Origin of the sequence: Sorangium sp. So ce185, assembly GCF_051526825.1 — a bacterium.
GTDB lineage: Bacteria > Myxococcota_A > Polyangia > Polyangiales > Polyangiaceae > Sorangium > Sorangium cellulosum_D.
The window spans coordinates 230,686-288,356 of the sequence record NZ_CP150316.1 but is presented as its reverse complement, the minus strand read 5'-3'; the positions used below and the strand labels follow the sequence as shown (position 1 = coordinate 288,356).

Here is a 57,671-nt window from a genome sequence, read left to right as displayed (position 1 = left end):
CAGGCCCTCCACGATGCCGCTTGGAGGACGGAGCTTGCAGCGCTTCCACCAGTCAGAATACGCCCCGAACCAGCGCCGCACCGGTTCGATGTTGTCGGCTTCACCACGCCATAGCGCCTCGCGCGCGTCGGAGTCGCGCAAGAGCCCTCGGGCGATCGCGTTACCCTTCGCGGGTCGCTCTAGATCGTGGTTGCCCGGTACAGCGAGCAGGTACGGGAGGCGACTCGCCGTGGGGTGCACCTCGCGGAAAACGCCCCAGATGCGCTCGAGCTCCTCATCGAGGATCCTGTACTGCCGTTCTTGACCGCTGAAGGCGAGATCACCCGTGAAAAGGACGACGTCCCAGGGTCCGAGCCTGCGCGTTACCCGCTTCAGGTCGTCCAGAAAGAGGTCCGCCGCGTGCTGGCGACGAGCGTCGTCCAGCCTGTCGACGTGAAGGTCGGTGAAGTGCAGCCAGCGTAGTGTCGTCATCCTTGGGTCACCCCTGCGCCAGGCCGTACCGGCTCCGGCATCGGTGTACCAACCTACACCAGCTCAGCAGCTCCAGGTACCTGTCCATCCGGCGATGAGCGAGGTCGCCGCGATCGCAGCAGCCCGGCGCCTCGGCCCCCGCCGCCCGGTGCTCTCGCCCGAGTGCGTGGCGAACGCCTTGGTCGCCGACCGTCTACGCACCGCAGTGTGGATCCGGCCGGTGCTAACCGCGCCGGCCGCCATCCGTCGCGACTTCGCCAACTACGCGCGGCGCTCGGTGAGCCGCTGCGGGCGTTCGTGCCGTGTGGGCGCACATCCTGGGGATCCGAATGCATATCGACTCAAAAATGTCAAGCGCGAATCGCCACGCTCTCTTCAGGCGCACGAAGCAGGTGCCTCTCTCACCAAGTTCTTCTACCGGCCCGGCGAGGAGCGTCGGGCTCCACGGGCGCTGGTCGCGCAGTATCTCGTTGAGCATGGTCAGGAGCTTGCGCATGCAACCAAGGCGACCGTCGGCTCCTTGATCCACGCAGCGAGCCGGCCGTAGAGATCGGCGATGGCGGGGTTGTGGGTCTTGGCTACGAGGGCGGCCATGTAGAGCACGGAGCCCACAGCTGCCCGATCGCCCGGATACTACGACGCGCGCGTCTTCTGCCGCTGTCGTTGCTCCCTTGGGGCTTAACGACGACCAGAGGAACCTTCGGAGGTAATATATAGGGTTACTTATGCATGCACCGCACAAACGATCCTTCGTACCGACCAGGCTAAATGTCGATTCCGATACGCGGCAAGTCCCTCCGGAAATGCTGGGTGATGCGCATCTCCGGGCAGGCGCGGCTCGGGCGTGGGCTCGTCGCTGGGCGTCTTTCGCGCGGTCCGGTTGACCAGGCTATACCTTCCGCGGGATCGCGCGTTCGGCATTCCGGAGCTTTCAGCGGAGTCGGCGGCCCGAGGCGACGGGTCGGGCGCCGCGATCTCTCCAGCCTCGGGGCTCGCCGGTCGGTCCGTGCTTTCCGAGCGGCTGCGATCCGTCGTCACGCCTCCCCGAAATCCTGGCGGAACCGACGGCTCGCACCGCTCGTGACCGCAAATTCGTCCTGAGGCAGCGCGGTCTCAGTACTCGCGGCAGTCGCCCGGCGCCTCGAGCGCGCCGAAGCTGTAGGGCCGCGCCTGCTTGACCAGCAGCCGCCGCTCCGGGCCGATCAGCTTCCACTCGATCTGCATCGCGTACAGCCGGTTCTCCCCCTCCGGGTCCACCAGCGGCCGATAATGGTCGTGGATCGACCCGAGCACGCAGCCGAGCCGCTGGACCTCCGGGAACGACAGCACGTCGCGCCCGCGCGTCAGGCTCGAGCGAGCGTGGTACTCCGCCTTGATCGTGCGCGGCGGCGGCGTGTACACGATCTCGTCGCTGGTCACGCCGGGCGCGGGGTTGGTGACCGACGCCTCCCCGATCTGCGCGTTGATGTAATACTGGCTGTCGCGGGTCGCGTCGAGCGCGTTGCGGCTGATGGCCACGCCCTGCGCGCGCTCCGATTGCCAGGCCTGGTGCACCAGCACGGCCATCGCCGCGCGCGCCTGCTCGACGTGCCCGAACTCGCGCTCGTCGTAGGCGCGCGTGTTCCAGAGGCTCGACCACACCGTCCGCAGCGCGTCCTCGATGGAGCTCGACTCCGCCTCCAGATCGCTGCTCGTCGACGTGTGCAGCCCCGCGCCGTTGAAGGTCGCCAGATCCTCGGTGTTGCTGCTGCTGCGCAGCCGCACGCGGTCGCCGCCGAAGCGCCGCTCGATCGCGGCCTCGACCTCGCTCAAGAGCGCGGGATCCACCGGGTGCTCCAGCATCCGCGCGCGCACCTCGGCCAGCCCTTCGGCGTGCGCGCGCGGGTCCGCGCGGAACTCGGGGTCCTGCTCGAGCTCGGCCAGGAGCTCCGCCGCGCCGCTCGCCTGGAAATGATCCATGTAATGCGAGAACGGGATCGCGAACGCCGCGGGCGGCACGTACAGCGGAATCAGGTCGGGCGGGCAATACGCCCCCACGCCGCTCACGCGGTACAGCTCGGCCATGCCCGCCGCCTTGGACCCGATGCTGTCGCTCATCGCGTAATTCGCGGCGTCGAGCGACACGACGCCGCGCACGGAGACGTCGAGCGCCGGCGAGAGCCGCTCGCCCTTCGGCTTGCGCGCCTCCCAGTAGGCGTCCGCCTCCTGCGCGGTCGCCTCGCGGAGGTCGAAGTCCGTCGCGCGCACCTCGAGCCGCACCAGCTTGCCGAACAGGCCCTTCAGGCGCTCGTCCTCCCGCGCGCCGCGCAGGGCCATGTTCGGCGTCCCCCGGCCTCGCGCCAGCACGTTCACGTGCGAGAGCGGCGTCTGGAACGCCTCGGTGATGAGGCCGCCCATGAACGCCGTCTCGTTCGGCACGTCGTCCGTCACCACGATCACGTTCGGGCCGAGCTCCGCCGACTCCAGCTCGCGCCCCGGGACGAACGTCAGCGTGCCGAACCCCTCGGCCGGGTTGAGCGGCTGGTAGGTGAGCCCCCGGTACGGCGCGTTCGGCCCGACCAGCGGCGCGGTCCCCTCGATCGCGCGCGCCTCGGCGATCTGGCGCGCCTCGGTGGGCCGGATCGACCACGCCTCCGGGTCGGGCACCGCCTTCATCGCCGCGAAGAACGCGCGCCGCATCTGCGCGCCGACGATCTTGTCGCCGGGGGCGAACTCGACGGTCTTGGCGCCGTTCGTGTGCTGCACCAGCGTGCCGAGGAGGAAGCGGCGCCCCTCGACGCGGAAGTACTCGGACTGGCTGAACAGCCCCCAGCCGGTGTTGAACTCCGCGGCTTGCGCGGGATCGCAGCGATCGAGGTGCGGCTCCCGCTGGATCTGCTCGCGGATGAAGGTGTAGTGGAGCGCCCACTTCTCCGTGCTCAGGAGGTGCACGGTGTCGTTCGCGGCCATGTCGACGACGAACTTCACGCCGGCCTCGCCGACCTCGGTGCCACCTTTGGACAGCGCGTCGAAGTCGCCGGCGGTCTCCAGCCGGCGCGCGCGCCCGCTCGCGAGCGGGCGGCCGGACAGCTCGGCGCAGCCCTCGTTCGCCGCGCCGGGGCTCGCCGCCTCGCAGAAGCGCGGCGCCCCGGTGGCGTCGGGCACGCGGGCCAGCGACGCCCCCTCGGGCCACGCCATGAAGTCGATCCGATCGCTCGGCTCCGGCCGGCCGGCCTGCCACAGCGTCACCACGCCCTCGAAGTCCGGCGAGGCCTCGATCTCGGCGGTGTCCGCCGCGCTCACCGGGACGCTCACGCGCTCCCCGGGCGCGAGCGCGGCGGACGGCGTCGGCCACGCGAGCGGCGCGCCCGCGCCGTCGCCGGGCAGCGCCTGCCCCGGGGCGAGCGCCGACAGGCGCAGCGCGAAGCCGTCGAGCGCCACGGCCTCGTCGCTCGCGTTCAGCACCTCGACGAACCCCGCGGGCCGCAGCGACAGCTCCGAGATGACGAGCGGCCCGGCGATGGCCGGGAACGGCTCGGGCCACGGGTAGGGCGCGAACTTGAAGTCGTCGTCGAGGCTCGGCGGCTCCGGCGGGTCGCAGCTCTCGCCGTTCTCGCGCTCGGGCGTGGCGTAGCGGCAGATCGACGGCTCGCCGGTCCCGTCGGGCAAGCGCGCGTAGCTCTCGGAGCGCGGCAGCTCCGGCACGTCCATCGCGTCGGCCAGCGCGCACGACGGCGACCAGAGCAGCACGCGCGCGCCCGAGCTCGAGAGCTTGAACGGCAGGTGCCGCGGGCCCTGCTCGGGCGCGTCGTCGGCCCAGAAGAGCGCCGTCTCGCCCGGCTCCAGCGTCTGCTGCGGCAACCGCGTCGCCTCGCCGAGCTTCTCCCCCAGGGCGTACTCCCCGAGATCGAGCGCGCGATCGCCGATGTTCACGAGCTCGATGAAATCGTCGGTCTCGCCGATCTCATCGACCCACGCGCCGTCGTTGCCGGTCATCACCTCGTTGATGCGCAGATCGCCGCGCGGCGCGGGCGCGCCGCCCGTCGGAAGCACGAAGTCGCATCTCGTCGACGTCTGCTCCGGCGGCGGAACGGGCGTCTCGCCCGAACAACCGACGAAGGTGGCCAACGACAACAGGCCCGCCCCCGCGCGCGCACGAAGCGCGCGACGCGGGCGGCGATCGTGGGATGAGCTCGCCGTCATACCCGCCCCGTGAGCATGCCGTATGCCACGCCGGCCGGCGCCTGATATGGCGAAGTAAACCATGGATATCAGACACTTCTACGCCTGGCACAGCGTGCCGTGCGCCGCGTTGTGCCAGGCTCCGCGCCGCCGTGGCCAGGGCCCGCGCGCACGGCGAGCGACCCCGGAGGTCTGCGCGGGAAAACGCGGGGCGGACGCGCTCCGCGCCGAGTGGACGCCGCCCGAGGGCGGCGGGCTCGACAGCGCCACAGAGCGACGCCGAGATGGGCGGCATCGGGGAGCCGGGCACCCCGCCGATCGCGCCCGCCGTGGCCGACGCGGTGTTCGCGCTGACCAGGCGGCGGCTGCGCTCTCTCCCGCTCCGGCTCGGCTAGAGCGCCGATCCGCTTGAAGCGCCCGAGAGTGAAGAGATTGGAACCACACAGGCACAGAGGGCACAGAGTTATCTCGTTGTTCCTCACGGCAGCTCGCGGATCACGCGGGCCGGGACACCTGCCACGACGCAGCGCGCGGGAACGTCGTGCGTCACCACGGCGCCCGCCGCCACGACGGCGTCCTCGCCGATGGTCACACCAGCCAAGATCGTGGCGGCCGCCGAAATCCAGACGTTCTTCTTGAGGACGATGGGCTTCGCCAGGGCGCGAGCCCGCCGTTCTGCGCGCTCGACGGGGTGATACGACGTAATGAGGTTCACCTTCGGCCCCAGCATCACGTCATCTCCGATCTCGATCCCTCCGATGTCCATCAGATGGCAGCACTGGTTGATGAAGACGTTCTTGCCAACGCGGATGTTGACGCCTTGGTCCGTGTAGAAGGGAGGGATGAGCGAGAAGCTCGGGTCGACCAGCCTGCCCGTCAACTCGCTGAATTTTCTCCGGATCTCGTCGGCATCTTCGAAGGAGAGCTCGTTGATCTCCCCGGCGAGCCTCATGGCGCGTCGGATGTTCGTGAACATCCTCTCGGACTCGCTCGAGCCAATCTCGATCACCCGGGCGGCAAACGCGGCGTCATTTCCGGTCGTCATCTCTTGGGTCCCTTCTCGGTTCGAGCCCGCAGCGCTCGGGGGGGAGCGCCCATCGGACACGGAGCACGATGCCGGGGCGGGGTCGGCCGATCAAACAACTGCTTTTCGTGGATGAACAACCGCCGGTTGTGCCGCGCCGGGAGGCCGACACATCGTCAGCGCCGCCCGCCTGCGGTCCGCCCGCCCCAACGCGCCCCGAGGGTTGCTGCTCGCCCGAGCGAGCTGTTACCTTACGCGCCCGCCAAGGCGCGAAGGTGACCCCACGTGGATCTCGAGAGCATACGCACGTTCGTCGCCGTCGCCGACACGGGCCAGTTTCGGGAGGCGGCGATCCGTCTGACGATCACGCAGCAGGCGGCCTCGAAGCGCGTGGCTGCGCTCGAGGCAACGCTGGGCGTCCGGCTCTTCGCGCGTACTCCGCGAGGAGCTCAGCTCACCCTGGAGGGGCGAGTATTCCTGCCGCATGCACGGGAGCTCCTCGCAGCGGAAGAGCGAGCCGTGAGCTCGGTGCGTCCTGAACGCCGCCCGTTGCGCGTCGACGTGATTCACCCGCAGCTCGGTCCCGCGCGGCTAGTCCGCGAGTTTCACGCCGTACATCCCGAGGTCGAGATCCATGTCGTCACGCACATCTTCGACATCCAGAGCGCATTGGCTGCTCTGAGGTCGGGGGCCATCGACGCCACGTTTCGCGCGGTAACCCAGGCGGAGCAGCTTGGTAGAGATATCAAAGCTGCCCGCGTCCTCGACGATCCGGTGGAGTTACTCACGAATCACGCTCACGCCTTGGCGGCGGCGACGGCGGTGAGCCCTGCCGACCTCAACGGCCACAGGATCTGGATGCCTGGCAACGTGCCAGGAACCGAGTGGTCGCGCTACTACGACGAGCTTTCTGCGAGCTTCGGAGTCGCGATCGACACGGTCGGGCCGAACTTCGGCATCGACGCGATCCTGGAGGAGGTCGCGGCGTCGTCGGCGGTCGCGACGCTGGTGGGGGAGCATATACGATTGGTGTGGCCCTCCGAATACCGGCTCCGCCGTATCCCGGTTCGCGATCCCATGCTGGTCTATCCCCATTCCATGCTTTGGCGAAGCGACGACGCGCACCCAGCGCTCCCGAAGCTCCGCCAGCACCTCCGGGCTCGAAGGGATACGTATCGACGCCCGCAAGCGTGGGCTCCTGGCTGGGCGCTTCAAATCGCGTAAGGTTCCTACGTCGACCAGCGCGCGCAGCGTGGCCGTACGCCGGAGCAGCAGCCCCCCTCGGCGTGGGGCGTCAACCCGGCGGCGCCGCCGCCGCCGAGCCCGCCGCGTTCGCGAACGCGATCCCGCTCTGCAGATCGCGTCGGACCACGACGCCGCCGAGCTCGATGTCGAGGCCGACGATGGCCCGGGACACCTCGGGCCGGATGCCGGTCAGGACGACCTGCGCCCCGAGCAGCCGGACCGCCCGCGCCACCTGCAGGAGGCCGGCGGCCGATGCCGTGTCGATGTGCGGCACACCCGTGACGTCGATGATCGCCACCCGCGCCTGCCGCTCGACCACCTTGCCCAGCAGGTTCTCCATGATCTGCTGCGCCCGCGCCGCGTCCAGCACGCCCACGAGCGGCAGCACGAGGACGCCCTGGCTGATGGGCACGATGGGCGTCGACAGCTCCTGGAGCGTCTTCGCCTGCATCCGGAGCGTATCCTCGAGCCGCTTTCGCTCGGTGACCACCTCCGTGAACAGCATGATCCCGCCGATCTCGCCGCTCGTCGTGTGCCACGGGAAGATCTTCCAGCGCACCCAGTCGACGTGCCCGTCGCTCCGCGGGAAGGCCTCCCCATCATTGCCTTCCGAGGCCCCCGCGAGGCACCGCCGGTGGACCGCCCTCCAGTGCTCGGGGATGTCGGGGAAGAGCTCATAATGGCTCCGGCCGATGATCTCTCGCTCTTTCAAGCCGTAATCCGCCAACCATCGGCTGCTGGCCAGGATGTAGCGCATGTCCCGATCGAACATGGCCACCGCGGCCGGGGTGTAGGTAACGAAGAGGCGCACATGCTCCTCGCTCCGGCGCAGCGCCTCTCGGAGGTGATCCCGCTCCTCCTCGACCTGCTCCAGCTCCCGGACGCGCTGCCTCAGCTGCTGGTTCTCCGCGACGATACCGCTGCAATCCGCCTCAAATGCCATCCGTTCCCCCGGTCCTATTCCGCCCTGTATATCAAAGAAGCACGTCGCAGGGCGATCGGAGCGGCGCAGCGCGTGCGCTGCCGAGGAGGGCGGCGGCGGCCGGCGCTCGACGCGCATCGGACCGCCGCGACCCGGGCGCGCGCTCCGCGAGGGGGCGCGCGCCGCGAGCGCGCCCGGGTCCGGCTGCGCGACCGGCGCCGCCGGCGCGCGGAGAGGAAACCGATGGCGAGCTCGGTTGTGGTGAGGGCGAGATGGCGGAGCTCGTGGTCGGCTCATGGTGCGTCGCGGCGGACGGGTCCCTCGCGCGGAGGCTCCCGTGAACCTCGCCGCGCGATCTCGGCTCGGCCCACAGGCCCGGACCGAAGAGATGCTCTCCCATCCGGGCGACGACGAGCGGGACGACCCGACCGAGCGCGTCGGTCCGGCGCCGCCGCCGGGTACCCCGGCCACGGCGCGGACCTCGGGCGCGGCGGCGCTGGAGCTCGAGGCGCTGTACCGCCGCCACCATCGCCTGGTGTACCGCCTCGCCCTCCGTTACGGCCACGGCAACGTGGCCTGGGCAGAGGACGTGACGCAGGACGTGTTCCTCGACCTGATGAAGGCGCTCGCGACGCTGAGCGATCGAGACAACCTCGAAGGATGGCTGTACCGGGCGACCTCGAATCGATGTCTGAACCGACTGCGGCGGGACCGGTTCCTCGCCCTCCCGCCCATCCGCTGGCTGCTCGGGCAGGACCAGGCCGATCCGCGCCCGGCGCTGGAAGACGTGACCATCGCGCGCGACGATCTTCGCCGGGCGTTCGAGGCGCTGGGCAAGCTGCCTCCCAAGGAGCAAGTCGCGTTCTCGATGTTCTATCTCGACGGCAAGGAGCAGGAGGAGATCGGGAGCGTCCTCGGCCACTCCAAAGGGTACGTGTGCAAGCTGATTCAGAGGGCGGTCGCGCGGCTCCGCGACGCCGGATGGGAGGTGAAGCCATGACGCGAGACCGTGACCTGCTCGCGTTGCTGCGCGAGGTGGACGAGCGGCTCGCGGCGGCGACGCCGCCGCCCCTACCAAAGGCGCGCGCCCTCGCGCGGCTGCGCGGGGCGCGCCCTTCGCTCGTCGGGCGCGTGGGACGCCCGCTCGTGCTCGCGGTCGCCGCCGGCGCGGCCGCGGTCGTCTTCGGCGCCACCGTCCAGCGCCCCGCGCCCCCCGAGGTCTCCACGCGCAGCCCCGCCGATCCGGCGGTCGGCATCACCGGCGATCGCCCCGACGGAGACGGCGGGCTCCCCGAGCGCACGCCCGCCGACAACCACGAGGCGGCGCCGCCCCGGATCCACGCCCCGCTCCTCCGAGGCCCGTCCCGCCCGATCGCCCCGTCGCCGAGGACCTCGCCCCCTCCGCCGCACAGCTCCGCGGCGCCGCCGGACCTGCGCGAGGCGCCTTCGGGGCGGCGCCGCAGCGAGCTCCCCGTCGACCGCGTCCCGCCCCCGCCGCCACGCGCGCGTACCCAGCCGCCGGCCGTCGCGCTCCCGTCGAGCCGGGGATGGGTCGACGCGCCGGAGAGAGGTCTGTCCCCGCACACGTCGCGCGGACAGCCCCCCTCGTGGCACCGCAGCTCCGGCGGCGCAGCCGCCCCTGCGGAGGCGGCCGGACAAGACGGGGAGCACGGCGACGAGAGCAGCGCCGCGGGCCCGGACGAATCTGGAGCAGCGGAGCCGAAGCCCCCGCACGAGGAAACGAGCTGCCGGACGGCGGAGGCCTTGTGGCGCGAGGCCGAGGCGAGCTGCGGCGCGCAGGGCCTCGCCCTCGGCGAGGTCAGGCTGCTCGATCCGTGCGGAGCCGGCGGCTATGGCCGTATCGAGCACACGTGCGCCCACGGCGAGCCGACCGAGTGCTGGCGCGGCGAGCTGGGGGACGGGCTCGCGTGCGTTCACGGCGTCGAGCTGAAGGATCAGGCCTACATCATGTGCAGGAACCAGGGCGCGGACCTCACCATGTTCGACTACGAGAGGGACAGCCCTGGCTGCACCGGCGTCACGACGGCCAGGGCCTTTTACGAGTGCTGCCCGGCGGCGGAGCCCCTGCCCTCGCCCGCGTGCTGGACGAGCAAAATCGACCACGGCGACGTGTGCCAGCCCCTGCTGACGCTCGATGAAGAGGCCAGCGCCCTGTGCGCGGAGACCGGCCAGCAGCTCTTCCACATCGGCTACGGCACAGGCGTGCTGCTCTGCCCCGAGGCCTGGGTCACCAGCGCGCTCTTCACCTGCTGCCCCTGAGCCGCGGTCGCAAGATGGCCTGACGGAGGAAACCGGCAGCCCGGCCGCGGTTGATAGAGCGCGGAACGACGAAGAGAGCGCGGCGACCGGAGCTCCGGCGGCGCGCGCGTCGACGCTGCCCGGCCAGTGCCGGGCTTGACGGAGGATACCATGCGTTCTTTCTGCACGATGGGTCTCTTGTTCACCCTATCGATTCCCAGCCTCCTCGCCGGCACAGGCTGCATCAGCCCCGAGCTTCCGGCCCCTGACAGCGATACGGTCTCGGCGGGCGTGGAGAGCGCCGACGCCGATCACGGATCGAGCTGCGATGACGACAAGCTGCCGCCTCCCCCGCCGTCCGGCAGCTCCGCGCCGGCGCCGCTTCCGCCTCCCCCTCCTCCGCCGGAGACGTGCTGGGGCGGCGAGCTGGGGGACGGGCTCACGTGCGTTTACGGCGTCGAGCTGAAGGATCAGGCCTACATCACGTGCAGGAACCAGGGCGCGGACCTCGCCATGTTCGACTACGAGAGGGACAGCCCTGGCTGCACCGGCGTCACGACGGCCAGGGCCTTTTACGAGTGCTGCCCGGCGGCGGAGCCCCTGCCCTCGCCCGCGTGCTGGACGAGCAAGATCGACCACGACGACGTGTGCCAGCCCGCGCAGACGCTCGATGAAGAGGCCAGCGCCCTGTGCGCGGAGACCGGCCAGCAGCTCTTCCACATCGGGTACGGCACAGGCGTGCTGCTCTGCCCCGAGGCCTGGGCCACCAGCGCGCTCTTCACCTGCTGCCCCTGAGCCGCGGTCGCGTCCCTCCCCTCTGCGCTCCGCGCGATGAAGCCTCACCGATGACGTGGGTCGCGCAGGCGATGGAGCACGGCGGCCGCGCTCGCGATCCCGGCCGCCGTCCCGCGTGTCGCGCTCCGCTTCGCTGCTATCCTCGGCCGGGCCGCCGCGCCGTCGCGGCGCCAAAGGCCGCATGACCCTCTACGATCCGACACGGCACGTCACGCTGCCGCCCGCCCCCTGGGATCCCGGGCGGGCGCAGGCGTGGCTCGAGCGATGGGCCGCGGACGCGCTGGCCGTCCGGGGCCGGCACGGCTGGCCGGTGCATCCGCGCGACGCCGAGGGCGCCCCGGGCCCGGGGGCGCCCCGCCCGTACCAAGGCCTGTACCTCGGCGCGTGCGGCGTCTGGCTCGCCCTCGCCCGCGCGGCGGCGGCGGGCTTCTGCAGCCTGCCGATGAGCCTGCCGGAGATCTTCGACGAGGTGCTCGAGGAGTACCTCCGCTCGCCCGACGACGGCCAGCGCGTGCCGTCGTGGTTCCTCGGCGAGAGCGCCCTGCTGACGGTGTGCTGTCTGGCCCGACCGGACGCGCGCAAGGCCGATCGCCTGGCCGAGATCATCCGCGACAACCGCGACAACCCCGCGCGCGAGGCGCTGTGGGGCGCGCCCGGGACGATGCTCGCGGCGCTGTTCCTGCACGAGGCGACCGGGGACGAGCGCTGGGCAGCGCTGATCCGCGACAGCGCGGCGGCGCTGTGGGAGAGCTGGACGCACGACGAGGCCCTTGGCGTCTGGCTGTGGGAGCAGGACCTGTACGGCCGCCGGGTCCGCTATCTCGGGGCCGCGCACGGGTGGGCCGGCAACCTCTACGCGCTCTGGCGCGCCCATGCCCTGCTGAGCTCGGAGCAGCGATCGCAGCTGCGCGCGCGGACGCTCGAGGGGCTCGGCCGTCTGGCGACGATCGACGGCGAGCTCGCCAACTGGCCCGCGCACGCGGGGCCGCCGTCGAAGCCGCTCTTGCAGTGGTGCCACGGCGCGCCCGGGATCATCACGTCGCTGCGCCACGCGGCGCTGCCCGAGGCGCTGCCGCTGCTCCTGAAGGGCGCGCGGTCGATCGTGGCCGCCGGACCGCTGGCGAAGGGCGTGGCCCTGTGCCACGGCACCGACGGCAACGGCGCCGCCCTGCTCGAGATCTACCGGCGCACGCAGGACGCCTCCTGGCTCGATCGCGCCCGCGCGTTCGCCACGTGGGCCATCGCGCAGTCGGAGGCCGAGCACCGCCGGGTCGGCCAGTGGCGCTACAGCCTGTTGACCGGCGACGCCGGGCTCGCCTGCTATTTGCTCGACTGCCTCGACGGGCGGAGCCGCGGCATGCCGGGGATCGACACCCTGTGGTGAGCGCGGCGCGGAGCCCGCCCGCCTGTCCGTGCACCACGCCGCCGCGCCGCCGCACGCAGGATCTGCCAGACCTCCCCTCTCGGCGGTACACCCGCCCCACCGGCGCTGTAGAGTCGGCCCCGGAGATCACCGCCGTCCTCAACCCTGGAGAGGTCCATGCTGACGAAGCTCGACGAGAGTGAAGCCGTCGCGTCCTGCGAGCGCTGCTGGGAGCAGGAGATCGTCCCCGCGCTGCACGACTACATCCGCATCCCCAACAAATCGCCGGCCTTCGACCCCGCCTGGCGCGAGAACGGCCACATGGACAAGGCGGCGTCGCTCCTCGCCGCCTGGTGCAAGGCGCAGCCGATCCCCGGGCTCACGGTGGAGGTCGTGCGCCTCGAGAACCGCACGCCGGTCATCCTGATGGAGGTGCCGGGCAGGGGCGACGACACGGTGCTCCTCTACGGCCACCTCGACAAGCAGCCCGAGATGACCGGCTGGCGGCAGGGGCTCGGCCCCTGGGAGCCGGTGCGCGAGGGCGACCGGCTCTACGGCCGCGGCGGCGCCGACGACGGCTACTCGGGCTTCGCGTCGCTCGCCGCGCTGCGCCTCCTGCACGAGCAGCGGCTCCCGCACGCGCGCTGCGTGGTCCTCATCGAGGGCTGCGAGGAGAGCGGCAGCCCGGACCTGCCGGCCTACATCGACGCGCTCGCGGACCGCATCGGCAAGCCGAGCCTCGTCGTGTGCCTCGACTCCGGCTGCGGCAACTACGACCAGCTCTGGACCACGACGTCGCTCCGCGGGCTCCTCCAGGGCACGCTCGAGGTGAGCATCCTGCGCGACGGCATCCACTCGGGCGTGGGCAGCGGCGTCGTGCCCTCGAGCTTCCGGATCCTGCGGCAGCTCCTGTCGCGCATCGAGGACGAGCGGACCGGGCGCGTCCTCGTGGACGCGCTGCACGTCGAGATCCCGAGGGAGCGCGTCGAGCAGGCGCGGGCCGCGGCCGAGGTCCTGGGCGCGACGGTCGTGAGCGAGCTGCCGTGGGTGCAGGGCGCGCGGCCGGTGACCGGCGAGGTGGCCGAGCTCCTCCTGAACCGCACCTGGCGCCCCGCGCTCTCCGTGACCGGCGCCGACGGCCTCCCGCCCATCGCCAGCGCGGGCAACGTGCTGCGCCCGTTCACGCGGGCGAAGCTCTCGATGCGCATCCCGCCGCGCGTCGACCCGAAGAAGGCGGCGGCGGCCCTGCAGCAGACGCTGGAGCAGGACCCGCCGTACGGCGCCGAGGTCCGGTTCCGCGTGAGCGAGCCGTCGCCCGGCTGGGACGCGCCGGCGACGGCGCCCTGGCTGGAGGCGGCGGTGCGCAAGGCGTCGCAGGCGTTCTTCGGCCGGCCGGCGATGGGGATCGGCGAGGGCGGGACGATCCCCTTCATGGCGATGCTGGGGGAGAAGTTCCCCGAGGCGCAGTTCCTCATCACCGGCGTGCTCGGGCCGCAATCGAACGCGCACGGACCGAACGAGTTCCTGCACCTCGGCATGGGGAAGAAGCTGACCTGCTGCGTGGCGAGCGTGATCGCCGACCACGCCGCGCGGCCGCGCTGAGCGGCCCGCGGCGGGCCCGGCGCCGCGGCGCGCTCAGCGGCCGCGCGCGCCCGCGCCGGGGGCGGCCGCGAACGTGAGCACGACCCGGGCCCCGCCCTCGCGGCCCTCCTCGATCCGGATCGACCCGCCGAAGCTCTTCATCCGGTTCGCCGAGAAGTGCAGCCCGATGCCGTTCGCGCCCTCCCGGGTCGTGAACCCGTATTGAAACACCTGCATCCGCGCGGCCTCGGGGATGCCTGGCCCGTTGTCCTCCACGGCGCAGCACACCTCGGCCCCGTCCTGCCACGTCGAGATCTCGATCCAGGGCTCGCGCGCCTCCGCGTCGCCGAGCGCCGCCCGCGCGTTGTCGAGCAGGTTGTAGAGGATGGTCAGGAGGTCGTGGCGGTTCGCCACGACGTCGTCGACCGGCCGCAGCTCGAGCTGCAGCGCGACGCGCGCGTTCACGAGCGCCACCCCGTGCGCGTGCAGCGCCTCGTGGATCACCTCGCTCACGGAGAGCCGCTCCGTGCGGTACGCGTTCCTGTACGCGTACCGCTCCTGCGCGCGGATGGCGTCGCGGATGACGTCGAGCTGCTCGCGCAGGCGCTCGACGTCCGCCACCGTCTCCGCCTGCTCCTGCTCCAGGGCGGCGAGCGCCAGCTCCACGTAGCGGCGCAGGCTCTCGCTGCGCGGCTCGCCCGCCGGCTCCGCGAGGTCCGCGCCGCCGCCCGCAAGCAGCTCGCCGAGGGCCCTCGAGAGCCGCGGCAGCCGCGACCTCGCGAGGCGGTCCCGCACCAGATCGGCCGTGACCCCGGCGCTGCTCAGCGTGTTGCCCGCGCTGTGGAGGACGTCCATCGCGACCTGCGCCATGCCCGAGTGCCGCGCGATCTCGGCCTGCTCCGCGCCGAGCTGCTGGTACGACCGGTAGAGCCGCACCATCGACCGCACGCGCGCGAGGAGCTCCCGCGGAGAGAACGGCTTCACCAGGTACTCGTCGGCGCCCCCGTCGAGCCCCGACGCGATCGCCTCGTCGTCCGCGCGCGCCGTGACCAGGATGACCGGCACGTGGCGCAGCACGGGGTGCGCCTTCAGCCAGGCGGTGAGCTCGATCCCCGACATCCGCGGCATCATCACGTCGGAGACGATGACCTGCGGGGGCGAGCGCTCGATGAGCTCCTGCGCCTCGATGCCGTTCTGCGCCTCGAGGAGGCGGTAGCTCGGCGACAGCAGCGCGCGCATGAACTGCCGCATGTCCGGGTTGTCGTCGACGAGCAAGAGCAGCGGCCTCTCCGCCTCCGCGGCCGGCCGCGCCGCGCGCGGGGCCCCCGGCGGGCGGCTCGACGTGCGCGCGGCGCGCGGCGCGCCGGCGTCCGCCTCCAGCCCCTGGCCGTCGGGCGCGGCGCCCACGGGCGGCAGCGAGCTCAGCCAGCGCCGCGTCTGCGCGGCGCTGTTCTCGCTGCGCGACCTCGGCTCGCCGCTCTCGGGCCCGCCGTCCTCGGCCGACCGCGGCAGGCGCACGCGGACCGTCGTCCCCCGGCCGAGCTCGCTCTCGATGGCGACGGCGCCGCGCATGAGCTCCGCGAACTGCTTGACCAGCGAGAGCCCGAGCCCCGTGCCCTCGTACCTCCGCTTCACCGAGCCGTCGACCTGGGTGAACTTCGAGAACAGCTTGCCGAGCTCGTCCCGCGGGATGCCGATCCCCTCGTCGCGCACGCTGAGCTCGAACGAGGCGTCGTCGAGCGCGCGCAGGGAGACCTCGACGTGCCCCCCCGGGTGAGAGAACTTCAGCGCGTTGCTGATGAGGTTGAGCAGGATGCGCTCGTACTTGTAGCGGTCCAGGAGGACCACGCCGAGCGCGTCGCCGCTCATCGACAGGGTGCGGCCGCGGGCCACCGCGCTCGGCCGGATGTCGTTCAGCATCAGCGCGGTGAACCGGTGAACATCCACCGGCTCCCAGTCGACCTCCATGCGCGCCGCCTCCGCCTTGGAGAAGTCGAGCAGGTCGCTCACCACGTTGAGGAGCCGCGCCGTGTTGCGGCGGATGAGCTCCAGCTCGTCGCGCACGTCGCCCGGCAGGGCCGCGTGCTGGGCCTCGAGGAGCCGCTCCAGGGGGGACAGGATCAGGGTGAGGGGCGTGCGCAGCTCGTGGCTCACCGTGGCGAGGAAGTCGCTCTTGGCGTTGTTGGCGCGCTCCGCCTCGTCCTTGGCGCGCTCCGCCTCGTCTTTGGCGCGCTCCGCCTCGTCCTTGGCGCGCTCCGCCTCGTCCTTGGCGCGGGCGAGCGCCATCTCGGTGAGCTTGCGGTCGGTGATGTCGGTCCAGGAGCCGAGGATGCCGAACACCTCGCCGCGCTCGTCCTTGAGCGGCACCTTGCACGTGAGCAGGTAGCGGGTGCTGCCGTCGGCCTGGCGCTGGGTCTCCTCGATGTTCAGCATCGGCTCGCCGGACTCCATGACGGCCTTGTCGAGGCGGATGTAGTGCTCGGCCTCCTCGCGGGTCCAGGGCAGGTCGTAGTCGGTGAGGCCGATGATGTCCTCGGCGCGGCTCAGCCCCGCTCCCCGGGCGCTCATCTCGTTGGTGCCGAGGTAGACGCAGTCGCGGTCCTTCCACCAGATGCTGTAAGGAAACGTCGATATGATGTGCCGTAAGAGCTGCTCTTGCTGCGGCCCCGGCAGGAACGGCGGCGTGCGCTTTCTATCTTTCGGATCCGGCATAGGAAGGCGTGACGACGGGCGGAGCTTTCCGTGGCTGCCCGCGCGGCGCCCCCGACCGGCGACCGCCACGCGACCTCCCCTGCAGTATGCCCGCTCCGCGTGCCGCCGGGGATGGACCTGAGACCCGGCGAGCATCCTATCTCACGCCGCGGGCGCGGCGCAAACCATCGGCCTGGGAGGCCGCGGGCCGCGCCCAGGGCGGTGAGGCGGCTCAGATCGTGATTCGCGTGCCGTCGAACCGGGTGAACGTGAACCCGTCGAACGGCTCGCGGAAGGTCCGGCGCTCGTCGCGGAGCAGGCTGATCGCCACCGCCTCGCCGAGCGCCAGCGACGCCGCGGCGTCCGTGCGCCAGTGGATGCCCGCCCAGTTGCGCCCGAAGGAGGCGTTGGTCGCCAGCTTGTTCAGCTCACCGCCCACGGTCAGGGGCGGCCCGCTGTAGGGGACGAGCCGTGTCGGGTCGGCCGGATCGGGGACGAACGGATCCTCGATGACGTGGTCCTCGTCGAAGAACGCCTTCAGGAGCGTCACGTTGACCCCGGCGATGGCGGCGGCGCCGCCCGGGTACGACCCGTGGAGCGGGGCGCCCTCCGGGAAGGCTTGCGGCAAGAGGTAGCTCCCGAACGTGTCGAACGTCAGCTCGACCGCCAGCGAGCCGAGGATGTCGTCGTGCAGCGGGTACTCGCGCCCGTTCGCGAGGCGCTGGTGGACCAGCCCGCCGTACCCCTCGGGGCGGATGCTGCGGTGCACGAACCACTTCTGCCAGTAGGCGGCGCGGATCGCGCGCGACGTCCCGAAGGGGAGGAGGCCCTGCAGGTAGGCGAGCGAGAAGGTCGCGGCGGCCGACGCCTGCGTCTCCGACGTGAGGTAGGGGTTCGTGGGGCTCAGGGGCGCCGCGATGCCCCCCGGCACGCTCGGGTTCGCGCTGCGCGCCGCGCCGAGGAGCAGCGCCGCGCCCCAGAAGCTGGCCGCGCCGCCGTGCACGTACTCCGCGAGATCGCGCCCCGTCGAGAGGTAGCGGCGCACCGGGTCGTACGCGATCGACCGGGTGGGGCTGAGCCCGTTCTGCACCGCGAGCCACTCGTTGTAATCGGTCTGGAAGTCGTTGCCCGGCAGCGCCGTGCGGAACGCGCCCTGGAGCACCTGCGGGCCATAGGGGATGTCGCGCAGGAGGAACTGCGAGATGTAAGGGCCGTCGAGCACGCCGGGAGGAACCACGTGCTTGGCCGTCCTGCCCGAGCGATCCCGGGGATCGGCGTAGGTGACGCTGCCGCGGAACAGCGTCTCCAGCGTGACGCGGCCGCCGGCCCGGGGGCCGGTGTAGCCCGAGAGGCGATCGATCTCCTCGATCGCGTCGGCCACGTCGCTGCTGCCGGCGTAGCTCTCGAACGGCACGTCCCGCAGCAGCGCCTTCCAGTAGACCTCGACCGCCTCGGCGGCCTTCTCCGCGCTCGCCAGCGCGGGGGCCGGGGGCACGCCGATCTGGGCCGGGGTCGTGCCGATCAGGCTGACGGCGAGCGTGCCGATCGGACTGACCAGCTTGCGGGTGCCGGCGAGCGGGATGGCCTCGAAATCGTCCCATTCGCGCGACGCGTGGGCGCGCGCGGCGACGCGGTACGCGGCCCGATCCACCTCGCCTCGCGCGTCGTGCGGCAGGCCGCGCGTGTCCGTCCCGATCTTGTTGGGATAGCGCTCCTCGTCGCCGTTGTCCGGGTGAGGCGCGATGGGCTCCTCGAACTGGTCGACCGCGGCCTCCACGCGCACGCGCAGCGCGCGCAGGCGGAGCTCGTGATCGAGCGGCGAGACGCGCGGATCGCGGCGCAGCGACCCGATCCCGTCGAGCAGGTCGTCGACGCCCCTGCCCCGCGCCGCTCGCGCGACGCCGGGGCTCCCGGCGAGGACGCCGCCCACCGCGAGCGAGCCGGCGACGCCCATGAAGGCGCGCCGGCCAGCCGCCTTGTCGGCCCTCGGTCCCTTCGCGGCGCCCTCGGGGCTCGCGGCGTCGGGCGTCGAAGCATCGCTCCGGGGATCGCGATCGTGAGAATCGATGGTCATGGCGTTCAGCTCCGTTCGTTGCATGGAGGTCGGCGTCCGCTCGCCGCGGCGTCCGCGGCCGAGCACCCGTGAGATCCGGCCCGTGAGCTCGGGTGGAGGCGTCTCGTCCAGGAAGCGGAGAGGGTGAATGCAGAAGACGAGCTTCCGGCGGCGCGCGCTCCGAGCGCTGACGAGGCCAGGAGGGGACAGGCAGCGGTCGCCGTCCGTATATCCGTTTTACAGGATGAACGTCTACTATAACGGATAACGTCGAGCAAGGACTTTGTTTTGCGGCGCACCTGCGGGCTTTTGTCGTCGGGGGCGCGATGGTATCGGGCGCGCATGCGACAGCGCGGCGAGGAGGGGGCGGGCTCCGCGATGCTGGACGGCGTCGTGCGTACGGCCGAGGCGCGGGATCTCGCTGGGGTCCTGGAGCTCTATCGCGATCTCCACCCGGAGGACGCGCCGCTCCCTCCCGAGCCGGAAGACCGGCTTTCTGGCGCGCCCGGGCGCTGACCGCTGAACCCGCGCCGTCGAGGGATGATCGAGGTGACGTGAGCTCGCGCGGCTGCTGCCGGCGCGAGGCGCCCGGCGCGCGCTACAGCACGGCTCCTGAGAGGTGCGAGCGGGAGGCAGAGTCCTGGTCGTCTTCGCGCGCAGGCGCGCTCTGCTCGCGGCGCGGACGCGCGACGCTCTCGAGCACCTCACACAGCCTCCGCGCGCTATGGTCCCAGTCGCGCCAGCCAGAGATGGCGGCGACCCGCGCCGCGTCATAGGGCTCGTAGGCGGCGCGCGCGAGCGCCGCGGCCAGCGCCGCCTGGTCCTTCGGCGGGACGAGCTCTCCGAGCGCCTCGCTGTGGAGGAGGCCGGGGATCCCGCCGACGCTCGTCGCCACCACGCGCCTCCCGCTCGCGAGCGCCTCGATCACGACGTTCGGGGTGCCTTCATGGCGGCTCGGCAGCGCCAGCACGTCACAGGCCGCCATCCAGTCGGCGATCTCGTGGTGCGGGCGAGCGCCGATCACCGTGAGCCGGCCCCCGAGCCGTTCGGCTGCCGCTCTGCACGCCTTCATCTCGGCGCCGTCGCCCACGAGCACGAGATCCAGATCCGCGTGCGCGGAGGCGAGACCCTGGAAGACCTCGATCAACTCGAAGATGCCCTTGTCTCGGACGAGCTGTCCGACGAAGAGGATCGTCCGGCGCTCCGGGGCGCGACCGAGGCGACGCCGCGCATCAACGCGGTCCTGCGGGCGGAAAACGTGCGCGTGAACGCCGTTCATGACGACATCGATACGCTCGCGCGGGACGCCGAGCGCCTCGACCCCAGCGGCGAGCTCGTGGCTGACGGCCACGATCTTCGCCGCGCGCTGGAGCCCCCAGCGCAGCGATCGCGCCACCGCGCGCCGGCTCGGCAAGACGTCGATGTCCGTGCCATGCACCTTGATGACCGTCGGGATCCGCAAGAGCCGGCCGAGGCACACGGCCGCGCAGCCGTCCGGGTACGCGAACGCCCCGACGATGACGTCTGGCGTAGTGCATCGCAGGGCGACCTCCGGGACGAGGGAGCCGGCGTACAGGGCGCCGTTCAACCCCTGCGCGATTCGAGGGACGTAGAGGAAGCGCGGGTGCCTGACCGGCAGCCCGTCGATCACCTCCTCTCGTGGCGCTCCCGTGGCGATCGGCCACTTCGAGAACCGCGCGGCGCCGGGGAACCAGGGGATCGTCGCCAGGACCTCCACGTCGCAATACCGCGACAGAGCGGCGAACTGGTGCCGGTTGAACGGCGCCTCTTCCGGTTGCATCGCATTGGGAAAGACCTTGGTGATGAGCAAGACGCGCAGCCGCCTCATGCGCCCCTCCGTTCCGGCCGTCCGAGGCGACAGGCACCTCGACGGGAGTTCTCGTACCTTTCGTGAAGAGCCGCGTGCTCCGGCCGCGCCTGCCGAGGCGACCACGTACGTTGCGTACGGGGTGGCTCGCCTGTCACCCAGAACAGACGAGCTCGAACGCCGAGCGACATGGTTTGTTCGAACGCACGAGGGCGAACGAGGCACGCAAAGAGCCCAGCGTCCGCGAGTGCCGCTAATTCTTGAACGGTACCCGCTCCACGGTCAATAGGAAAGGATAGAGTTGCCGCGCCGTCGCGAGCGCGCTTGATCACGACTGGAACGAATGCGGCTCATCGAGGCCGGTGCGCTGACGAGGCGTGCGCCCCGGTCGTACACAAATCTGCAAAACGGAGTATCCTTCGCGCCATGGAAGACGCGATCCGCCTGCCGTCACGCGATGAGCTCCGGCCCCACGCGCTCGACGGGGCGCTCCTCTGGTTCCACCCGCGGACGGGGACGAACGTGCGCTGGGACGGCGCCGAGACGCGCCGGTTGACGCGGCGGGCCCCGCGCGTCGCGCTGTTCGGCATCACCAACCGGTGCAACCTCGCGTGCTCGTTCTGCTCGCGGGACCTGGAAGCGGGGAGCGAGTGGACGGTGGACGGGGCGTTCGACGTGCTCTCGGGCCTCGCGCGCCGCGGCCTCCTCGAGGTGGCGTTCGGCGGAGGAGAGCCCCTCGCATTCGCCGGCTTCGACGAGCTCTTGGCGCGCCTCGCCGAACGGACCGCGCTCGCTCTCCATTTCACCACGAACGGCACGCTGCTCACGGAGCGGAGGCTCCGCGCGCTCGCGCCGCACGTCGGGGAGATCCGCGTCTCGGTGTACCGAGACACGCCCTGGGAGGACCGGCTGGAGCTGCTCGCGGCCGCGGGCGTGACGTTCGGCGTGAACGTGCTCGCGACGCCCGCGCTGCTCCCCTCGCTGCCTGCGCTCCTCGAGCGGCTCGCCCAGCTCGGGTGCCGCGACGTGGCGCTGCTGCGGTATGTAGGGCTCGACCCGGACAACCACCTCGGCCCGGAGGGCGAGCGGCGCCTCGCCGAGATCATCGCGGACAGCCCTGTTCGCGCGCGGCTCTCGGTCTGCTTCGGGGACCGGCTGGAGCCCGTGCCGCGCCTCTTCGAGGGGGTGGACGGCGATTGTGGGGCCGGGCTCGACTTCGTGACGATCACCTCGGATCGCACGCTCAAGGCCTGTTCGTTCCAGAAGCGGGGGGCGCCGGTCCGGTCGGCGGACGACGTGCTCGCCGCCTGGTCTGCCGAGCGCGCGCGGCTCCTCGGGCCCGCGCCGCTCCCGGGCTGCGCCCGGCCCGCGCGGCGCAAGCCGCCGCTCTCCGACGGTATCCGCATCTGGCAGGGGTTCTCCGGCAACAACAGCGGCGACTGCGTGCTCGTCGGGCGCTTCGAGGAGCTCGACGACGCCCGCCGCTACATCGACGATCTCTTGCCGGGATGGACGCCGGGCGAGCCGTTCGGGAAAGAGTGGCTATCGCTCCTAGAGCGCGAGGGGATCCGCCTGGAGGGCGGAGAGGTGGCGCCGGACTCGATCGCGCGCGTCGGGGGGAGCGTGATGGTGCACACCGGCATGGCCGCGGACGACGACTTCCCTTCGCTGCGAGCGCTCCTGTGGAAGCGGGGCGGACGAGCGGTGTATTCCGGCGTCCACGAGCACGATCCGGTGGAGATCGTGGCGGGCCTGCGGTTCGAGGACGCGGCCTCGCTGGAGGCGGCGGAGATCGCGCTGGCGGTGGACGACGTCGCCGTCCTCGAGAGGCGCGGCCTCGACCTGTACGGCCCCGTCCCGGTCCGCCACGTGTCGCTCTCCGCCGGGGCGCCGGATCTGGGAGCGCTCCACGGCACCATCGCGCAGCTCGCGGCGATCGCCGAGCGGCACGGCGCCCATCTGGCCGCCGAGCTGGCCCCGCTCCCCGGTGACGCCCGCTGGCCTCAATGGCTCGCCGCCCGCCCCCCGAGCGCCGACCGCGCGCGACTCTGGGCCTCGTTCCCGGACGCCGCAAAGGCCGCCTCCGTGGCCGACTCGCTCGACGGCAGGGCGGTGATCGCGGACCGCTACCTCATCGCCACGTCGGCGCGGATCCCGACGCGCTACGGCTTCCAGATCCAGCGCGCCGGCGGAGCCGCGGAGTGGATGGATGGCGGCCCGGTCCGGCTCTCCGCCACGTTCCAGCGGCGTTCCCAGGAGAATACGGCGTGCATGACGCCCGCGGCGCTCAAGGTGGCGTTGCGGCCTTATCTGACCGCGGAGGACGAGCTCGCGACCGACACGGGGTGGAGCCACCCCTTCGCCACGGTGAGCACCGCCGAGCCGGGTCGCGTATTGCCCGCGCTCGTCGACTTCGCGCGCAGCCACGGGCTGGAGATGTGGCTCGACGCCGCGCCGCGTGACCGCATCGTCGCCGTGATCGCGCGCCTGGAGGACGACCTCGCGCGGGCGCAGAAGGCCGCGCGGACGAAGTAGCACGCTGTCGCTCGCGCGCTCGCCTCTGAATCGCGGCTTCGTGTCGCCGCTGCCGGGCGCGAGCGATCCGGCGTATCCGAACCATTACCCCGTGATCTCGCCGGGCGACGCCGACGTCGCAGGTCCCGGAGGAGAACAACCACACGCCGGCCTGGGACGTGTTCCAGATCGAACCACGGCGATGATCAGGGGCCGCCCGCATATTCCGCTATAACGGACAATATTCCACTATATGGGACACGCGCGAATCATGACCTCGGCAGCCGACCGGGCGCAGGAGCGGACGCCCCGAGCCCCGCTCGGCCCGCCGGTCACCCGCTGCCGCCGTCCGTGAATGTCGCGACCCGCCCGCGCATCGGAGGCGTCTGGCGCGGGGAGCGCCTACGTCCACCACGCCGCCCGCGGCGAGCGGATCAGCACGATTCCTTCGCCTCCAGCAGGGCCGCAGCACGAGCCGGGCAACGCCAGCGCCAGCACAGGTACCAGCACCCCGAAGGGCAAGGCCATGTTTCTTCTCGCTCAACAGACCCACCGGATGCTCGTCTCGTATCACCCTCGGATCGGCCACCTGTACGTCCCCAACCAGAAGGCGCGCATCCCGCATGAACGCGGCGGCTATCTGGTCCGCACCAACGCGCAGGGCTTCCGCTCCGATGTCGACTACGCGCCGCAGCGGCAGGGCAAGCCGCGGATACTCGTGTTCGGGGACTCGATGACCGCCGGCGACGGCTGCGAAAACCACGAGCGGTACACCGAGCACCTCGGCCGCCTCCTCTCCGCGGAGGTCTACAACTACGGGCTCTCCGGGTCGGGCACGGACCAACAGACCCTCATCCTCGAGGAGCTCGCCGCCGGGGTCGAGGCCGACCTGATCGTCCTCGCCGTGTACATCGACAACGTCGAGCGCGTGCTCTCGACGCACCGCGTTTCGGTCGACAGCGCCACCGGACGCAAGCTCCTGGTGCCAAAGCCCTATTTCGAGCTCGTCGATGGCGAGCTCGCGGTTCGCCATCAGCCGGTGCCGCGAGACAGGCCGGACGCGGGGCTGGCGTGGGAGCACCACTTCCCCAGCATGCCCGGGCTGGCCATGCTGTACAGCCAGCTGCGCGGCGCCCCCGTCGAGCCGGCGAACATGACCCCCATCACGCGGGCGGCCTCGGACGTGATGGAGCGGCTGCAGGGGCAGCCCCTGTTCGATCAGCTCGTTCGATTCGCCGCGCCGCGGTCGTGGGACGACATCAGGCCATTCCGGCCGTGGATACAGCGGATGCTCGGCTTTCGCCCCTGCTCGGCGCACTACGATCAGCCGACGTCGGACGGGTCCAGGCTCCTGCGAGCCATCATCGCCAGGTTCGTCGAGGCCGCGCGGCCTCGTCCGGTCCTCCTGATGCCGATCCCGGTCCGCTACTATTGCCAGATCCCGAGCGCGGCGAGCTATCAGGCCTTCTTCGCCGACGCGGCGCGCGATCTCGGCTGCGAGCACCTCGACCTGCTCGGGGAGCTGGCGCGGCTCCCGTTCGACGAGCGCAAGCGCATCTCGTTCCCCATCGACCCGCACTTCAGCCCGGAAGGTCACGAGCAGGTCGCGAGGGTCCTCGCGCGGCACATCCAGGATCGTGGCCTGCTCCCGGCGCGGAGCGCGCCAGCCCCGGCGCGGAGCGCGCCGGCGGCCGGAGGCGCCGTCGCGCAGCCGCGGCACGCCCGCCCGCGCGAGAAGTACATCCTCGGCATCTCCTGCTTCTACCATGATTCCGCGGCGTGCATCGTGCGCGACGGCGAGGTGGTGGCGGCCGCCGAGGAAGAGCGGTTTTCACGGGTCAAGAACGACCGAGGCTTCCCGCGCCAGGCCATCAACTTCTGTCTGGAGGAGGCGAGCGTCGACCTCACGGATCTGGCCGCGATCGCCTACTACGATGACAGCGCGCTCGCCTTCGAGCGCGTCCTCTCGAGCGCCGCGGCGGCCGGCCGATCCGCGCGGGACCCGTGGGCGGCCATGCTCCCGTCATGGCTGTCGACCAAGCTCCGGATCGCCGAGGTGCTGGAGCACGAGCTCGCCTACAGAGGCCTCGTGCTGGAGAACCTGCACCACCGCTCGCACGCCGCGAGCGCGTTCTTCCCGTCCCCGTTCGAGGAGGCGGCGATCCTGACCATCGACGGGGTCGGCGAGTGGAGCACCGCGAGCATCGGCCTCGGCAGAGGCTCCGAGCTGCGCCTCCTTCAGGAGATGCGGTTCCCCCACTCGCTCGGGCTGCTCTACTCCGCCTTCACGCAGTTCACCGGCTTCAAGGTGAACAGCGGCGAATACAAGATGATGGGCCTGGCCCCCTACGGCGAGCCGCGCTACGTCGACAGGATCCTTCAAAATCTGGTCGAGATCCGTGACGACGGCTCGATGCGCCTGAACCTTCAGTACTTCACCTTCTTCGGGGAGGACACCATCACGAACGCGAGGTTCGCGGCGCTCTTCGACGGGCCGGCGAGGGACCCCGCCGCGCGCATCACGCGCCGAGAGATGGATCTGGCTCGCTCCGTGCAGGTCGTGATCGAGGAGGCGGTCCTCAAGATGGCGGCGCACGCGCATCGTCTGACCTCGGCCTCCAAGCTGTGCATGGCCGGCGGGGTGGCGCTCAACTGCGTGGCCAACGGGCGCATCTTGCGGGAAGGGCCGTTCGACGAGATCTGGATCCAGCCCGCCGCCGGGGACGCGGGGGGCGCGCTCGGGGCGGCGCTCGACGCGTACCACAGCTACTTCGGACAGCCTCGGCGCCCCGCGAGCTCGCCCGGCTCCGCGCAGCGCGGCTCCTATCTCGGGCCGGCGTTCTCGCCCAGCGAGGTCGAGGCCTTCGCGCAGACCCACGGCCTCCCGTGCGAGCGCCTCGAGCCGTCCAGCCGGGCTGCCCGCGTCGCCGAGCTCCTGGCCTCGGGTCGGGTCGTCGGGCATTTCAGCGGGCGCGCAGAGTTCGGCCCGCGCGCGCTCGGCGCGCGCTCGATCCTGGGCGACGCGCGCAGCAGCGAGATGCAGGTCACGCTCAACCGGAAGATCAAGTACCGCGAGTCGTTTCGACCGTTCGCGCCGTCGGTTCTGGCCGAGCGAGCCAGCGAGTACTTCGACTGCGCGGGCGAGAGCCCGTTCATGTTGCTCGTCGCGCCGCTCGTGGAGGACAAGCGCAAGCCGTTCTCCCGCGGCAGCTCCGAGGATCTGCTCGAGGTCGTCCGGGCGCCCCGCAGCGATGTGCCGGCGGTGACCCACGTCGACTATTCCGCCAGGGTGCAGACCGTGACCCGCGAGGCGCACCCCACCTACCGCGCCGTGATCGACGCGTTCGCCGACAAGACGGGTTGCCCGGTGATCGTCAACACGTCGTTCAACGTGCGCGGCGAGCCGATCGTCAATACGCCCTACGACGCCTACCGCTGCTTCATGCGGACCGACATGGACGCCCTCTTCATCGAGGATCATCTGTTCCTCAAGGAGCAGCAGCCGCCGTGGCCGGAGGAGGGCGGCGCGTACGACGAGTGGGCGTCCGTCGGGGCTCCGGCGCCCGAGCAGCTGACACGGCCGCTCGAGCGCCTCTTCGACCGCGACTTCCTGCCTGCGCTCGTGGACATCACGGGAGGGCTCGCCGAGGCAGGGGCGGCCACGCTCTCTCCGACGGATGGCCGGTGGGAGCGGATCGACCCCGCGACCACCTATCCGCGCGTCCTGGAGAGGCGCCCGGCGCAGCCGGACGCCTTCGGGCGCGCGATCACGAGCGGCTGGAGCTCACCCGAGCTCGCGCGCGCCCTGGCCCCCGTCATCGCAAAGGGCGTTCGCATCGTCGGCCGCGTGCCTCACCGCGCGCAGCGGGAGGTCGTGTCCGACACCATGTACGTGATGTTCTGAGCGCGCGGGCGTCGAACCGGCCTCGCTCGGCCAGGCGCCCGGTCGGCGGGCGGCGCGTCAGGCGCGCTGTTTCGCGGCGCCCTCGGTCGCGTCCGGGCCGTCCGGAGGCGGCAGCGCGACCGTCAGCGCCTCGATCCGGGGGAGCTCGCGCCGCAGGCGAGCCCGCTGGAAGTCGGGGTCGAACGGGCCATTGAACCACAGCACCAGCACGTAGATGCCTCCGAACGACTCCGCCATGTACGAATCGTCAGGAGACCCAGCGGGATGAGCGACGCGGAGCCGCCCGCCTCGGCGGAGGGGTGGCCCCGGACGTCCGGCGAGCTCCCGCTCGGCGAAGCGCGCGGCGAGCGGAGGGACCGTCGACGCGACCGGCCAGGCACACCAGATGTTGTTCGATTCGTCGATCACGGCCGCCGCGGCGGCCCCAGCGCGGGCGACCAGATCGCGCAGGGTGTCTCGCAGCGCCTTCCACTCGGGGACGTCGTCGCTGAGGGGCATGCCTTCAGCATAGTGCATCAAGGCACCGGACGCCGCCGGAGAAGCGGTCCGCGCGCGGGCCGCGGGGCTCACTGGATGACCGAGTCCGTCACCGCGATCGGCGTGTCGTCGTGGTTCGAGATCTGCGGGTAGGTCGGGTACCACGATCCGCCGATGTTCTCGGTGATCACCGATCGATCGATGACGATGTTCCCCGTGTGGTCGTTGCTCACGAAGAAGATCGCGCTCCCGTGGGCGTTCACCTCGTTCCGCTCGATCCGGGTCCCGCAGAGCGTGAGCGTCATCGTGTCGCCGTCGTTGTAGATGGCCCCGCCGCTGCCGCCGCCCGGCGTCCCCGCCATGGCGGGGTTGCCGCCGTTCCCGATCGCGCGGTTGTGGGAGAACAGGCTGTTCACGACCGTCCACGAGACGCCGATGCTGCTGATGCCGCCGCCGTTCGCGCACGCGTTGCCGTAGCCCTCGGCGCCGCCGAAGGTGCTGTTCACCACGTAGACCGGCAGACCGTTGTATTGCATGAAGGCGCGGATCCCGGCGCCGCCGACGTCGGGGCCGGTGGCGTCGCACGCGTTGTTGAAGAAGCGCGCGTTGACGACCTTCAGGCGCCCGCCCTGCGCGAAGATGGCGCCGCCGCCCTCGTCGTCATCGTCGGTCGAGTCGCCCTCGATGAAGGTGAGGTTCTGGACGGTCAGCCGCGGGTGATCCTGGTTGTCGCAGCTCGGCGTCGTCCACACCTGCGCCTCGTCGCAGGTGTTCATGTAGAGGATGCGCCGCTTTCCGCCGCCGCTCAGCGTCACGAGCCCCCCGCCGTCGATCACGATCTCGGGGCCGGTGTCGTTGAAGATCTTCGCGGTCTCCTCGAGCGTGATGGTGATCGGGTCGGGGCCGCAGTCGAAGGTGATGATGCCGCCGGCCGCGACGCCGCTGACGACGGCCTCCGAGGTGCAGCTCTCCGGCGTGCCGTCGCCGATCACCGTGGTCGGGGACGAGGTGTCGGCGGCCCGCGCCTCGGCCGGCACGGCGCAGCTCCCGTCGGGGTTGCCCGCCGCCGGGCCGCCGCCCTCGTGCGCGGGCGATCCCGCGCCGGCGCCGCCCGCGCCGCTGCCCGACGCGCTCGCCGCTCCGGCGCCTCCCGTGCCGGTCGTCCCCTCCCCTCCGCTCGAGTCGTCCGCGCAGGCCTCGAGCGCGGTCACCATCGACAGGCACAACATCAGCTCCAGCGATCGTCGCATCTGGTCCTCCTCACCCCGAGAGAGCATGCTGGCAGCGGCGTGGACCGCTCTCGGACCGCTCTCGCCGCACCACGGCGCCGGGCATGGTACCCCACCTCCGCGGCGCTGCCCCCTGAGCCGATGGCGCGCCGGGCGCGTCCACCGGCGCTGCGCCGCGACGGCGCAGCGCGGCCGCGCTGGTGATCCCGCCGACTCGAGCGCGGCGCTGGAACGCGCAGGAGGACCCGCGGCCGGGAGCCGCGCGCGCGCCGCCCCATTGACGCACCGCCGGGGCCGCCGTGTGCTGTGCGCCGAGGAGAACATCGCGATGGCACAAGGTCGATTCATCATGCTTTGTCTTGCCGCGCTCTGCGCGGGAGGCTGCGGTTCGAGCGACGAGCCGGGGGACGCCACCACGACGGCCACGTCGTCCCAGGCCTCGAGCGGCACCAGCGGGGCCACGAGCGGCTCCGGCTCCGGCGGCGGCGGGTCAGGGGGAACGGGGACGGGGACCGGCGGCGGGCCCACGTCGACGACCGTCGTGGTGAACGAGATCTCGGCCAAGGGCGGCGACTGGATCGAGCTCGGCAACCCGGGCCCGGGGTCGGCCGATCTCAGCGGGCTCGGCCTCTGCGACTCCGACGACAGCGGGGCGTGCAACACGGCCGACGCGCTCAGGTTCCCCGAGGGCACGCAGCTCGCCCCGGGGGCATACCTGCTCGTCCTCGGCGATCAGGCCGCCGAGGCCGGCCCCGGGCCCCACACCACGTGTCTGCCGGACGGCGGCCCGAGCAGCTGCTTCTATGCGACCTGGAAGGTCAGCGCCTCCAGGGGCGAGACCGTCCACCTCATCTCGGCGAACGACCAGGTGCTCGCCCAGCTCGAGTATCCGATCGAGGCGGCGGCGGACGGCGAGACGTGGGGCAGGCTGCCCGATCTGACCGGCGAGGGCGCCGTCACCGCGCCGACCCCGGGGGAGGCGAACGCGGCGCCCTAGCGCCGCCCGCCGGAGGGCCGGCCAGCGATGGCCGGACCTCTGCGCCGCTCCTCGGCGGCCTCGCGCGGGCGGACCTCCGCGTCCGGTCCGCGGCCAGCGATGCTCGGCGGCTCATCCGCCGTTGGCGCGCCTGCGTCGCCGCATCGGGCTACCAGACCTGCCGCAGGAGGGAGCGGCGAGAGCGGCGTCAGCTGCGGCGGATCCGCCGCAGCCCGAGGGCCGCGGCGGCCGCGAGCGCGAGCCAGAGGGCCTGGGGCGGGGCGCTGGACGGGGACGCCACGAGGCGGCAGCCGCAGCCGCTCGAGCCATCACCGTCCGGCGGCGTGCGCGGAACCCCGCCGAGGAAGCCTTCCGGTATGACGCGACCGAACCTGTTGTTGCTCTCGTCCGGGTCCTTTGCGTCGCTGGTGACGGTCGCCCACGTCTCGACCCGCTGCCCTCGATAATCGAGCTTGCCACGCACGGTGATGGACCAGCCATTGAACTTCGGCATCTCCGCGACCTCGCAAGACAGCTTGCCCGCTTGCACGGCGCAGTCCACCCCCTCGTCCGACGTCCAGGTGACACCGACCATGCCCTCGGGCAGATCCTGCTCCAGGCGCACGCGGGTCGCCGTCGAGGGACCGTCGTTCCTCACGTGCTCGATGAGCATGATGTCCGAGTCCTCGATCACGATGCTCACGTCGCCGTGCAGGTCGGCGCGCACCTCGTTGTCGATGGGGATCCGCAGCGTCGCGCCGTTGTTGCTCGCGTCGGCGTCGACCAGACGGCTGCACACCGAGACGCTCAGGTCCACGTGCTCGCCCTCCCCCACGTTGAGGGTCGCCACGAATTGCCTGCTCTCCCCGGCGCCGAGCCCGGGTACGGAACATTCGCCAGGGACGCCGCAGCTCAGCTTGACCTGGCCGCTCTCTCCACCGTCTGCGGAGAGGGTCATGCCCTGCGACGGTGTTGAGCTCCGGTTCGTCACCGACAGCATCAGCCGGGGGTCGTCGCCTGACCTGACGAGCGCGGGCGCGTCCACGATCTCGATCGCGAGATCGGTCCGCACGCCGGGGGCCACGGAGGGTTCGTAATAGGTGGAGTTGACGAGATCGAGCAACCCGTCGCCCGTCAGGTCGAGCAGCGCTTCCGGCGCGTACTCCGACCGATTGCGCTCGGTGAACGTCCATTGCCGCTCGACGAGCTGCCCGATGAACGAGCCGACGACCAGCTCGTCTGCGCCGTCCCCCGAGAGATCGGCCGTGAGCATCCGGCCGCTGCCGCGAGCCCTCTCCTCGGGCTCCAGCGGGGTGAAGGTCCCCGCGGGCGCCTGGAGCCATGTATGGAGCAGCATTTTGTAGTCCGCCGGTGCAACCTCCTCCCTCGCGATCACGGCCACATCCTGGAGACCGTTGCCGTCGAAGTCGCCGAACGCCCCGAGCTGGTAGCCTCCGTCCATCGCCAGCCGATGTACGGGCTGGAAGCTCCCCGAGGCGGTCCGCTGGGCGATGGCGACGCCGCCCGCGGCCGGATACAGCAAGTCCTGTAGACCATCGTCATCGACGTCCCGCGCGACCATCTCGGTCGTGCGCGTGACGAACTCATCGAGCGCGGCGACGTCGGTCAGCGTGTGGATTGCGCGGAACACTCCCTCCGACGCGTGGAACAGCTGCATCTCGCCCGGGGCCGTCTCGACGACGATGTCCGCTTGGCTCGGGCTAAGGAAATTCCCGGCGGCGAGCAGCAGCTGCGATGCGGGATCGCTCGGCGTGATATCGAGGTATCCGAGGTGCGTCAGGTTGCCCGACGTCTGCTGGAGGACGAACACGCGCTGGGTGTCCCTGACAACGACATCGAGCTGGCCATCGCCGGTGACATCGGCGACCGCGAACTGCCGCATGGACCGCTCGCGGTCCACGTCGTGCGTGTACGTCGTGCTGGTGAGCAGCGAGCCGTCGCGGTTGCGAAGCTGGAGCGTGAGCTCGAAGGGACGGCTCACGAGCCAGTCGTAGGCGCCGTTCCCGTCCATGTCCGCAAAGAGCACCCTCTCCCCCCCGGGAGGAAGGTCGAGCTCGGTGGCGCTCGACGCGAAGAAGACCGAGTCGCACGCGGCGGCAAACGACACGCTCGGCAAGCTCAGGGGGAGCAAGCCGGCGATGATGAAAGCAATCCATCTCATGAAAGCCAGCCTACCATGGGGACCTCGGGCCTTGCGGGACGCAGGGCTGACGAGCTCGTGCTCCCCGCCGGGTTCGTGCTGTGCGCTGCCTCGTGACGTCGGCTCGCGCGGGCGCGGGCCGACCGCCTCGCCCCCGGCGGCTCCTCCCGGTCAGGCGTCGATTGCGCCGCGTCGCGCGGCAGCGAAGTATGCGAGAATATCACCCCACAGGGAACCTCATGTCATCGATGCCCGCGACCGACATCCTCCGCGCCCCGTTGCTGCCGCCGCGCCCGCTCCGGGCGCCCCGCCCGCGCGGCGGCCCTGCAAGAGGGGCGCTGGCGCGGCGCGCGGCGGCGCCAGCGCTCGCGCTCTCGCTGCTCCTTTCGGGCTGCGGAGCCTCGGATCCGCCGCCTCCGGAGGTGCGGGTCACGGGCTGCCCTCGTTGCGCCGGGGTGGCGCGGGTCGGCGCGCTCCCGGAGGGCGACATCGACGAGTGCTCCGGCGTGGTCGCCAGCGCGCTGCACCCGGACGCGCTCTACGTGCACAACGACCACGGCGACGACCCCCGGTTCTTCGCGATCGGGCTCGGCGGCGCGCTGCGGGCCCAGGTGGACGTGGCCGGCGCGGCCGCGATCGACTGGGAGGACATCGCGCGCGGCCCCTGCCGCACGGGCGGGGGCAGCTGCCTGTTCCTCGCGGACATCGGCGACAACGACAGCGAGCGCGACAGCTACGCGGTCTACAGCGTGCAAGAGCCGGACGCGCTCGGAGGCGCGCCGCGCGCCTCGACCGCCGAGGTGTTCGTGATCTCGTACCCCGACGGCAGCCACGACGCGGAGACGTTGCTCGTTCACCCCACCACCGGGGCGCTCACCGTGGTGACGAAGGTCAACAAGGGCATCTCGGAGATCTACGAGCTGCCGGCGCTCCCCGCCGCTGGCGCGCCGGCGACGCTCGTCCACGCGGGCTCGATCCAGCCGCCCGCCGGGAGCGCGCGCTTCACGGGCGGCGACGTGCACCCGGACGGCGCGGGGGTGCTGCTGCGGACCTCCTCGCACGTGCTCTACTACCCGATGACGCCGGATCAGACGGTGGCGCAGGCGCTGGCCGGCTCGCCCTGCATGCTGCCGTCGGCCGACGAGGAGCAGGCCGAGGCGATCGCGTGGATGCCCGGCGGCTGGGACTACGTGATGATCGGCGAGGGGAAAAAGGAGCCGATCCACCGCGTGTCCTGCCAGGCGCCCTGAGCGGCGCCCGAGGCCCCGGCGCCCGCCGTAGGTAGGCCGCCGGCCCAGCGCCCTCCGCGTTCACGCCGTCCCGGTGGCCTCGATTCGCCTGGAGGCCTCGAAGACATCGCGGCCGACGGCGCGCGCGGCGGCCAGATGAGCGGCCGGATCCCGCGTCTCCGCGTCGAACAGGAGCTCGGAGGTCGCGACGCGCGCGCCGCAGTAATCGAAGATCCCGTGATCGATCTGCGTCTTCATGGCGCCGAGATAGCCGTGCCGCGCGTAGAGCCGCGCGTCGCTGCCGGCCATGGCGACGAGGTGCACCCGGAGGCGGCCGAGCTTCTTCACCAGCCCGGTGTCCAGGCCGAAGTCGAAGGCCCAGCCGTTGGAGAACACGCGATCGATCCACCCCTTGAGGAGCCCCGGCATCGACCACCAGTAGACGGGATAGACCAGCACGAGGGCGTCCGCGCGGTCGATCCGCGCCTGCTCGGCGGCGACATCGGCCGTCACCTCTTTCGATACGCGCCGGGCGTCATCCCCGTACGGCGCTTGAACGCCGTCGTGAGGTGCCCCTGGTTGGAGAAGCCGCAAGCCAGGGCGATCTCGGCGATGGACAGCCGCTCGTCCCGGAGCATGGTCATCGCCCGCTCGACGCGGCGCGAGAGCACGTACTGATAGGGAGTCTGGCGAAAGGCGTGCTTGAACAGGCGCGAGAAATGGTCGGGCGAGTAGCCCGCCATCCCCGCCAGGTCGACAAGCCCGAAGTTCGAGGAGAGCTCGCTGTCCACGAACTTCTCGATCTTGGTGCGCTGGCTGATCGAGAGGCTCGTGCTGCGCAGCGAGCTCTCCGCCTTCGCCCCCGCGCCGTACCGCGCCGAGAGATAGGAGGCCAGCGCCAGGGAGAGCGACTGGACGTACACGGCCCCAAGGTACTCCTGCCCCTCGGCCTGCGCCTGGAGCCGGAGGACCAGGTCGACCACGTGGGCGTCGACCAGGCCGAACTGCGGGCCCCGCTCCGGAACCAGGCCGGGGGACGGAGACGAGCAGAGGGCCAACATCGATGCTTCGGGGAAGTTCACGGCCGTGCACACGGACGGCCGCCCCCGCCACTCGACGCTGTGGAGCCTGGTCCTCCGCGGCAAGAGGTCCATCATGCCCGAGAGCCGCTCGAAGGAGTGCTCCCGGACCTCTCCCGAGATCGGGTCCGCGAAGCAAATGTGCACCTGCGAGGGGCCTCCCGTCCAGACCAGGACCGCATCCGATTCGTTGGAGAGCGCCTCGAACCGGCCGCTTTCGGGCACGTGCCCGATCCGCAGAGGCAGCCCCACCCAGTCCGATCCGGTGAGCGCCACTCCGTACTTTGCTGGAAGCGTCGCGGTCATGCTCGGGGTCGCCCGGAGCATCGTCGGCATCGAGGAACACAGCGGTCAAGCCCTTCGTGCGCGGGCCGCGTCGCCAGCGCGCAGCTCTGCTCGCTTGCGCCGAGCGGATCGGACCCAGCACGTCGAGATCCTGAAAACCTTCGCCGGGAATTTGAACGACATCGCTGCGAGCGCCTCGTACCCTTCCGCCACTTCTCGCAGAGGCTGCGCGGGCGGTGCGGCAATGCGCCGAGCCCGCCGAATATAGGCCATAAACATAATTTTCCACCACTTGGTCGCCTACGACCGGGAGCGCTGCTCACATGTCGCCTTCGACGTCTCCGCTTCTCGTCCGCCGTGGTGCATTCGGCGCCCTCGCCCGCGCGATTCCCCTCGCGGGCCTCCTCTTCGTCGGCTCACTGGCCTGCTCCAGCGATTCTGACGGGTCGTCCGCGGGCTCGGGCGGGTCTGGAACGGCCACTTCCGGCGGCGCTCCGGCGAGCGGAAGCGGCGCGTCGACCACGAGCGGGGCGGGCAGCGCGACCGGGACCGGTGGATCCGGCGGGGGGGCGACCACGGGGAGCGGCGCGACGACCAGCGCCGGCGAGGGCGGCGCGAGCTCTTCCACGAGCGCGACCTCCGGCGGCTCGGGCGGCGGCGGGGGCGCTCCCGATCCGGGGTTCCAGCCTTGCCCCGCGACGGGCCCCTGCAAGGTCCTGCCCCTCGGGGACTCGATCACCTTCGGTCTCGGCTTCGACGGCGGATACCGGGTCGAGCTCTTCCGCCTGGCCTTGCAGGACGACCACGAGATCACCTTCACCGGCACGCAGCAGAAGAACGGCCCCGCGATGGTCGACGGCGTGACGTTCCCGCGCAACCACGAGGGGATCAGCGGGCAAACCATCGAGCAGATCGCCGGTCGCGTGCCGAGCCCGGCGCTCAACGAGATGCCGCACATCGTGCTGCTCCACGCGGGCACGAATGACATGGTGCGAGGCGCGAACGGCGCCGACACCCGCCTTGCCGCTCTCCTGGACGAGCTCATCGCCGAGGCGCCCGACGCGCTGATCGTCGTGAGCAACATCATCCCTCTGCCGGCCGGCGCGAACGCGGTCAATACGTTCAACGCCACCATCCCCCCGATGGTCGAGGAGCGGGCCGCCGCGGGCGCGCACATCGTCTTCGCCGATCAGTTCACGGGTTTCCCCACGTCCGAGCTCGGCGACACCGTCCACCCCAATCAGGCGGGTTACGCCCGGATGGCGCGCGTCTGGTACGAGGCGATCGAAGGCTACCTGAGGTGAGCCGGCCTGGGGTCGAGGGGTGGGCGGCGCGCTCCCACGGTCGAGGGGCGCGGTCGATCAACCGGCCTCGGCGGGGCGCAGCGGCGCGCCGATGCGCGTGAGGTAGTCGCGCACGCGCGCAAAGCCCTGGAGCAGGTGCTCGTGCACCTGCTCCTCGGTGTTGGCCGAGGTGATGGTGATCCGCAGCTCCTCCTTGCCCCTCGGGATCATCGGGTAGGGCCCGAGGGTCAGGAGCACGCCGGCGTCGAACAGGATGCGCGACGCCTCGATCAGCCGCTCGTTGTCCCCGCACCACACGCTCACGATGGGGAAGTAATTGTCGTTGTCGACGTGGAACCCGAGCGCGCGCAGCCCGTCGACCGCGAGCCTGGTCAGCCGGTAGAGGCGGCGTCGGAGCTCGTCGCCGCGCGCCGCGTTCACGTGGATCGCGGCGAGCAGGGTGGCGAGCGACGCGGTCGGGCACGGCCCGGAGAGGTCGTACGGCGTGGCGTACGCCTTGAGGAAGGCCTTGGTCGTCCTGCTGCACGCGACGCCGGCGGCCAACGACGAGAACGCCTTCGAGAAGCCGCCGACGTACATGATGCCGTCCGACTCGTAGCCGAGGCCGTGGTGCCGGACGACGCCGTTGCCGCGGAATCCATACGGCATCTCCGCGGTGGGCCGCTCGCCGACCACCCCGAAGCCGTGCGCGTCGTCGACGTAGACCGCCGCGCCGTGCTCCCTGGCGAGCGCCGCGAGCCGGGGCAGGTCGACGTATTTGCCCGTCATGCTGTACACCCCGTCGACCAGGATGAGCTTCTTGGTGGCGGCGCGGTGCGCGCGCAGGTGCTCCTCGAGCCTGCCGAAATCGTCCTGCGGGAAGCTCAAGAGCTTGCAGCCGCTGTCGCGGGCCATCTTGGCGGCCTGGTACATCGTCATGTGCGCGAACTTGTCCAGGAACATGACCCCGTCCTTGCCCATGAGCGCCGGGATCACGCCCACGTGGACCAGCGTCACGGTGGGCAGGATCAAGAAGTCCTCGGCGCCGACGAGGCGCGCGAGCTCCTCCTCGCAGCGGGCGTAGAGGTGCGGGCTGGCCACCAGGCGGCACCAGCTCGGGTGCACGCCCCACTCCCGGAGCGCGGGCTCGACCGAAGCGATGATGTCCTCGTCCAGGTCGAAGCCGAGGTAATTGCACGACGCGAAGTCCGCGATCCAGCGCTCGCCGACGCGGATCATGCGGCCCTCGATCTGCGCGGCGTCGGCGTCGAACATCCGGCTCCGCTGCATCACCTCCTGGATGCTCGCGCGCTGGCTCTGGAGGTTCTCGCGGATGATCGCGTCAAATACGTTGTTCATCGCTGGCGCTCCGTGTGCGGATGAGGAGCTGACGGTCGACCTTGCCGGTGGACGTATAAGGGAATTCGCTCACCACGATGATCTCCCACGGAAGCATGTAATGCGGCAGCCGCCCCTCCAGGAAGCGCATCACGTCCTCGGGTCGCACCTGGGTCGCGCCCTCGCGCGCGAGCACGAAGGCGTGCAGCGTGCTGCCGTAGCGCGGGTGCGGGATGGGCACGACGACGGCCTGCGCCAGCTCGGCGTGCTCGGACAGCGCGGTCTCCACGTCGCCGAGCTCGACCCGGTGGCCGCGCGTCTTCACCATGTTGTCCAGGCGCCCATGGTAGATCAGCGTGCCGTCGGGCAGCCGGCGCCCGTAATCCCCGGTGCGCCAGAAATGGGCCGGGTACGGGTGAAAGGGGCTCTCGACCCGCCGCTCCCGGGTCAGCTCGTCCTTGCCGAAATACCCGACGCAGACCGTGCCGCCGCGCACCCACAGCTCGCCGGGCTCGCCCGGCGCGCAGCGCCGGCCGCCCTCGCCGACCACCTCGATCTCCGTGTCGTCGACCTCGCGCCCGATGGGGATCGGGGCGTCGCCCTGGGGCGGCTCGCGGACCCAGTGACACGTCACGATGTTGGTCTCGGTCGGACCGTAGATGTTGGCCACCCGCGTGCGCGGCAGCGCGGCCATCAGCTTGCGCAGGAGCGCCGGCGGAAAGGGCTCGCCCGCGTACATGATCACCCGCAGCGGCACCGCGGCGTCGAGCCCGCCCTTCTCGAGCAGGGTCACGAACGTCGACGGCGTCGTGTAAAGCACCGTCGCGCGCTCGTCCCGCAGCATGGCGACGTACTCGCGGTGGCGCTGCGTCGAGCTCTTGCCCGCCTCGCGGGCCTTGCGCCGGTCCTTGATCAGGAGCGTCGCGCCGGCCGCGAGCGTGTTGAACACGTCGAACACCGAGAGGTCGAAGTTCAAGGGCGCGCGCGAGGCGACGCGATCGTCGCGGTCGATCTCGAACTCCGCGGCCATCCAGTCGACGAACGTCCGCGCGTTGCGGTGCGTGAGCATCACGCCTTTGGGCACGCCGGTCGAGCCCGAGGTGTAGAGGATGTAGGCGAGGTCGTCCGACAGGATCGGCCGCCGCGGCGGCGCCGCGGGCGGGAGCGCGAGGACCTCGGACCAGGCGACGAGCCGCGCGGCCGCCGGGGCGGCGGCGGACGCCGGCGGCTCCGCGCCGAGGAGCACCAGCGCCTCGACGCCCTCGCAGCGGGCGAGCTGCGCCCAGTCGGGATAGGCGACCGGATCGACGAGCAGCACGCGCAGCCGCGCGTCGGCGATGATCTCCGCGAGCCGCGCGGGCGGGGACTGCACGTCGAGCGGCACGTAGGCGCGGCCGGCCGAGAGGATCCCGATCGCCGCCGCGACCGAGTCGCGGGTGACGGCGGCCGAGAGCCCCACGAGGCGCTCGTCGTCCCGGCACAGCCCGGCGCCGCCGTTGGCGCCGGCGGAGAGCAGCCGCGCCACCTTGGCGGCGAGCGCCTCGAGCGCGCCATACGTCACGTCGGCGCCCTCCTCGCGGATCGCCGTGCGCGTCGCGTGGTCCCGGAAGGCGCCGGCGAGCGCCTCGTGCAGCAGGTAGGTCATCGTTCCCTCGTGCTTGTGGCGGCTAGCGCTCGCCGCGAACGTCGGTGGGCGCGCGAAGGTCGCGCGGGCGAAACATGTATCCTGCGGCGATGGGCCCGATGGCGAAGGCGCGCGCGAGGGCGTATCCGGCGGAGGCGAACATCCGCTCGAGGTGGCCGCGATCGTAGGCGAACGAGCGCAGGCCCTCGGCCGAGGTGAACAGCACGCCGCGATCGGTGACCGAGGTGTCGAGCGCGGCGTACCCGTTCCGCGCGTAGTACGCCCGCCTGTGCCGCGTCGCCTCGGCCGAGGTCGCGAAGCCCGAGAGGAACACGCGCGCGCCGGTCGCGGCGATCGACCGCACCACGCGCTCGGGGCGCGCCAGGCTGCCGAAGCAGTTGAACGGAAAGAAGAGCACGGTGACGTCCCTCCGCGGCGCGAGGCCCTCGGCGGCCCAGAGGGCGACGAGGTCCTCGGCGGAGCCGACGTGGAGCTTGCGGCGCAGCGGCGACGGCGCGCTCTCGCGGAGCCGGGAGCGGCCCATCTCCACGAGCCAGGGCACCATGTCGAGCCCGTCGTAGTGCAGCCCCTCTGCGAGCGCCCAGAGGAGGTAGCGGCCGTAGCCGCAGCCGATCTCGAACAGGTGCTCGAGGGCCGGCTCGTCGCGGAGCGGCTGGGCCTCGGCCTCGAGGTACGCCCGGACGGCCGGCGTCAGGTGCGCGTCGACGAACATCCGCGCGCCCCCGTTGCTCGCGTAGAACTGCAGGACCGCAGCGTCCGTCGTATCGAGAAGCATGCTGCTCATGCGGCCTCGCCGGCGGATTCTACACCAGCGAGCGCCGCCAGTACGAGCGGGTGCAGACCCGCTGAAACCCCAGCTTCAGCACCGCGGGGTTCGAGTGGGCGCTGGCGGCGGCCGTCTGAAACGCGAAGCGAGCGCCCCGCGCGCGCGCGAACGCGAGGCCGTGGAGCATCAGGAACGCGTACAGCCCGAGCCGGCGGTAGGCCGGGAGCGTGCCGCCCTCGGCGTACAGGGCGCAGCCGTCGCAGAAGCCGACGACGCGCGAGGAGGCCGGGACGCCGTCGACCAGCGCGAGGAGGCAGTGCACCTCGACGCCCGGGAGGCGTCGGTCGCGGAGGTTCTGCGCGAGCTTGCGCCTGACCGCGTCGGGCAGCTCGTTGGACGTGCCGTCGACGTCGACGAACGCGGGAAAGAGAGGGTCGTCCGGTCCGGCGAGCCGGACGGCCCGCACGCGCTCGACCGGGAGGCGCAGCGCGGCCTCGGGCGGGGAGCCGTCGGGCGCGGGACCGCGCAGGTCGAGCAGGTGGCAGTTCTCGGCTTCGCCCGGGATCTCGGCATACCCCGCCGCGGCGAGCTGGGCGCGCAGACCGGGAGCGCTCTCGGGATCGAGGTAGACGGCGGGGGGCAGGCCGCGCGCCGCGTAGAAGGCCTCGACGGCCGCGAGGACGTCGGGGCCCGAGCGCGACACGGCCTGGGCGCAGTTGTAGTAGCCCGCGTCGGCGTCGGCCATGTACGTGAGCTGGTAGTCGTCCGTGTCCACCAGCTCGTCGTAGTACATCGCGGCCCAGACCGCGTTGTTGGCGCGGACGAGGCGGTGGATCGAGGCGCTCCGGGGCGAGGTGCCGGCGGCGCTCATGTCACGCCGGCGCGCCGTTCGGGGACGCCAACCGAGATCCGGTGCCCTGCTGCGTTCATAGGAGATCCCTCGTCCAGGCGGTTACGAGCTGCGCATGTCTCGATCGCAATCCAGGAATCGAAAACGGCCCATCTCACGACCAACACACGACTGACATGCATCCTTTACCCTGAAGAAAGGTGGAAGCGCAAGCAAAGCATGAGGCTGTCATCCGGAGCCGATCGCGCGGCAGGGCTTGACATTCCCAGTAGAAATCGCACCTTATCTCTTTGAGACTTTCACTCTTACTTGGTAGCACTACTGCGCACACTTGTGCTTTGAGGCGGGCAATAATCCGCCCGAAGGAGAATACCTTGAGCTTACGCACTACCGCTCCCACAATGTGTGTCGCCTTGGCGCTTGTTCTTTTGGGCTGCGCTGGAGATGCCGACACGGGCGCTGGCGAGGGCTCGCTGACGGACGGCGATCCGGTCATCGACCAGAAGCCATCATCGCTCGCGACGCCGGGCTGCACGGTTCGCCTCACGCCGGCGAGCCTCGTCGCCAGCGTCGCGCAGGCCGAGAACCCGGCAGCGAACGTCGCGGATGGCAACCTGGCCACCCGCTGGTCGGGCCGCGGTAAGGGCGCCTACGTGACCGCGGACCTGGGCGCGACGCAGAGCATCTGCGGCATCTCTCTGGGTTGGTACAACGGCGGAGTCGATGGACGCATCTATGACTACGCGCTCTCGACGTCCACGGACGGTCGCAATTTCTCGCCGCTCGTCTCGGGGAAGAGCCTGCCGAGCACGTCGCTCCAGCCGGCTGAATTCCAGCCCGTCAACGCGCGTTACGTCCGTCTCACGGTGAACGGGAACACCGTGAACGACTACGCCAGCGTGACGGAGCTCCAGATCGCCGGCAGCGCGGCCCCCGCCAGCCCCTTCGTACATCCTGGCATCCTGGTCAGCAAGGAACAGCTGGATTTCGTCAAAACAAAGATCCGCAACGGCGAGCAGCCCTGGAGCAAAGAGTACCAGCTCGCCAGGGGCTCGAGGCCCGCGGACCGGAGCTACGTCGCCGACCCGGTGCCGGTCGTCAAGTGCTCCACGCCTGGATCGAAGCAAAAGGCCATCGATCTGGGCTACGAGCAGGCAGGCTGCGACAGCATCGTCAACGACGCGAACGCCGCCTATACGCAGGCGCTGCTCTGGTACTACAGCGGCGACGCGCAGTATGCCGAGAACGCGAGAGGCATCCTCAACGCCTGGGCGCGCACGCTGACCGCCATCTTGTTCGATCAACCCCGCTTCCCGGACAACAACTCTCAGGTCTACGCCAACGGTCACTTCAACGCTGGCTGGGCAGGCACCAACTTCCTGCGCGCCGCGGAGATCTTGCGTTACACGTACAGCGGCTGGACGGCCGCGGACACCGCGCTGCAAGAGGACCACTTCAGGACCGTCTACTGGGACCTGGTGAAAGACGGCTGGACGGGCGGCCAGAACCGCACGGCCGTGATGAACGAGGTGGCGCTCGATATCGCGATCTTCACGAACGATCTCGAAAAGTACGAGTACGTCGTGAGCCAGGTAGAACACTCGAGCAAGGCGATGATCTACATGCCGAGCGACGGCGGCCAGCCGCTCTCTCCGATGTACCAGGGGAGGCCGCGCTACACCAGCGGGACCGAGCTCGCGTCGATCTGGAGCAACCCGACGCGCTACATCGCTGGCCTCGAGCAGGAGACCTGCCGCGACCTCGGGCATACCCAGATGGGCATGAGCTCGCTCGCGAACATGGCAGAGACCCTCCGCATCCAAAGCGACCCTCGCAGCGCCTACGGCGACGACCCGGAGCATGACGAGAACCGCCTGCGGGAGTCGCTCGAATTGAACGCCGACTACGTGCTGCAGTATCTCGACAACACGCGCAATCGGGTCGGCGTGGAGGTCTCCCCCGCGGGCTGGATGCCGGCGCGGAGCTGGCCTTGCAGCAGCTTCTCCAAGAACGCCGGCGGCCACTCGGCGGTGATGGGCTGGGAGATCGGGTACAACGAGTTCCACGACCGGCGCGGCATCAGCATGCCGAAGACCGAGGCGCTCATCGCACGGGTGAGGGCGATGAGCAGCGCTTCCACGCGGTTCGGCAACCACATCGGCTGGGAGACGCTGACGCACGCGGGCGCGCCCTAGCACCTGGCCTGGTTCCACCCACCAGGCGTGCGGCCAGGGATCCTAAAAAAACCACGGAGGTCCTACCCGCTGTCACGTTGGCACCGGCAGCGCCGGTGCTGATGGGGGCACCGGCAGCTCCTGCCACAGACGCACACGTCAGCGCATCCCACCTACGACCCCGCGATCTCATCCCGGCACGGGAGATGGCCCCTTCGGGACCTCGAGCCTGGCGGCGCGGCGACGGGAGCGTCGCTCTGATTCAGAACCAGCGCGCGAGCGCGTCGTCGAGCGACGTCGACGACGCGTCTGTCCACGCGATGCAGCCGTCGGGACGAACGAGCATCGACGGGCCGCCTTGGGTGCGTGCAACTTGCACGTCTTGCGGGAGTGACCGCTCCAAAGGCGAGATGAAGAGGCCGCCTCCGTTCTCCATCAGCGTGTAGAGCCGCTCTTCGCTGCCGCCTTTGAGCGTGAGGAGCTGGTCCTTCGCGAGCGTGCCGACGAGCGGGTCGTCGTCACCGAGGTCGTAACGAATGCCGACGCCCGTGAGCATCTCGCCGAAGTAGCGATTGCCTGCGGGCAGCTTCATCAGGTCGCTCACGATGGCGCGGAGCGCGCTCGTCAGCGGGTCAGGACGCATGAGCGCGACTTGCGCGCGGGTATTTTCGAGGACGCGCGCGGCGACGGGATGGCGCTCGGCGGTGTACGAGTCGAGGAGATGCTCGCGCCCCTTCACCGCCGCGGCGAGCTTCCAACCGAGGTTCGCGGCGTCGACGAGGCCGAGGTTCAGGCCCTGGCCGCCGAAGGGCGAGTGGACGTGCGCGGCGTCACCGGCGAGAAAGACGCGGCCCATCCGGTAGGTCGTCGCTTGCCGCGCGTTGTCGGTCCAGCGCGTCGCCATCGTCATCGACAGGATCTTGACGTCGGTGCCGCTCACGCGCTGGATCGCCGCCTCGACCTCGGCTCGCGTGATCGGCGCATCGCGATGGGGCGGCGGCCCGTTGAACTCCGCCGTGAAGACGCGCCCCGGCGTCGGTCCGGACGCGACGAGGCCGCGCGGCGTCCGGTGCCAACCCGTCGGCAGCTTCTCGGGCGCATCGAGCTCGACGACAGCCTGATAGCCGGTGATGGTCGGATCCGTGCCGGGGAACTCGAAGCCGGCGAGCTTGCGGACGCGGCTCCGGCCGCCGTCGCAGCCGACGAGGTACTTCGCGCGCAGCGGGCCCGCGCTCGTCTGCACGGTCACGCCGTCGTCGTCCCGCTCGAGGCCTTCCACCGTGATGCCGCGACGGATGTCGATCCCGAGCTCCGTCGCGCGCGCGATCAGGATCTTCTCGAGCGCCTCTTGCGGCACGGGGCGCATGCGGCGCTCCGGGTCGCGCTGGAGGCCCTGGTCGATCAAGAACAGTCCAGAAAAATGGCCTCCCGGCTTCTTCACCGGTCCAGGTCCGAAGCGGGCCTTCAGCGCCGGCATCATCAGCGCCATGGCGGCGCGCTGCTCGTCGTCGAGCGCGCCCGCGAGCCCACGTCGTTCCAGTGCCTCGGCCGCCACCGCGCCGACCGCGGCGGCCTTGATCGTGCGGTCGGGCTCCACGAGCCGCTCCAGGACGAGCGGCTTCACGCCCGCGATCGCGAGCTCGATCGAGAGGAAGAGCCCGACCGGACCAGCGCCTACGATGACCACGTCCTGAGTCATGACGTAAAACTTAGACTCGGTAAATATTTGTGCAAGCACAATTTTTGTCTTAGTCTAAGATTCGATTCATGGGCGAGCTCCGCGAAAGGAAGAAGCGCGAGACCAGGCAGCGGATCTCCGACGTCGCGACGGAGCTGTTCTTCGCGCGCGGCTTCGACGCGGTGACGGTCGAAGAGATCGCCGCCGCCGCTGACGTCTCCAAGATGACGGTGTTCAACTACTTCGCGCGAAAGGAAGACCTCCTCTTCGATCGCGAGGACGAGGTGAAGCTGCTCCTGCGCGAGGCCATCGGCGAGAGGCCGCCAGGGCAGTCGCCGATCGACGCGCTCCGCCGCCTCGTCGACAGGCTGTGCGAGCAGAAGCACCCGTTCGCGCGCGTCGATAGCCAGACGGTCGGCTGGTGGCGCGTCGTCGCGGCGAGCCCGTCGCTCAAGGCGCGCCTCCGCGAGATCGGGGACGAGGTGGTCGAGGGGCTCGCGATCGATCTCGCTGGTCCGAAGCCCGATGGCCTCGCGCGGCTCGTCGCCGGCATGGTCGTGCTGACGTGGCGCACGGCGTACGGCGAGGCGATCCGCGTGTTCGAGCGCGGAGGCTCGGCGAAGAGGGCGAACGCCGCGTTCATCGCGTTGATCGATCGCGGCTTTGCGGCCGCTCACGGCATGGCGGCGAGCTCGAGCTGGCAGACGACCGAATGACCCATCCCCACCCAGGGGTTCGCGCGTCATGCATCGTTGACCAATGCGACCTGTCCCCGCTGCCATCGCGCCGACGCTTTGCCCTCCCGGAGGCGAGGCGCGCGGTCCGGATGCTCGGTGCCCAGGTGGGCTGCCTCCTCGGCCCCGGCGCAGCGGGCGCCGGGCGGCTCACGGCACCGCGTGGCCGTCGACCCGGAGCTGGAACAGGAAGTACGGCGGGATGCAGGCGCCCTCGCCCGAGCTCGTCCTGGCGCACACGTAGTCCTCGCGGCAGGGCGCCTCGCTCGAGCAGCGGCGCAGGCCCGCGGGCGCGACGTGGCGGCTCAAGCACTCGGTGAACGGTGTCCCGCGGGCGAGGCAGCGGTTGAACGGATCGAGCACGGCGATGGCGCCGCAGACGCCCTCCGCCGGGAGCGCGCCGCAGCTGCCGGTGCACATGCCGCCCGGGAACCCGACAGGGCTCGTGTTGCACACCGCGGCGGGCGGGCACGCCCCGGGCTGCGCCGCCGCGGCGCGGTCGCGGTGCGGGTCGGCGTGGGGGACGACGGCGCCGACCTGGCAGGGGTCGCCGACCTCCGGCGCCGCCGGCAGGCACACGCCGACGGTCGTCCGGTCCTCGCGCGGCGCATCGTACGCGGAGCACACGAGCCCTTCCGCGCACGTCCAGTCCGCGAAGCTCGGGTCGCCCAGCCCGCAGCGGGCGCCGTACCCGGCGCGGACGCCGTCGGCCCGCTCGGGATACGGCACGCCGTGGTCCGGCGCCGCGCCCCGGGCGACGGCCTCGACCACCGCCTGCCGGCGCGGGAGATCGCCCGCGAGGTGCGCGGACTCGGCGGCGGCGAGCGCGTCGAGGGCGCGGCCGGGAGGCTCCTGCCCGAGCAGGTGGAAGCCGGCGATCGATCCGCTCTGGTGGCACCCGGGGCAGGTCATCTGGTCGAGCCGCCGGAGCAGCCCCTCCGGCGAGCGGACGCGCGTGAGGCCGCCGAAATCGACGCCGCCGAAATCGCGGGGCTCGAACAGCACGCGGAACGGCCGGTTGGCGCGGCGCGCGAGGCCGTGGGGCGTGGCCGACAGCGCCTTCGTGGCGAGGAACTCGACGGGCAGGAGCGCGGTCCCCTCGTCGATGCGCGCGAGGTTCTCGGGGGCCGACAGCCAGGCGCGCAGCCGGTCGCGCTGCTTCGGGTCGCGGGCGATCCGGGCGACGTCGGGGGTGTTCTCGAGGGCGAGGGGCGCATAGCGACCGGCGCGCGCGTCCCAGCGGAAGGCGCGGAGCACGTACTCCGCGTGCCCGCCGAGGTCCGGGCGCACGGTGGACGGCCAGCGGACGCTCTGCAGGTTCACCACGAGCCGCGCGAGGTGCGCGCGATCGACGGCCGGGGGAGCGAGCGGGCCGTCGGCCGAGGTGAGCCAGCGGGCGAGCGCCGGGCCGGAGAGCTCCGCCGCGCGCGACCAGGCCTGCGCGAGGCGGCGGCATGAGGGCGCGTCGCCGCCGGTGGCGAGGAGCTCGAACGCCGCGGTCATCGGGAGGCGCGAGGCGGCGGCCGCGCCGTCCGGGGTCTTCGCGGCGTAGGCCAGCCGGTACACGAGGCGGGTCTCGCCGCAGGCCGAGGCGTGGAACGGGCGGCGATCCATCCGGTTCACCACGCCGATGAGCTCGAAGCGGGCGCCCTCCGCGGAGAGCCACCGCTCGTCGAAGAGGCGGTGGGCGTGGCGCGCGACGCTCGTCCCGCTCCTCGGATCGGCGCGCTGGACCTGCCGCAGATCCTCCGCGAGCACGCCGGAGACCGACGCGAGCTCGGGGGTGCGGGACAGCGCGGAGAGCGCGGCCGGCGCGCGCGGCGCTCCGGTGAGCACCGCGCCGAAGTCGAGGCCCGCGGCCTCGAGCTCGGCGAGCACCGCGCGATCCGTGACGAGCAGGAGAGGCCGCCCCGCTGGCGCGCTCTCCTGCCGCGCAGCGCCGGGCGCCGGCTCGCCCGCGGCCGAGTTGGCGGAGGGAGGCGGCGGGGCGGACGGCTGCACCGCCGCGCCCGCGGCGTCCTGATGCGGCGCGGAGGGGCGCTCGGACGCCCGCCACGAGCACCCGGCGATGCCGGCGCCGGCCGCCAGCGCGGCGAAGGCGAGGGCGTGGCGGAGGCGGCGGGCGCGCATGCGGTCAGGCTACACCGGCGCGCGACGGCGCGCGGCGCGGGGTCGGGGCAGCCGGCACACGGCAGCGTGGAGCGACGGGTCGCCGACGCGTTCCACCCGCTCGTGGTGTGACGGCACGCTCTGGCCGACGGGGCGCCGATGTCATACGACCTAGCGATCGAACGGGCTCTTCAACGACACAGCACGCCCCGGTCCGGATCTTGCCGGGGCCGCAGCCGGAGGCTTTGAAATGCGAAATTATTGGGGATTGATGCTTGTGGCGAGCGGGCTTCTGGGGGGATGGGCCATGGGGTGCTTGCCCGGGGACGGCGGGTCGAGCTCCAGCGGGAGCAACGGGTCGAGCTCCGACGGGAGCGGCGGCTCGGACGGCTGCGGTTGCGTGGAGGACACGATCCGCTGGGGATACTTCGGTGGGTTCACCCCGAACGCGGAGACCAGCGCGCTCTCGCCGTGCCGTGACTTCTCGTTCGAGCGGCGCGCGATCCGGGGCGACACGCTGCTGATGACGTGCTCGCAGGAGCTCGAAGCCTGCGAGGAGGGGGTGAGCGCCGGCGACGTCGCGAATGCGCTCGGCCATCCTGATGTCGTCGCGGCGCTCGCGGCGGCGCCTGTGCTGTACGGGAGAGACGCGCGACCCGTGGACGGGAGCTTGTTCCGGATCCAGGTCGACGACGCGGTCGTCGATGTCGGGTACGAATGCGGGGAAGCGCGGGACTGCGTCCCGATCCCGGAAGGGGTGGCCGCGCTGGCCGACGTGCTCCGGACGCTCACGCAAGAGCAGCTCGCGCGCCACACGTGCGGGGCCGTCACGACGCCGTGAGCGCCGGGGGGGGCGCGCGACGTCGATGCCCGCGCGTTCGCTGCGCTTCTCGACAGAGGATCCACCGCTCGTGCGGTCGCTCCTCGAGATCACGAATCTGGTGCATGGATCCTCACGGTAGGCGTGCGCCAGGTCGATGCCGCGACGCGGCCAGCGGATAGGAAACCGTAGGGTCTGTGTTCGTCGAAAGCGCGCGCATTTTCAGTTCGCATCTCGGGCATCGCAAAGCATCGAAAGGTGCTTTCATGAGCACGGCCCACTCGACGTAGCGCGACGTAGCGAACAAGCCCCTGCCCCACCTGCGCATCGCGCCGGTTATGCAATGAGGCGGCGACGCTCGTCGATCGGATCTTGCCCAACGCGCCTGTCAGGCAGTGGGTCGTGTCGCTTCCGTTCGAACTGCGTGCGCTTGCGGCAAACAACAAAAATCCGACGTCCTCGCGGAGCATGGAGCGCATCTTCGCGGAGAAAATCGCCCGCGTGACCACGCGGCTCGCGAGCATCGCCGGCGCAAGTACGGGCTCGGTCGGGTCCCCTCAGAGATTCGCATGCGCGAAAGACGGCGTGCACCAAGAACATCACGGTGCGCGTCACGATGGGGACGCACCCGGGAGCGTGGGAGCAGGTCTACGTGGACGATGCTTCGATGAGCTGGAACTACTGAGCGCCGCTCGAGGCACGCCCGGAAGCGTGCCTCGTCCGATCGCGCAATTCCGGCTATTTAGATAGATCGGCTCACGGAGCTCGCCATCGGGGGTCGCTCGCAGGGCCAGCGTCGGCTGGCTCCGCCGCGCCAGCGGGCGCCGCTGCGCCCGCGAGCGTCTGGACGACGGCATTCGAGGCGGGCTGCATCTGCCCGTGCCCGGGGTCGGCCTGCTCGCCGGGTTGCGCCTCGATCCAGCGGCGGAACAGGCCGGCCTCGCCCGGAGGGAAGAAGGCCGTGGGGGGCACCTCGGCGTGGTAGCGCCGGAACGCGGCGCTGAACTCCGCAGGATCGCGGTCGAACCACGCCTCGGCCTCGGGCGATCCGCGCAGGAGCCGCTCGAAGCGGAGCCGCGCCACGAGCAGCGCCGACATCCGCACGCCGTCCTCGTCCGCGGCGATCAGCGCCCGCCGGAGCGCGGGCGGGAGCGCCGGATCTCCGGCCGCGGCGCGGAGCGCGGCCACGGGGTCCTCGGCGGTCATCGCGCGGGCCACGAGCGCTTCGTAACGCGCGTGCGCCTGCGCCCCGGTCAGCCGCGCCGCCGCGCGCTCCCCTGCCCTCCCGCCGCCCGCGCGCCCCGTCACCTGCGCCTCCCGCGCCGGCCGAGCACGCGCCGCGCGCGGCGCAGCTCCTCCCGCACGGCGGCCGCGTCGGCCGCGCCGTGCACCGTGCCCTCCATGCGCTCCAGCGTCACCCCGCGCAGGTTCGGGCACCGCGGCGCGACCTCTTCCAGGAGGCGCCACACCGGCTCCGGCACCGCGTCGTCGTGACCGTCGAGCCGCATCACCCGGCCGGAAGGCAGCCAGCCCGGATCGCTCGGGCCGCCGCCGGACAGGTGGATCTCGATCACCCGCGCAAGATCGAGCCGGGCCACGTACTCCTCCGGATCGAAGCCGAAGTTCTGCGCCATGGTGAAGACGTTGTGCAGATCGAGCAGCAGGTGCGTCCGCGGCGCCCTCAGGATGCGCCCGAGGAAGCGCGGCTCCTCCAGCGGATCGCCGAGCACGAAGTAGCTGACGCTGTTCTCGACGCCGACGTCCTCCACGACGGCCTGCATCTCCCGGAGCGCGCGGCGGGCGACGGCCGCGCTGTGCGCGCTCATCGGCAGCGGGAGCGGCAGCCCGGCCGAGAGCCCGGCCGGCGCGCTGACCCCGAGGTGATCGGTGTACCAGCGGAAGCGGAAGATCGCGTGATCGCGCCGGAGGGCCGCGCGCCACCGGGCGCGCCGGCCGGCGTCCGCGGCCGAGGCGCCGCCGATCGAGAAGCCCACGCCGTGCGCGACGAACGGCCGATCCGACCGGCGCGCGAGCTCGGCGAAGCGGCGGTGAAAGCCGTTCTCCTGGAGATCGGCCCCGGCGGCGTCCGGCGCGCGCCAGAGCGTCTCGGGCGCCACCTCGTAGTAGTCGGCGTCGCGCAGGATCGCCTCGCCGAGCAGATCGAGGAACGCCGCGTCGGGCTGGAGCGTGAGGCCGACCGGGATCAACGCGGGGGTGCCCCTCGCCCCTCGACCGCGAAGAAGTAGAGGAAGCGCCTGGACTTGGAGGGCACATGCCCCATGCCGCACGCCATCATCCCGGTCTCGTCGACCCCCTCGACCTCGGTCCCGCATCCGCTGGCGATCGCCCAGCGCGCGCCCGCCGGCGGCGCCTTCACGAGCCGCGCCCGCACGCTCGCGGCCCGGGCCTCGAGGTTGTCCGCGCCGGCGCCGAGGCCCTTGCGGAGCAGCGCGCCGAGCGCGCCGATCCGCTTCGCCGCGATCGCGTCGTCGCGCTTCATCCGCTCCTCCCAGCTCCCGCCCCCGAGGCCGCGCATCCCGTCGTAGATCGGGAGCGCGACGTCGAGCTGCGTCGCGGCGACGGGCACCTTGTCGGTCCTGACCACCACGAGGAGCGGCTCCCCGTCGCCGGCGCTCGGCACGAGCTTCTTCAGATCGGCCATGGTCGCGCAGACGACCTCGACGCCGGCGAGCGGGGCGATATCCTTGTCCGCGCCGAAGTTGAGCAGCTCGCCGAACGCGTGGCCGCGCTCCCACTTGGCGCCGTCGTCGGCCGGGATGACGAAGACGAGCAGCGCTCGTTTCGCCTGCCGGGCGCGGCGGAACGCGGCCGAGACCTGGACCAGCGACCCCGCGGCGGCCGCCGGCTTGCCCGTCTCGTCGCACGCGGCGCCGTCGCCGAACGCCTCGCGGAGGAACGCGGGCCACGCGGTGGCCGCGAGCCCAGCTGCAGTCGCTCCCAGCAAATGCCTGCGCTTCATGGTCACTCCTCGCCGGCGACCGCGCCGGCATCGTCGATCAACTCGCTCTCGGGCTCGCCGCGCCGCGACGGCTCGGGCGCGAGCGGCGCGAACTCCGCCCAGTCCGGGTGGAGCAGCCTCTCCCGATCCCGGCCCAGCACGATCGGCGCCGCCCCGCGGGATCGCAGCGTCACGCGATCGCCCGCGGCCGAGTACTCGCCGGTCGCGATCACCGCGCCGGTGCAGCCGTCCTCGATCGTGAAGCCGCCGGAGGCGTCCAGGAGGAGCGTCCGCAGCCCCGCGGCGTAGAGGCCGACAAGCTCCGCCTCCGCGCTGCCAGGCTCCTGCGCGCCGGCCGCGCTGCCGGCGGCGGCCGCGGCCGGCGCGGCGAGCGCGTCGAGGGCCTCCTGCGAGGCCGAGGGCGTGAAGGAGGCACGATCGCGCGGTGTGTCGGGCAGGGCCTCGATCACGCCCGCGGGCGGCTCGAGGAAGGAGCCGCGCTCGAGCAGGTCCGGCGCGGCGAGCGTCCACAGGCCGTCGCGCCGCGCGGTGATCTCCCCATCGACGAGGGCCGCGAGCGCCGCCGCGGCCGCTTCGCTGGCGCGCACGGTCAGGCGGTCGTCGCGCGCCTCGTCGCCCACCGCGAGCCAGCGGACCTCGCCGCCTCCGCCGCGCACGTGCGCGAGCATGCCCCCGCGCAGCTCGAGCACCTCCGCGCCCCCCGGGCCGCGCAGCAGGGCCGGCTCCGCGGCGTCGAGGGCGACCGGCAGGACCGGCGCGCCGCGCCAGCCGTCGCTCTCCACGGTCCAGCGAGCGCGCGCCGCGGGATCGAGCAGCACGTACGCGGTGCCGTCCGGGGCGTCGATCGGCCGGGCACACCCGGCGGAGAGCGGCGCCGGGCCAAGAAGGGGCAGCACAAGGAAGAGACCACGACGTCCGGGCATCGGGCGGAACCTCCGGCGAGCTGAGACGCGCCACGGCATCGAAAGTTCCATCGCCCCCCCAGGGCCGCGTCCCCCGGGGCGACGACCTCGCCGGGGTCGCCTCGGCCGCGGAAGGGGGAACGGCGGACCGGCGGACCCAACGTCGCTCCGACCGCCGGAGGGCGGCTCCGCCCCTGGGTCGCTCGGGCATCGGCCCCGCGGCGGCGCTCTGCGGTGCTCTTCGATGGATGTCAGCCGCCGCTCGTGCCTCGCATAAACCCCCATCGACGAACGGTGAGGCGCCCGGGCGGCACGCGCTGACCGAGAGGCTCACCGAGCCGTGCGTCGCACGAAAGCGATACAGAGCAAGGAACAGACGTCATGAAGACCATTCACAGCATCGCACTTCTGGGGACCATCTTCAGCGTTTCCGCCGTCGCCGACGCGGCGGTCCAGAACCATCACGGCGGGGTTTGCCGCGCCCAGGCCCCGGAGCACGCCAATCGGGTGTACTATCCGGCCATGGGCATCGAGGCGCTGCAAAGCGTCAACGTGGCCTGCCCGCTCGTCACCACCGGCGAGCAGATCAATGAGGTCGAAGTCAACGTCAGGGACACCACCCGGCCGGCCACCCTCTGCTCCGTGACGGCCACCAACTGGAATGGGACCGAGGTCGGCAACCTCAACTTCAGCATCGCGTCCGGAGCGCAATGGAAGTCGGTGACGGTGCCCGACTCGATGAAGGGGCCGTTCGTATCGTACCTGGTCACCTGCTCGCTCCCGAAGAATCAGATCCTCACGAGCATCAACGTCAGCCTCCCGTGAGCGTCGGGGGTGCGGTCCCCGCGCACGCGCCCCGAAGGGGCCGGCCGCGCCCCGGTCGGCCGGCCCCTGGCGCGACCGCGAGCCGATGGCGTAGCCACCGGCCGACGCGCGCGTCTCCGTTCGCGCCGTGCGGCGGCGCACCGCCCCCACGCAAGCGCCGCGGGCGCCGGGCCGCCGGAGGCGCCGCTGGACCGGACGGGGCCCTTCACGTCCACGCCCGGCATCGGTATAACGAGGAGGCCATGAGCGCCGATTCGTCAGGCCTGAAGCGGCCCAGGTACCCGATGCCGGATTTCGTCAAGACTGCGCTGGACGAGCGTGGCTTGATGGATGCTTACCGGCAGCGCCCCGCCTACCAGCAGAACGACTACATCGGGTGGATCGACAAGGCGAAGCGCCAGGAGACCAAGGAAAAGCGGCTTCTCCAGATGCTGGATGAGCTCGAGGCGGGCGGCGTTTACATGAACATGAAACACCCAGCCTCGGAAAAGGGGTGAGATGCTGGCCTACGTGTTCTGGCACTGGAGACAGCCACAGGCCGCCGCGAAGGACTACGAGGGCCGGCAGCGCGCCTTTCATGCGGCGCTCGCCGCAGCGCCGTCGCCAGGCTTTGTCCGGTCGTTCAGCGTCGGGCTCTCCGGGGCTCCCTGGGCGGCCGGCGGCGGCGACGTCTACGAGGACTGGTACCTCGTGCAAGATTTCGGTGCGCTCGGCGCATTGAACGAGGCCGCGGTCTCGGCCAGCCGCTCGGCGCCGCACGACGCCGCCGCCGCCGTGGCCAGCGGCGGGGCCGGGGGACTGTACCGCCTGCGGGGCGGAGCAGCGCTGCGCGCGCCCGGCTACGCCCACTGGTTCGGCAAGCCCGACGGCATGTCCTACGGTGAGCTCTTCGCCCAGCTCGCGCCGGTCCTGGACCAGGCGGGCGCCGGCCTGTGGATGCGCCAGATGGTGCTCGGGCCTGGCCGGGAGTTCTGCGTGCACGCGGGGGCCCCCGTGTCGCTGCCCGCTCCGTTCGATGCGCTCGTCCTCCCGCTCCGGCCGGCGTGGCCGGCGCTCGACGACGAGGACACCGCGCCGGCGCGCTGAGGCGCGCGCCCTCGCGGCGGCTCTCCGTTGCTCCGGACGCGACCCACGACCCCTGGCAACATCGTGGCATCGCTCGGCTCCACGCTCGTGCTGGCCATCGTCCCGGGCCCCGGCGACATCGCGGTGGTCGCGAGGTCCGTCGCCTCCGGATTCACGAGCGCGCTCTTCATGATCGTCGGGATCGTCGCCACGTGCTGCTCCGCGGATAGCGCAGGTCTGGCCATGCAGGCCGGTGTCGCGCGGCGCACCACAGACGCGCCGACGCGGTGTCCCGCCGATTTGCCACCTCAGCCTGTACGCTGAGCCCTTGCTGCGGTATAGACTCGATATTTCGCCGGAGCGCGCCGTCGTCATTTGTAGCGCACGACACGTCGAGCGTTGGTGAATCGTGGAACGAGGACCTGACATCGGTCCGCTGAGGGAGAACGAATGAACGGAGAGGTGGTTCATGGTGACGCGTCCACCTCCGACCTCGCCGCGGCGCGCCAGCAGATAGGCGCGCTGGAGAGCGCGCTGGCCGAGGCGCAGGCCGCGCTGGCAGCGGCGCGGGCAGCGCTGGACGAGGCGCGGGCGGGGTACCAGGGCCTGGTCGAGGTGCTGAACCAGTCGCCGGCGCCCACCGCCATGTGGCAGGGCGACGACTTCACGTATACCTTCGTGAACCCGGCCTACTGCGCGGCCCTGCCGGGCCGCGAGTTCCTGGGCAGGCCGCTCGTCGAGGTCGCGCCGGAGGCCAAGGAGCAGGGGCTCCTCGACCTCTTCAATCATGTCTATCGCACGGGCAATCCCTTCATCGCCAGCGAGCTCCCGGTGGCGGTCCGCGACCCCACGACCGGCCGCGACGAGCAACGTTGGTTCAACGTGGTGTACGCGCCTGTTCGCGACGGGGCGGGCGCGATCGTCGGGGTGTGCCATTTCAGCGTCGAGCTGACCGAGCAGGTGCGGGCGCGGCAGGCCGCCGAGGCCAGGGCCGCGGAGCTGCGGCGGAGCGCCGAGCTCATCGCGGCGCAGCAGGAGACGATCCGCGCCCTCGGCACGCCGCTCCTGCCCCTCGCGCCCGGCGTGCTCGCCATGCCCCTCGTCGGGCCCATCGACACCCGGCGCTCCGAGCAGATCATGGAAGGGCTGCTCCACGGGGTCGCGAAGGAAGGCGCCTCCACGGTGATCCTCGACGTCACCGGCGTGGAGACGATCGACACGCAGGCGGCGAACGCGATGATCCGCGCCGCGCAGTCCGTGCGATTGCTCGGGGCCCGCGTGCTGATCACCGGGATTCAGCCGGCCATGGCCCAAGTCCTCGTACAGCTCGGCATCGATCTGCGCGGCATCGCCACCTTCAGCACCCTGCGCTCCGGCATCGCGGCGGCCCTGGGCGCGAGGTAGCATCGCGACGCACAACCGTTCGATTTTGTTGATTATTTTGCGTCCATCCCGCGCCGCCCGCGCGCCGGCAACCGTGGAGTCGTCGCGGCGCCGCGCCCGCCGGCGGGCGGGCCGGACGGCGCCCGCGTTCCGTGTACAATGCGCGCCATGAACCGCTTCCTCATGCTGAGCCTGCTGACTCTGGCCGTCGCGTGTGCCCCCGAGCCTCGAGAATTTACGCCGGATGGCTCCTCTGCCACGAGCGCGGGGACCTCCGGCGGGGGTGGGAGCGGCGGGGTCGACCTGCCCGGCTGCGACGAGGGTGAGGTCTCCTGCTCCGGTCTCTGCGTGGATTTGCGCTCCGATCCGGAGCACTGCGGCGCTTGCGACCATTACTGCCTCGGAGAGGCGTGCGCGCAGGGGCGCTGCGAGCCGCTCCTCCTGGCGTCGGGCGGAACCGAGCCGGTGGACATCGCGGTCGACGACACCAACGCTTACTGGGCCGATGCCGTCGCTCGCACGGTGATGATGGTGCCGGCCGGCGGCGGCAATGCCTCCGTCTTCGTCTCGGGGGATCCCCCCTTCTCTCCCCGGAGCGTCGCGGTCCACGGCGGCACGGTCTACCTCTCGGACTCCGGCACAGAGATCATCATGAAGTCGTCGCTCGAGGGCGATCTCGAGATCCTCGCCGCTGGGCAGACGTACCCCATGGGCATCGCGGCCGACGCCGCGAACGTCTACTGGACGAGCGCCGACCAGGGCACCGTCATGAAGGTGCCGGTCCAGGGCGGCGACGCCGTCGCGCTCGCGACAGCGCAGGAGTCGCCCCTCGGCGTCGCGGTGGACGCGACCCACGTCTACTGGGTGAACGAAGGGGGCACGGTGATGAAGGTGCCGATCGAGGGCGGCGACGTCGTCACGCTGGCAGAAGGGCAGGCGAAGCCCAAGGACATCGCCGTGGACGCGGCCTTCGTCTACTGGACCAACGACGGAGGCACTGTCATGAAGGCCACGCTCGATGGTGGCGGCCCCTTCGCGCTCGCGGAGGGGCAGCGCAACCCGCGGAAGCTCGCGATTGACGCCGAGAGCGTCTACTGGACGAACGATGACGGGACCGTGAAGAAGGTGCCTGTCGGAGGCGGCGACATCACGACGCTCGCGACAGGGCAAGATCATCCGCTCGGCATCGCGGTGGACGCCACGAGCGTCTACTGGACGAACAGCGCCGCCGGCACGGTGATGAAGCTCCCGAAATGAGCCCTCGCGGGCCGTCAGGAGCGTGCTCTTGCCGAGGCCGCTTGCCATGCGGGCCGTTCGGGCGCGACGATCCGGGTCTCCATGAAGCGAGCCGCCCTCCTGCTGCCGATCGCCCTCGTCGCCGCGTGCGCCGGCGCTCCGGCTCCCCAGCACGGCCCCGTCGCGCCGCTGCCTCCGGCGCCGCTCCCGGCGCGCGCCGCGCCCGCCCCCGCGGCGGCGCAGCCCGCGACCGCGCCGGAGGGGCTCTCCTCCGTGCTGCGGATCGCCGACCCGCAGCGGACCTGGAGCCACCTCACGCGGTTTCTGGCGAGCACGCCGCTCGGCCCGCTCCTGTGGAGCGCGGGCCCGATGAGGCCCGAGATGCTGCTCGAGTACGCGCTGGGTCCCGCGCTCGCCGAGGTGGTCGATCTGGACAGGCCGATCGACGTCGCCTGGTTCGGCATCACGGAGACGGAGTCGCGCGTCGTGGTCTCCCTGCCGGTCGCGGAGCAGGAGGTGCTGCGGCTGCACGAGCGATTCGTGCTCAAGGAGCACCGGGGCATCCTGCGCGTCGAGCGCGCGCGCGACGCCGACCCCGACGAGGAGACGCCGCCCCACACCTGCGCCTTCGAGCCCGGCGCGCGCAGGGGCAACGCGCGCCTGCTCTGCGCCCAGGACGCGAAGGACATCGACGCGGCCGCGCGTTACCTCGTGGAGGTCGTCGGCCCGCAGCCGGTCGACGCCGACGCGCGGATCGAGGTGCTGGAGTGGGCGATCCGCGAGGTGATGAAGAGCGAGGACGGCGGCGATGACGACGGCCACACGGGGGCGCTGGGCCGGGAGCTCGGCGACGCGCTCATGCGCGACCTCGAGAGCATGAGCATGGACCTCCGGTGGGGCCACGCGGAGGTCGACGTCGGCGTCAGCCTGCGCTTCGCGAGCCGGCGCTCGCCGCTCACGCTGGCCCTCGCGCCGGCCGTGGCGCCGGACGCCGCCCCCCCGCCGGCCTTCCTGCGCCTGCCGAGCGACACGGCCGTCGCGTTCTACACCCAGGGCGCGTCGCGCGCGGAGCTCACCCCGCTGCGCGAGGCCCTCTTCCGGGCGGTGCGCGACGACTCGGTGGACGACGGCTACGACGCGGCGGTGCTCGATCGATTGCTCCAGCGCTTCGACACGATGGTGCTCACGGGAGGCTCCTTGGTGATGGGCGCGGGCGGAGATCGCGCGGCGGCGGAGCGGGCGCTCGCGGCTTACCAGAGCGGCAAGGGCGCGGCGCGCTCGCAGAAGGCCGCGCGCCGCGCGCTGCAGCCGTGGATCCTGGTCGCGGTCGAGGAGCCGGCCCAGACCTGGATCCCGGGGGTGAAGGAGCTGCTCCTGCTCAGCGAGGAGCTGGACAAGCTCAAGGCGAGCGCGAAGGCAGCGGGGGGCGCAGGCGCGCCGGGCGCCCCGGAGGCCCGCGCAAGCAAGGACGAGGACAACGAGCGCACCACGTCCGTGATCGTCCGAGCGCCCGCCACGCTGCCCGCGGGGACGCTGCACGTCGAGCTGCGCTCTACGCCGCTCACGAAGGGCGCCCCGCCCGCGAAGGCCCCGCGCACGACGCACCTCTACGTCGTGCCCGCCGGCCAGCGGACGT

General features: G+C 71.7%; 44 protein-coding genes and 1 pseudogene (2 of these 45 only partly in view). 22 read left to right on the top strand and 23 right to left on the bottom strand.

All coding sequences use genetic code 11. The annotated features are described in order from the left end of the window. A protein-coding gene (locus tag WMF26_RS01095; RefSeq protein WP_437998788.1) for a wHTH domain-containing protein crosses the window boundary here: on the bottom strand, nt 1–471 show its start. Its footprint begins 4,332 nt before the window's first position; 471 of the gene's 4,803 nt are visible here — the first part of the coding sequence; it begins with the start codon at nt 469–471; its stop codon lies off the left edge, out of view. A gap of 94 nt (nt 472–565) precedes the next feature. On the opposite strand from WMF26_RS01095, the gene WMF26_RS01090 reads away from it, so the two are divergent. Next, on the top strand, nt 566–1,018 hold the full coding sequence (locus WMF26_RS01090) for a hypothetical protein (RefSeq protein WP_437998787.1): 453 nt from the start codon (nt 566–568) through the stop codon (nt 1,016–1,018). A 566-nt stretch (nt 1,019–1,584) separates the two neighbouring features. Here the strand turns inward: WMF26_RS01090 and WMF26_RS01085 are convergent. After that, complete coding sequence (locus tag WMF26_RS01085) at nt 1,585–4,584, bottom strand: PEP/pyruvate-binding domain-containing protein (protein ID WP_437998786.1); 3,000 nt, start codon at nt 4,582–4,584, stop codon at nt 1,585–1,587. Nucleotides 4,585–5,110: 526 nt separating this feature from the next. After that, nucleotides 5,111–5,608, bottom strand: coding sequence for a sugar O-acetyltransferase (locus WMF26_RS01080; protein ID WP_437998785.1), 498 nt, complete (start codon nt 5,606–5,608; stop codon nt 5,111–5,113). A gap of 333 nt (nt 5,609–5,941) precedes the next feature. Between WMF26_RS01080 and WMF26_RS01075 the strand changes: the two genes are divergently transcribed. Then, entirely contained in the window at nt 5,942–6,880 is a 939-nt protein-coding gene (locus tag WMF26_RS01075) for a LysR family transcriptional regulator (RefSeq protein ID WP_437998784.1), read from the top strand. A 70-nt stretch (nt 6,881–6,950) separates the two neighbouring features. Here the strand turns inward: WMF26_RS01075 and WMF26_RS01070 are convergent, their stop codons facing one another. Continuing rightward, the gene (locus WMF26_RS01070) at nt 6,951–7,844 is read right to left on the bottom strand and encodes an STAS domain-containing protein (protein ID WP_437998783.1); all 894 of its coding nucleotides are present in this window, start codon (nt 7,842–7,844) and stop codon (nt 6,951–6,953) included. Between the two features lie 367 nt (nt 7,845–8,211). Here WMF26_RS01070 and WMF26_RS01065 point away from each other — a divergent pair, with 367 nt between their 5' ends. The 5 genes from WMF26_RS01065 (at nt 8,212) to WMF26_RS01045 (ending at nt 13,842) form a co-directional block, all read left to right on the top strand. Next, nucleotides 8,212–8,823: an RNA polymerase sigma factor gene (locus tag WMF26_RS01065; RefSeq protein WP_437998782.1), complete on the top strand. Its 612-nt coding sequence runs from the start codon at nt 8,212–8,214 to the stop codon at nt 8,821–8,823. Beyond that, entirely contained in the window at nt 8,820–10,103 is a 1,284-nt protein-coding gene (locus tag WMF26_RS01060) for a hypothetical protein (protein ID WP_437998781.1), read from the top strand. Before WMF26_RS01065 ends, WMF26_RS01060 begins: the two co-directional genes overlap by 4 nt. Nucleotides 10,104–10,253: 150 nt before the next feature. Beyond that, nucleotides 10,254–10,877: a hypothetical protein gene (locus WMF26_RS01055; RefSeq protein ID WP_437998780.1), complete on the top strand. Its 624-nt coding sequence runs from the start codon at nt 10,254–10,256 to the stop codon at nt 10,875–10,877. Between the two features lie 181 nt (nt 10,878–11,058). Continuing rightward, nucleotides 11,059–12,261 (top strand): lanthionine synthetase C family protein, encoded by a 1,203-nt coding sequence (locus WMF26_RS01050; protein ID WP_437998779.1) that lies wholly within the window; start codon nt 11,059–11,061, stop codon nt 12,259–12,261. A 156-nt stretch (nt 12,262–12,417) separates the two neighbouring features. Beyond that, complete coding sequence (locus tag WMF26_RS01045) at nt 12,418–13,842, top strand: M20 family metallopeptidase (RefSeq protein WP_061627042.1); 1,425 nt, start codon at nt 12,418–12,420, stop codon at nt 13,840–13,842. A 33-nt stretch (nt 13,843–13,875) separates the two neighbouring features. Here WMF26_RS01045 and WMF26_RS01040 read toward each other — a convergent pair whose 3' ends face one another. Together WMF26_RS01040 and WMF26_RS01035 are read right to left on the bottom strand one after the other, a co-directional pair. Next, the gene (locus tag WMF26_RS01040; RefSeq protein WP_437998778.1) at nt 13,876–16,533 is read right to left on the bottom strand and encodes an ATP-binding protein; all 2,658 of its coding nucleotides are present in this window, start codon (nt 16,531–16,533) and stop codon (nt 13,876–13,878) included. A gap of 211 nt (nt 16,534–16,744) precedes the next feature. After that, the gene (locus WMF26_RS01035; RefSeq protein WP_437998777.1) at nt 16,745–18,586 is read right to left on the bottom strand and encodes a vanadium-dependent haloperoxidase; all 1,842 of its coding nucleotides are present in this window, start codon (nt 18,584–18,586) and stop codon (nt 16,745–16,747) included. Nucleotides 18,587–18,907: 321 nt separating this feature from the next. Between WMF26_RS01035 and WMF26_RS01030 the strand changes: the two genes are divergently transcribed. Further along, complete coding sequence (locus tag WMF26_RS01030) at nt 18,908–19,081, top strand: hypothetical protein (protein WP_437998776.1); 174 nt, start codon at nt 18,908–18,910, stop codon at nt 19,079–19,081. Nucleotides 19,082–19,163: 82 nt separating this feature from the next. Here the strand turns inward: WMF26_RS01030 and WMF26_RS01025 are convergent, their stop codons facing one another. Then, nucleotides 19,164–20,414: a glycosyltransferase family 4 protein gene (locus tag WMF26_RS01025; RefSeq protein WP_437998775.1), complete on the bottom strand. Its 1,251-nt coding sequence runs from the start codon at nt 20,412–20,414 to the stop codon at nt 19,164–19,166. A 405-nt stretch (nt 20,415–20,819) separates the two neighbouring features. Here WMF26_RS01025 and WMF26_RS01020 point away from each other — a divergent pair, with 405 nt between their 5' ends. Both WMF26_RS01020 and WMF26_RS01015 read left to right on the top strand, forming a co-directional pair. After that, nucleotides 20,820–22,928, top strand: a complete 2,109-nt coding sequence (locus WMF26_RS01020) for a radical SAM protein (protein ID WP_437998774.1) — start codon at nt 20,820–20,822, stop codon at nt 22,926–22,928. Nucleotides 22,929–23,433: 505 nt separating this feature from the next. Then, nucleotides 23,434–26,811: a carbamoyltransferase N-terminal domain-containing protein gene (locus WMF26_RS01015; RefSeq protein ID WP_437998773.1), complete on the top strand. Its 3,378-nt coding sequence runs from the start codon at nt 23,434–23,436 to the stop codon at nt 26,809–26,811. Nucleotides 26,812–26,868: 57 nt separating this feature from the next. Here WMF26_RS01015 and WMF26_RS01010 read toward each other — a convergent pair whose 3' ends face one another. Both WMF26_RS01010 and WMF26_RS01005 read right to left on the bottom strand, forming a co-directional pair. After that, nucleotides 26,869–27,309, bottom strand: coding sequence for a hypothetical protein (locus WMF26_RS01010; protein ID WP_437998772.1), 441 nt, complete (start codon nt 27,307–27,309; stop codon nt 26,869–26,871). 68 nt (nt 27,310–27,377) lie between these two features. Further along, entirely contained in the window at nt 27,378–28,538 is a 1,161-nt protein-coding gene (locus WMF26_RS01005) for a hypothetical protein (protein ID WP_437998771.1), read from the bottom strand. A 328-nt stretch (nt 28,539–28,866) separates the two neighbouring features. Here WMF26_RS01005 and WMF26_RS01000 point away from each other — a divergent pair, with 328 nt between their 5' ends. Next, a complete protein-coding gene (locus WMF26_RS01000) occupies nt 28,867–29,514 on the top strand; it encodes a lamin tail domain-containing protein (RefSeq protein ID WP_437998770.1) in 648 nt (215 codons plus the stop codon). Between the two features lie 187 nt (nt 29,515–29,701). Here WMF26_RS01000 and WMF26_RS00995 read toward each other — a convergent pair whose 3' ends face one another. Then, nucleotides 29,702–31,675, bottom strand: coding sequence for an FG-GAP-like repeat-containing protein (locus WMF26_RS00995; protein ID WP_437998769.1), 1,974 nt, complete (start codon nt 31,673–31,675; stop codon nt 29,702–29,704). 218 nt (nt 31,676–31,893) lie between these two features. Between WMF26_RS00995 and WMF26_RS00990 the strand changes: the two genes are divergently transcribed. Next, the gene (locus WMF26_RS00990) at nt 31,894–32,904 is read left to right on the top strand and encodes a hypothetical protein (protein WP_437998768.1); all 1,011 of its coding nucleotides are present in this window, start codon (nt 31,894–31,896) and stop codon (nt 32,902–32,904) included. A gap of 60 nt (nt 32,905–32,964) precedes the next feature. Here WMF26_RS00990 and WMF26_RS00985 read toward each other — a convergent pair. Further along, nucleotides 32,965–33,390, bottom strand: a pseudogene (locus tag WMF26_RS00985) (NAD(P)H-dependent oxidoreductase); the annotation flags it as partial. A gap of 2 nt (nt 33,391–33,392) precedes the next feature. After that, nucleotides 33,393–34,187 (bottom strand): helix-turn-helix domain-containing protein, encoded by a 795-nt coding sequence (locus tag WMF26_RS00980; RefSeq protein WP_437998767.1) that lies wholly within the window; start codon nt 34,185–34,187, stop codon nt 33,393–33,395. Nucleotides 34,188–34,570: 383 nt separating this feature from the next. On the opposite strand from WMF26_RS00980, the gene WMF26_RS00975 reads away from it, so the two are divergent. Continuing rightward, complete coding sequence (locus WMF26_RS00975; protein WP_437998766.1) at nt 34,571–35,551, top strand: SGNH/GDSL hydrolase family protein; 981 nt, start codon at nt 34,571–34,573, stop codon at nt 35,549–35,551. Between the two features lie 57 nt (nt 35,552–35,608). Here WMF26_RS00975 and WMF26_RS00970 read toward each other — a convergent pair whose 3' ends face one another. Genes WMF26_RS00970 through WMF26_RS00955 form a run of 4 tightly spaced genes read right to left on the bottom strand, consistent with a single transcriptional unit; the run spans nt 35,609 to nt 40,150 of the window. Then, nucleotides 35,609–36,889, bottom strand: a complete 1,281-nt coding sequence (locus WMF26_RS00970; protein ID WP_437998765.1) for an aminotransferase class I/II-fold pyridoxal phosphate-dependent enzyme — start codon at nt 36,887–36,889, stop codon at nt 35,609–35,611. Continuing rightward, the gene (locus tag WMF26_RS00965; RefSeq protein WP_437998764.1) at nt 36,873–38,513 is read right to left on the bottom strand and encodes an amino acid adenylation domain-containing protein; all 1,641 of its coding nucleotides are present in this window, start codon (nt 38,511–38,513) and stop codon (nt 36,873–36,875) included. The genes WMF26_RS00970 and WMF26_RS00965 overlap by 17 nt, the downstream gene beginning before the upstream one ends. A 22-nt stretch (nt 38,514–38,535) precedes the next feature. Continuing rightward, nucleotides 38,536–39,297 carry a hypothetical protein gene (locus WMF26_RS00960; protein WP_437998763.1) on the bottom strand — a complete coding sequence of 254 codons (762 nt, stop codon included), beginning with the start codon at nt 39,295–39,297 and terminating at the stop codon, nt 38,536–38,538. A 19-nt stretch (nt 39,298–39,316) separates the two neighbouring features. Then, nucleotides 39,317–40,150, bottom strand: coding sequence for a GNAT family N-acetyltransferase (locus WMF26_RS00955; protein ID WP_437998762.1), 834 nt, complete (start codon nt 40,148–40,150; stop codon nt 39,317–39,319). A 392-nt stretch (nt 40,151–40,542) separates the two neighbouring features. Here WMF26_RS00955 and WMF26_RS00950 point away from each other — a divergent pair, with 392 nt between their 5' ends. Then, complete coding sequence (locus WMF26_RS00950) at nt 40,543–42,324, top strand: discoidin domain-containing protein (protein ID WP_437998761.1); 1,782 nt, start codon at nt 40,543–40,545, stop codon at nt 42,322–42,324. Between the two features lie 241 nt (nt 42,325–42,565). On the opposite strand, the gene WMF26_RS00945 is transcribed toward WMF26_RS00950, so the two are convergent. After that, nucleotides 42,566–44,002, bottom strand: a complete 1,437-nt coding sequence (locus tag WMF26_RS00945) for an FAD-dependent monooxygenase (RefSeq protein ID WP_438002505.1) — start codon at nt 44,000–44,002, stop codon at nt 42,566–42,568. Between the two features lie 68 nt (nt 44,003–44,070). On the opposite strand from WMF26_RS00945, the gene WMF26_RS00940 reads away from it, so the two are divergent. Further along, a complete protein-coding gene (locus WMF26_RS00940) occupies nt 44,071–44,697 on the top strand; it encodes a TetR/AcrR family transcriptional regulator (RefSeq protein ID WP_437998760.1) in 627 nt (208 codons plus the stop codon). Between the two features lie 168 nt (nt 44,698–44,865). On the opposite strand, the gene WMF26_RS00935 is transcribed toward WMF26_RS00940, so the two are convergent. Then, entirely contained in the window at nt 44,866–46,845 is a 1,980-nt protein-coding gene (locus WMF26_RS00935) for a hypothetical protein (RefSeq protein ID WP_437998759.1), read from the bottom strand. A gap of 286 nt (nt 46,846–47,131) precedes the next feature. On the opposite strand from WMF26_RS00935, the gene WMF26_RS00930 reads away from it, so the two are divergent. Next, a complete protein-coding gene (locus WMF26_RS00930; RefSeq protein ID WP_437998758.1) occupies nt 47,132–47,665 on the top strand; it encodes a hypothetical protein in 534 nt (177 codons plus the stop codon). Between the two features lie 89 nt (nt 47,666–47,754). Here the strand turns inward: WMF26_RS00930 and WMF26_RS00925 are convergent, their stop codons facing one another. From WMF26_RS00925 to WMF26_RS00905, 5 genes are all read right to left on the bottom strand, one after another. Beyond that, the gene (locus tag WMF26_RS00925) at nt 47,755–48,114 is read right to left on the bottom strand and encodes a hypothetical protein (protein ID WP_437998757.1); all 360 of its coding nucleotides are present in this window, start codon (nt 48,112–48,114) and stop codon (nt 47,755–47,757) included. 286 nt (nt 48,115–48,400) lie between these two features. Further along, the gene (locus tag WMF26_RS00920; RefSeq protein WP_437998756.1) at nt 48,401–48,952 is read right to left on the bottom strand and encodes a hypothetical protein; all 552 of its coding nucleotides are present in this window, start codon (nt 48,950–48,952) and stop codon (nt 48,401–48,403) included. After that, nucleotides 48,949–49,851: a DUF692 domain-containing protein gene (locus tag WMF26_RS00915; RefSeq protein WP_437998755.1), complete on the bottom strand. Its 903-nt coding sequence runs from the start codon at nt 49,849–49,851 to the stop codon at nt 48,949–48,951. Before WMF26_RS00915 ends, WMF26_RS00920 begins: the two co-directional genes overlap by 4 nt. Beyond that, entirely contained in the window at nt 49,848–50,624 is a 777-nt protein-coding gene (locus tag WMF26_RS00910) for a hypothetical protein (RefSeq protein ID WP_437998754.1), read from the bottom strand. The genes WMF26_RS00915 and WMF26_RS00910 overlap by 4 nt, the downstream gene beginning before the upstream one ends. A 2-nt stretch (nt 50,625–50,626) precedes the next feature. Next, complete coding sequence (locus WMF26_RS00905) at nt 50,627–51,547, bottom strand: hypothetical protein (RefSeq protein WP_437998753.1); 921 nt, start codon at nt 51,545–51,547, stop codon at nt 50,627–50,629. A 360-nt stretch (nt 51,548–51,907) separates the two neighbouring features. On the opposite strand from WMF26_RS00905, the gene WMF26_RS00900 reads away from it, so the two are divergent. The 6 genes from WMF26_RS00900 to WMF26_RS00875 form a co-directional block, all read left to right on the top strand. After that, complete coding sequence (locus tag WMF26_RS00900) at nt 51,908–52,351, top strand: hypothetical protein (RefSeq protein WP_437998752.1); 444 nt, start codon at nt 51,908–51,910, stop codon at nt 52,349–52,351. A gap of 242 nt (nt 52,352–52,593) precedes the next feature. Beyond that, nucleotides 52,594–52,848 carry a YdeI/OmpD-associated family protein gene (locus WMF26_RS00895; RefSeq protein WP_437998751.1) on the top strand — a complete coding sequence of 85 codons (255 nt, stop codon included), beginning with the start codon at nt 52,594–52,596 and terminating at the stop codon, nt 52,846–52,848. 1 nt (nt 52,849) lies between these two features. Further along, nucleotides 52,850–53,437, top strand: coding sequence for a hypothetical protein (locus tag WMF26_RS00890; protein ID WP_437953445.1), 588 nt, complete (start codon nt 52,850–52,852; stop codon nt 53,435–53,437). 441 nt (nt 53,438–53,878) lie between these two features. Then, nucleotides 53,879–54,820 carry an STAS domain-containing protein gene (locus WMF26_RS00885; protein WP_437998750.1) on the top strand — a complete coding sequence of 314 codons (942 nt, stop codon included), beginning with the start codon at nt 53,879–53,881 and terminating at the stop codon, nt 54,818–54,820. 147 nt (nt 54,821–54,967) lie between these two features. Next, on the top strand, nt 54,968–56,056 hold the full coding sequence (locus WMF26_RS00880) for a hypothetical protein (protein WP_437998749.1): 1,089 nt from the start codon (nt 54,968–54,970) through the stop codon (nt 56,054–56,056). A gap of 81 nt (nt 56,057–56,137) precedes the next feature. Next, nucleotides 56,138–57,671, top strand: the 5' portion of a protein-coding gene (locus tag WMF26_RS00875) for a hypothetical protein (RefSeq protein ID WP_437998748.1). 371 nt of this gene lie beyond the right edge of the window; the window shows 1,534 of its 1,905 coding nt (coding positions 1–1,534); its start codon is at nt 56,138–56,140; the stop codon falls past the right edge of the window.

Bases quoted from the DNA above. Each gene is read 5' to 3' on its own strand.
- WMF26_RS01030 (WP_437998776.1), top strand. From the start codon at position 18,908: ATGCGACAGCGCGGCGAGGAGGGGGCGGGCTCCGCGATGCTGGACGGC.
- WMF26_RS00995 (WP_437998769.1), bottom strand. From the start codon at position 31,675: ATGAGATGGATTGCTTTCATCATCGCCGGCTTGCTCCCCCTGAGCTTG.
- WMF26_RS01070 (WP_437998783.1), bottom strand. From the start codon at position 7,844: ATGGCATTTGAGGCGGATTGCAGCGGTATCGTCGCGGAGAACCAGCAG.
- WMF26_RS00965 (WP_437998764.1), bottom strand. From the start codon at position 38,513: ATGACCTACCTGCTGCACGAGGCGCTCGCCGGCGCCTTCCGGGACCAC.
- WMF26_RS01010 (WP_437998772.1), bottom strand. From the start codon at position 27,309: ATGCCCCTCAGCGACGACGTCCCCGAGTGGAAGGCGCTGCGAGACACC.
- WMF26_RS01000 (WP_437998770.1), top strand. From the start codon at position 28,867: ATGCTTTGTCTTGCCGCGCTCTGCGCGGGAGGCTGCGGTTCGAGCGAC.
- WMF26_RS00905 (WP_437998753.1), bottom strand. From the start codon at position 51,547: ATGCCCGGACGTCGTGGTCTCTTCCTTGTGCTGCCCCTTCTTGGCCCG.
- WMF26_RS00940 (WP_437998760.1), top strand. From the start codon at position 44,071: ATGGGCGAGCTCCGCGAAAGGAAGAAGCGCGAGACCAGGCAGCGGATC.
- WMF26_RS00880 (WP_437998749.1), top strand. From the start codon at position 54,968: ATGAACCGCTTCCTCATGCTGAGCCTGCTGACTCTGGCCGTCGCGTGT.
- WMF26_RS01080 (WP_437998785.1), bottom strand. From the start codon at position 5,608: ATGTTCACGAACATCCGACGCGCCATGAGGCTCGCCGGGGAGATCAAC.
- WMF26_RS00970 (WP_437998765.1), bottom strand. From the start codon at position 36,889: ATGAACAACGTATTTGACGCGATCATCCGCGAGAACCTCCAGAGCCAG.
- WMF26_RS01055 (WP_437998780.1), top strand. From the start codon at position 10,254: ATGCGTTCTTTCTGCACGATGGGTCTCTTGTTCACCCTATCGATTCCC.
- WMF26_RS01040 (WP_437998778.1), bottom strand. From the start codon at position 16,533: ATGCCGGATCCGAAAGATAGAAAGCGCACGCCGCCGTTCCTGCCGGGG.
- WMF26_RS00935 (WP_437998759.1), bottom strand. From the start codon at position 46,845: ATGCGCGCCCGCCGCCTCCGCCACGCCCTCGCCTTCGCCGCGCTGGCG.
- WMF26_RS01060 (WP_437998781.1), top strand. From the start codon at position 8,820: ATGACGCGAGACCGTGACCTGCTCGCGTTGCTGCGCGAGGTGGACGAG.
- WMF26_RS01020 (WP_437998774.1), top strand. From the start codon at position 20,820: ATGGAAGACGCGATCCGCCTGCCGTCACGCGATGAGCTCCGGCCCCAC.
- WMF26_RS01005 (WP_437998771.1), bottom strand. From the start codon at position 28,538: ATGCGACGATCGCTGGAGCTGATGTTGTGCCTGTCGATGGTGACCGCG.
- WMF26_RS00925 (WP_437998757.1), bottom strand. From the start codon at position 48,114: ATGCTCCGCGAGGACGTCGGATTTTTGTTGTTTGCCGCAAGCGCACGC.
- WMF26_RS00895 (WP_437998751.1), top strand. From the start codon at position 52,594: ATGAGCGCCGATTCGTCAGGCCTGAAGCGGCCCAGGTACCCGATGCCG.
- WMF26_RS00990 (WP_437998768.1), top strand. From the start codon at position 31,894: ATGTCATCGATGCCCGCGACCGACATCCTCCGCGCCCCGTTGCTGCCG.
- WMF26_RS00960 (WP_437998763.1), bottom strand. From the start codon at position 39,297: ATGAGCAGCATGCTTCTCGATACGACGGACGCTGCGGTCCTGCAGTTC.
- WMF26_RS00975 (WP_437998766.1), top strand. From the start codon at position 34,571: ATGTCGCCTTCGACGTCTCCGCTTCTCGTCCGCCGTGGTGCATTCGGC.
- WMF26_RS01090 (WP_437998787.1), top strand. From the start codon at position 566: ATGAGCGAGGTCGCCGCGATCGCAGCAGCCCGGCGCCTCGGCCCCCGC.
- WMF26_RS00890 (WP_437953445.1), top strand. From the start codon at position 52,850: ATGCTGGCCTACGTGTTCTGGCACTGGAGACAGCCACAGGCCGCCGCG.
- WMF26_RS00910 (WP_437998754.1), bottom strand. From the start codon at position 50,624: ATGAAGCGCAGGCATTTGCTGGGAGCGACTGCAGCTGGGCTCGCGGCC.
- WMF26_RS01015 (WP_437998773.1), top strand. From the start codon at position 23,434: ATGTTTCTTCTCGCTCAACAGACCCACCGGATGCTCGTCTCGTATCAC.
- WMF26_RS01025 (WP_437998775.1), bottom strand. From the start codon at position 20,414: ATGAGGCGGCTGCGCGTCTTGCTCATCACCAAGGTCTTTCCCAATGCG.
- WMF26_RS00945 (WP_438002505.1), bottom strand. From the start codon at position 44,002: ATGACTCAGGACGTGGTCATCGTAGGCGCTGGTCCGGTCGGGCTCTTC.
- WMF26_RS01065 (WP_437998782.1), top strand. From the start codon at position 8,212: ATGCTCTCCCATCCGGGCGACGACGAGCGGGACGACCCGACCGAGCGC.
- WMF26_RS00955 (WP_437998762.1), bottom strand. From the start codon at position 40,150: ATGAGCGCCGCCGGCACCTCGCCCCGGAGCGCCTCGATCCACCGCCTC.
- WMF26_RS01035 (WP_437998777.1), bottom strand. From the start codon at position 18,586: ATGACCATCGATTCTCACGATCGCGATCCCCGGAGCGATGCTTCGACG.
- WMF26_RS00930 (WP_437998758.1), top strand. From the start codon at position 47,132: ATGGGGTGCTTGCCCGGGGACGGCGGGTCGAGCTCCAGCGGGAGCAAC.
- WMF26_RS01050 (WP_437998779.1), top strand. From the start codon at position 11,059: ATGACCCTCTACGATCCGACACGGCACGTCACGCTGCCGCCCGCCCCC.
- WMF26_RS01045 (WP_061627042.1), top strand. From the start codon at position 12,418: ATGCTGACGAAGCTCGACGAGAGTGAAGCCGTCGCGTCCTGCGAGCGC.
- WMF26_RS00900 (WP_437998752.1), top strand. From the start codon at position 51,908: ATGAAGACCATTCACAGCATCGCACTTCTGGGGACCATCTTCAGCGTT.